Source organism: Candidatus Methanoperedens nitratireducens, assembly GCF_900196725.1.
Taxonomy (GTDB): domain Archaea; phylum Halobacteriota; class Methanosarcinia; order Methanosarcinales; family Methanoperedenaceae; genus Methanoperedens; species Methanoperedens nitroreducens_A.
This window is the reverse complement of record NZ_FZMP01000001.1, coordinates 1-45,593: the sequence shown is the minus strand read 5'-3', so window position 1 is coordinate 45,593 and position 45,593 is coordinate 1. Positions and strand designations below refer to the sequence as shown.

Sequence of the window (45,593 nt, the reverse complement as noted above, 5' to 3'; positions counted from 1 at the left end):
TTTCGTTTGCATTCAACAATTTATCCACCGAGACGCAGAGGCACAGAGACCGTCTCAATGAGCATCAGTGGCAAGTTTAATAATGTCATGGGATGTCAAAGATTCCATATTGAAAATCATCTCAGGATAAAATGATTCGTATGAATTTGATGTTTATACTGCATGGTTTTTAATGTGAAGTGGCTGCTTGGGGAATATATCGGCGCCGGGGTTTAATATTTGTATTGAGATAAATATTGTGCCAAATAGTTATATGATTTCAGGGTCAGTAAAATCATAAGGATATCCATCACCACATTTCGAATTTCAGGTTCTCGACTTCATTAAAATGACCGTCGCGCGATACTACAATAAGACCATGCTGACATGCGACAGCCGCAACCCATATATCATTTTCTGGAATAGGTTGTCCTTTTTCAAGTAGTCGCTTTTTAATCAAGCCATAGTAGCGTGCCGTATCAGTATCGCATGGCAAGACAGCACTGCTTGACGCAAAATCCTCTATTCTTGAAAGATTCTTCTTAATATGTTTGGACTTATGAGCACCAAAGTATAATTCTCCCAGAACTGTGCTTGATATAAAAACTTCCTCAGCATCAGCCAGTCGGTTTTTGACAGAAGCATCATTTCCAAAGAGAGCGATTATTATATTCGTATCCAGCAGAAATCTACCACTCATTCATATCCACTCGCTCACAGCCTGTCTCAATGGCTTCACTCATAGCACGGGTGTCCTCAGTTTCCATGATACCTGAAAAGTTGAGGAGCCGCTTACCTTGAACACCTTTTGGAAAAGACATGGCCAATGCATGAGCAAAATCAAGTACCCGACGCTGGAGTTCAAGTGGTAGTTGATCAAGCTGTCTTATGACATCCTGCTTAATTGTCGAAACTTCTGTCATATACTGGACATATGGTTACGATTGTCTTAATATTTTCTGTATGGAACTTATCCAGTTTTATCAGGCAACACTATAAAAAGCTTGGTCCTTAACCCGGCTTTATAAAGGTCAAACAGCCTGCCAGGCTCTTTAGTTACTTCAGTACCCCACCTCAAAAGCAAATTCGGGCACAAGAGCATCTGTGTCACCTGTAAACCATATTACATCAATATAACTCTCTACTTTTACAACCTTCGGGTAGGAAATAAGCCTGGGAAATCGCTACAGTAAGCGATTTCTTCCAGCGGTCTGCCCATAAACTTTTTCTTGGTATCATTAACCCCTCTCCATGTTTCATAACGTATATTTTTCCGAGTTCAAGCAGCATCCCCTGTACATCCTCATGCCCCGGATTCGAATTCTTCTTCGGGTCAAACTCCTCAAGAGGCTTTTCTTCCCTGAGATACCATATCCCGCTCCCCTTCTCTTCCTGATAGAAAATGCTGTATTGCTGTAAAGTACGTCTTACTGTATCTCTCCATGTTGGATTTGTTTCGGTTTTCGTATGTCCCTTTATTTTTGAGTAAATATCATCAAGGTGACCTGAGCTGCCGATTTCTAAAAGGGCTTCTTTTACAACATCTTTCCAGGTCAGTTTACTCTCGTTCTTCATTTGCTAACTTAAATAAAATTATTTGATCTTAACGCTTTTGAGGGTAACATGGATTCCCTGCAGCAAGAGTTCGTACGAGTTTGTATTGAGTTCGTTGTTTATGCTGCACTATTTTCTAATGAGAAATGGCTGCTTGGGGAACATATCTCCTTTTTTGTAATGCTTGAACCGTGAAAGGAGGAGCTTTACTCATATTGAACTTACATTGAGCTATAAAATGAGATTTTTTTAGTCCTGGACAAGAAAATTTTAAATACCAAGCGGGACAATCCATAATATGGAGTGGTTTTGAATGGCAGATTCGCAGATATTAGATAGTTTATATAACTTGGGACAACAGTTCGTTGCATTTATTCCTACGCTTGTAGCAGTCATAGTTTTAATAATAGTAGGATGGATAGCGGGCAGATTTCTTGGAAAAGTGGGGTCAAAGGTGCTGGATAAGATTGGTCTTGATGATCTGATCGAAAAGACCTCCATTGGTGGAATGATAAAAAAGGCTGGAATGAGCACCGTAGGATTATTTGAATCCATAATAAAATGGTTTGTTTATATTATCTTTGCAGTGATAATTATAGATGTTTTGAATATAAGCATTTTGACAGAATTTATAACCAGGATAATTCTCTATATCCCACTGATAATTTCCGCCCTAGTTGTTTTAATCATAGGCTTGCTAATAGTTGATTTCCTGACCGATCTCATCCGCAAAGTACTGATAGCTACAGGTGTGGATGAGAGATTCATGAAAACCACCGTCGGAGAGACTCTGAAGGTAACGAATACATCTGTTTCTGGCATTCTTTCCGGAGTAATAAAATTATTCGGCTATCTAATATTTATCCTCGCTGCTACTGAAATCCTCCAATTGGCCCGGCTTGCCGGATTTCTGAATAATATATTGAATTATCTACCAAATCTTTTCGTTGGAATCTTGATATTAATAATCGGTTTCTTATCCATAGATTTTATTGCAGATTATCTGCAAAAAATGATGGTAGGAATGAAGGTAGAAGGTTCCGATGTAATTATCCCAATATTGCGAGGATTCATGTTCCTTGTAGTGCTCCTGCTGGCATTGGATTCCATGCTTATCAAAACTGCTGTTTTCTATACTTTCCTTGGGCCGTTAGCATGGGGATTTGCTGTGGTCGTAGCATTTAAATGGGGAATTAAAGAGGCTTTAGTGGCATACGCTAAAGAGAATAAATAAGCCTCTTTTTTTGAATAAGAAGCAGGGTCAAAGTATTTTTACCCTCGCGCCGCCCTTATCCCTTCCTTCAATTCCCTCGCCAGCGCCTCAAGCCTCTGCTCCACATCCTTCCTGCTCGCGATAATATCCACGAATGCTGAACCCACGATAACGCCATCCGCTCCTGCGCGGATTATCTCAGCAGCCTGCTTCCCGTTCGAGATACCGAATCCGACAGCCTTAGGCGTAGTAGTCTTCACCCTTTCTATCAGCTCCCGTGTTGAGCCTGCAACATCTGCCCTCGCTCCTGTGACACCAAGGCGCGCTACAAGATAGATGAAACCTGTCCCCTGCGCCAGTATATGTTCCATCCTGGTTTCAGTTGTTGTAGGAGCCACAAGGAATATAAGATCGACATCGTATTTCTTACATAAAGCTCCAAGCTCTTCCGACTCTTCAGCAGGCAGGTCGGGAACTATGATGCCCGATATGCCTGATGCTTTGCAGTCCTGGACGAATCTCGGAAGCCCTCTTTTGAAAAGAAGATTATAATATGTCATTACCACAAGAGGGGTGCTAACCTTAAGAGCGCTGGTGGTCTTGAAATAAATATCAGGCGTCATTCCCCCGTTCAGCGCCCTCTCGATCCCGGCCTGGATGGTAGGACCATCAGCCACAGGGTCTGAGAAAGGCATGCCAAGTTCGATAATATCTGCGCCGCCCCTGATGAGCGATGTCACATACCTTTTTGTCTCCTCCGGCGTAGGGTCTCCCGCGCAGATATAAGCGACCAGGGCACCTTCGTTCTTCTTCTTCAGCTCGTTGAATTTATCACTTATCTTCATTTGTTCATCCCCAGCACGGTCTCAAGGTCTTTATCGCCTCTTCCGGATATGTTTATCACCACAACATCGCCCAGCTCCCCGGATGCTGCTGCTTTCTTGACATACGCAACTGCATGCGAGGACTCAAGCGCAGGGATTATGCCCTCAAGCCTGCACAGGTCATGGAATGCCTCAAGCGCTTCGCTGTCCAGCGAATAGCAGGGTTTTATCCTTCCTATATCAGCAAGATACGCAAGCTCGGGACCAACGCCTGCATAATCCAGCCCTGCAGCTATCGAGCTTGATTCCAGTATCTGCCCGTATTTATTCTGGAGGACCTTGGTGCGCGCGCCGTGAAGCACACCCTCCTCGCCTGCGCACAGGGTTGCCGAATGCAGCGCCTCTTTATCCGTAGTTTTCAAGCCGCCTCCGCCAGCCTCGACCGCGAAAAGCTGTAAGTCATCATCTACGAACGGATGGAAAATACCCATCGCGTTGCTGCCTCCGCCCGTGCACGCTACTATGGAATCCGGGAATCTTCCTTCCTTTTCCATCATCTGCGTGCGTACCTCTTTACCTATGACGCTCTGGAAGTCGCGAACCATCGTGGGGTAGGGATGCGGTCCGACTACGGAGCCGATCATGTAATTTGTTGTCTCCACGTTGGCGACCCAGTCGCGCATGGCTTCGTTAATGGCATCTTTCAGGGTCTGCGAGCCGCTTTTGACAGGTATTACCCTGGTGCCCATCAGTTCCATCCTGTAAACGTTCATTCGCTGGCGTACAGTATCTTTTGCGCCCATGTAAACTTCAGTTTTGATGCCAAAAGCTGCCCCTGCCATTGCGCATGCAGTACCGTGCTGACCGGCACCGGTCTCCGCAATAATCCTTTTTTTCCCCATGTATCTGGTCAATAGCGCCTGTCCGAGCGTGTTATTTAACTTATGCGCGCCGCCGTGGACGAGGTCTTCGCGCTTCAGGTAAATCTTGACACCGTATTCCTTGCTCAGCCGCTTTGCATGGTATAGAGGGGACGGGCGTCCTGCGAAATCCCTGAGATAATAATTCAATTCTTCGTTAAAAACAGGATCGTCTTTGTATTTTTCATACTGCTCCGTTAGCTCTTCAAGTGCCGGCATCAGTACTTCGGGTACGAACTGCCCGCCGTATTTGCCGAATTTGGTCGATTTAAGTTCCTGCTTCATATGTATCCTATCTTCCGTTCAATGCGTGTACTAATTCGTAAGTCTTTTTGTAAACATCTCCCTGCATTATAGATGTTCCGACAAGGATCGCATCTGCCCCGGCGTCAATCATACGGACCGCGTCCTCAGGCGTGGATATCCCGCTTTCGCTAATGATTATTTTACCGCTGACAAGCGGAGCCAGCCTCTCTGTCGTTGATATATCCACCTTCATTGTTGTGAGATCCCTGTTATTAATCCCAATGATATTCGTATTCGTAGAAAGTGCGGCTTCAAGTTCGTTTTTGTTATGTACTTCAACGAGCGGTTCACGACCTGAGGATAGAGCTTCATCAACAAAATAATTTAATTCATCTCCGAGAACCCCTGCTATAAGCAGGACGAGGTCGCTCTCAGCTTCATAGATCTGTGATCTATCGATGATGAAATCTTTTCTCAGCACGGGGATTTTTACCACATGCCTGACAGAATTCAGATTGTCAATACTGCCTTTGAAAAATTGCGGTTCTGTAAGCACGGATATGGCTGCTGCGCCCCCTGCTTCCATTAATTCCGCGATTTCAGCCGCATCCTGCGGGTTTACTTTCATGATAAACCTGGTCGGAGAGGAGGGCTTGACCTCTGCTATCACGGGAACAAGGTTTCGCTCTTTTCTTGAGCTTATGCTATCCCTGAAATTTCTTGAAATAACTTTTCCCTTTTTCCCGGCAGGAGGGAGCCTTTTTCTGGTGGATTCAAGTATTTCATCGATTATCTGATGCATAGATATCCTTGGTCATATTGTATTGTATGTTTTAGTACATTGATGTACAATTATGTTCATTGTATATAAGGATTGCGGGTTATCTTTCCGTGCCGATCGTAGTCTACACAAATACGTATCCTTCCAGGTTGTAATTTTCGTTAGGCTCAACTTTAAAATGATTCAGGTATGCATGGAATGTAGAATATGCAGCTATAATGCTGTCAAGTGCATCGCCGCCGCTGTCATCTTTTGCCGTTGAACGAATCAGTCGTGGAATCAAAAGTTGGTTTGTTTCCATAAGCTCATCAAGAATCAGCCCGCGTGCCTTATAATGCTGATCACTGGTTCCCTTATACGAAGGCAGTTTCTTTACCTGTAACAATTTCTTCAATGTTGATGCAGGGCAGATTTCCAGAATCCAGGGTTTATCAGGCAGGGCGTTCTGCATTGGGAGAACGCATGCCTGATGCTTTTTCACCAGAGGATGCAGCACATTACTGATTCCATGGTAGGTCTGGCGATAGACACGCAGATTATAAGGTGAGAACGGGGCTTTACTTTCTACGTCAGTGATCCGTTTAAGTTCTCGTCCCGTTGCAGGTTTCCGGCATTTTGACCTGAACTTGCCAGGACCAGGATAATTTTCCGGAAAATGTAGAACAAAATCTTTCCAGTTCCTTTCTTCGATAAGTTCTCGCGGCAGTCCGAAAGGGAAATCAAACCCGAAGACGCCGTCCTTCCCCCTGGTGATAAAATCCCGAAGCGCCTCAAGGCATGCATCAAGCTTAATATTTGCACCTGGAAATTCCGAGGCTTGATTGCAAACCTGGATTTGCAGGAGCCCTTCCTTAATTATGCCTCCAGCGATCCAGATTTTCCTGCCAGCGTCCGATGCGCCGCTAAAATCTATGCCAAAGACCCGGCGCGAGAGGTCGAGTGTTTCTCTTTTCAAACGTTTTCTCCTGAACGATATGCTTCCGGTTTTTATATGGGCGGTATCAATCGCTCCGTATAAGTTCCAGTAGGTATATATCTGATTGAGTATAACTCAAACCCCCTGTTCAGGTGATACAATGAATTTTATAGTGAAAGGAACTTTCAAAGCCGGAGAAAAATGGGAACACTTTACAAAAACTGTAGCTTCCCAGAACAAAAACAGCGCATTTGAGAAGGCATATTCATTAATAGGCAGTGAGCACGGATTGAGGCGCACTCTGATAAAGATTGAATCTGCGGAAGAGGAAAAGGCATGAGCGACGGAAAAATAACCCAGCAGCAGCTCCAGGAAATGGCCTCAAGGCACCAGCAGTACCAGTATCAGGGAGAAGCTATAGCACAGCAGCTTAACATGGTAAAATTAACGATCAAAGACGTTGAGACGGCATTAACGACCATTACATCCTTAAAAGACGAGACTGCAGGGAAAGAGATACTTGTCCCCATCGGATTCAGTTCATTTGTCAATGCGACCCTTACCAGCCCCGATAAAGTGGTGATCGGGATCGGAGCGGGTGTAAGCGTTGAAAAGAGAACGGATGATGCCAAAGCCTTCCTTGAGAAGAGGAAGGATGAACTAAATAAGTATTACGAACAATTGAACAATGCACTCGGGAAGCTTGCCGGGGAGATGCAGAACATCGAGAAAGTCCTGCAGAGCCATACGCAGCCCCAGCAGCCCATGCGCGCAGAGTGAAATCCGGGTCGGGGGTCTGTTCACTGATAATAAAACCCCAGATGGGGATTATTGGTAAATATGTTCGATAAACTCAAAGAAAAGCTTGGCGGCTTTAAGAAAGTCCTCGGCGGTGCGATCGAAGAGAAGGAACAGGAAGCCATCAAAGCCGGGCATGTAAAACCAGAGGTTTCTATAAAAAAGGAAGCGCCTGAGTCCGCAAAACCTTCTGAGACTGTTAAAGCCCCTGAAAAAGCCGGCATATTTGATAAACTAAAGGCAGCAGTCCTTGAACAGGAATTCATCATAGAAGAGAAAAGCGTGAAAGACCACCTGTGGGAGCTTGAGATGGCGCTCCTGGAGAGTGATGTTGCGCTGCCTGTAGCTGAGAAAATAGTAGAGGCTGTGAAGGCTGAACTTGTAGGAACCCGCCGGAAAATCGGTTCAGACACGGGCAATATAGTCGAGACTGCCCTGCGGCAGGCTATATTAAAAGTAATTTCTGTTGATTCTTTTGATTTTGACGGGTTCGTTAAAAAGTCCAATAAGCCAGTGAGCATTGTTTTTGTGGGCGTGAACGGCACAGGCAAGACCACGACGATAGCAAAAATGGCCGAGCGGTTCAAAGAGCAGGGCTATTCCGTGGTAATAGCAGCAGGCGATACTTTCCGCGCGGGCGCCATCGAGCAGATCGAAAGACACGCCGATGCGCTGGGCATAAAGCTCATAAAACACCAGGAAGGGGCTGACCCTGCTGCTGTGGTTTACGATGCTATCCAGTTCGCAAAGGCAAAACATAAAGATATAGTGCTTGCTGACACCGCGGGCAGGATGCACACAAATATCAACCTGATGGACCAGTTGAAGAAGGTATGCAGGGTGAACGACCCTGACCTCATCATCTTCGTGGATGAGGCTGTAGCCGGCAATGATGCGGTGGAGCGTGCGAAGCTCTTTAACAGCGCTGTGGCTTTTAACGGGAGCATACTGACAAAGCAGGACGCTGATGCAAAAGGCGGCGCAGCCATATCTATAGCATACACAACCGGCAAGCCGGTACTGTTCCTCGGAGTCGGTCAGAGCTATAAGGATCTCATAAAGTTTGACCCGAACTGGCTGCTTGACAGGTTATTTGAATGACCCTGGTTACTTTTTAAGGACATACATAAATTTCGTACAAAAACGAACATTATTTATATTACTAGGGCTATTTAGAAATCATGGGTCACGTACGGAACACTATGATTTTCTCTACTGACAACGGTATAGTGGCTCTGGATAGCCCGGTCAAGTTGAAAATACTTGAACTCCTGAGGAAGGGCACGACGTCTTTTGACGAACTCGTAGAGCAATCGAAGAAAGCGAAATCCACTATCTCAGTACATCTGGATGACCTTCAGGAGCTGAACCTGATACAGGAAAAAACATATTCAAATGATAAACGAAAAAAATATTATGTGCTGAACTCCATTTGCCTGGCTTGTTCAGAGCTGCCGCTGCGCAGGCAATATAATGAACACCTGGATAATATTGCTGTTGCGGGGTTGAACTCCGATTCCTTTGTGACGCATCTTTTCCATACGGTGCGGTTCGGAATGGAGGCATACGGCTTTGACCCGAAACCTATCATGAAAAGGCTCGGGAACGACGTTGGGGCGAAGATCGGTCAGAAATTCAGGGCGAATGATAGTGAAGGGGTTTTGAACGAACTATCTGTTTTCTGGAGAGAGCACAGGCTTGGGGACATGAAAATCCTCCAGGTCGCCAGTCCTTCGGTCATTGTCAATAACTGCTATCACTGCGGTAAGATGCCAAACGTCGGAAAAACATTATGTTCTATGGATGAAGGGATCATTGAAGGGGTTTTTTCAAGCAGGCTGAACCTCCACTATGTTGTGAAGGAAACCGAGTGCTACGGGACCGGGCATAACCACTGCAAATTCGTGGTTGAAGCGCAGCCTGAAAAGCCGAAAAAGTGACCGCAAATCACCATTAATAGATGCAGGTAGCTGACAGGCTTATTTTATATTTTTCAGTATATAATCAAGTGAGTTCTTTAATTCACTTATAATGCCTGCTATATAGCCTGGAAGGCTGAACACGAACGGCTGGGCGCGGTCCCACCAGAGCGGGACAGATAGCCCGCCCAGTACGATGAGCAGGAGCAGGAACATTACTATTATCTCGCTTATTTTCATAATAATCATACTCATAATCTGATACCTATTAAACTTAGCGATGGTTTAGGATAGTTTCGAACAGTTTAGAATGGATTAGAACAGTTACGGACGTTTTCAAGTTGTATACATCGCATTTATCTTCACGTAATCATACGTCAGGTCGCATCCCCATGCAACAGCTCCATTATCTCCAAGACCAAGCGCCACCTCAATAATGATCTCCTCGCCTGCCATGATGCTCTTTAACGCCTCAAGCTTCCCCTCGACTATCTTTCCCCGGCTGACAAGCGCCACCTCCTCTTCATTATTGGAGAACTTCAGGGAAATCTTATCTTGCTCCACCTCAGCACCTGAATACCCCGCCGCAGCCACTACCCTTCCCCAGTTCGGGTCTTTCCCGAATATCGCGGTCTTCACAAGCGGTGAGCGAACGATCGCCTTTGCTGCGAGCCTTGCATCCTCATGTGTACATGCGCCTGTTACCCGCGCCTCTATTAACCTTGTTGCGCCCTCGCCGTCCCTTGCGATCATCTTTGCAAGCGCGATACACACATGGTCAAGCCCTTCCTGGAACGCCTCTTCCTCGCATTCATGGTATCCGGTTGCCGTGACCAGCGCCATGTCGTTAGTGCTCGTATCCCCGTCCACCACGACCATGTTGAAACTTCTGTCAACCGCTTTTCTCAAACAACTGTCAAGAGTTTTCTTTGAGAGCGCTGCATCCGTATATAAAAACACGAGCATTGTCCCCATGTTCGGCTCTATCATACCGGAGCCTTTAGCGATTCCGCCGATGTGGGCGCCATTATCAAGCTCCACTGCAACTTCTTTCATCGTTGTGTCCGTGGTCATGATCGCGCGGGCGCTTGCTTTGCTGGCTTCTTTCGTGTTCGATAGCCCGCCAAACACATCTTCAAGCTGAGCTGCTATTACTTTTTTGTCAAGATACCTGCCGATTACGCCTGTGGAAGCTACGCCGATCTCTTCGGGTTTGCACCTGAGATTTTTAGCAAGTATCCCCGCCATCCACTGCGCATCCTGGATGCCTCTTTCGCCCGTAAAAGCATTGGCGCACCCGCTGTTCGCGATGATCCCATTTAACTCATATTCCTTAAGCGCCTGCCGGGTAACGATAAGCGGCGCTGCGATCACCTTATTTCGTGTGAAAACGCCTGCCGTAGCCAGACCGGGTGCATCTACAGCGATAATTGCAAGACCGTTCTTTCCCTGCTTAATCCCGTTCGCCATTACTCCCTTAACTGCGCAGATTCCGCCATCTATGAGCTTCATAAATTCATTCCGCTGACGAGAGACCTCTGATAATATCGCTTCGTGCAATTATTCCCACAAGCTTCCCGTTCTCTATGACAGGCAGCCGGTTGATTTTATACCTGACCATCCTGGCGGATGCTTCCTCAAGGCTGTCATCAGGAGATACCGAGTGGACGGTCTTTTTCATGATGCCCCTCACAGGTTTCAGCTTCGCTTCCTCAATTGTCCTTTTAAACTCCTCAAATCTCACAAGGCTTCTTAAAGGGACCTCTACTACCTCAAGCGGGCTTGGGAGCCATAGCTCTCCAGAGAACTCAGGAGTTTTTAACAGCTTGAGCAGGTCGGTTTCGGAAACTACCCCCACGACTTTCCCACTCTCAACTACGGGCATGCCGCTTATGTGGTTCTCTTTGAACAGCATCGAAAGATAACCCACAGTATCATCCGGCTTGCAGGTAATTACATCCTTATTCATCACGTCCTTTACTTTCATATCTACCTCATGGGGCAATGCCGGGCGTCCAGAGACCCGTAGTCTCGGGAATCCCGAATATCAGGTTCATGTTCTGTATAGCCTGACCTGATGCGCCTTTTACAAGATTGTCTATCGCTGATATTATAACTATCCTGTTGCTTCCTTTATCGACCTCAAAACCGATATCGCAGAAATTAGATCCGCGTACGCTGCCGAGCATCGGGATGCCTTTGATGAGCCTGATAAAAGGCTTGTCCTGGTAAAAATCCCCGTATATCCCGTTCACTTCTTCCGCGCTCAATTCCCGCTTTACAAAAATATGCGCTGTGGTCAGGATTCCGCGCACGCTTGGAATGACATGCGGGGTGAAGCTAATCTTTTTCAGCCCCGGTTCAAGCCGCGTAAGTTCCTGTACTATCTCGGCGCGGTGGCGGTGCGAGGTGAGTTTGTAAGCCTGTATATTCTCAGCCATGTTGGGATAATGGGACACTTCCGTAGGCTCAGCGCCCGCGCCCGAAATCCCGCTTTTTGAATCAAAAATCGCAAGTTCGATAAGTCCTGCCGCCGCTAACGGCGCAGCAGCAAGGGACGCGCCTGTGGGGTAGCATCCCGGGTTCGCGATGAACGATTGCTCTGCAACTTCTGGATGAAGTTCGGGAATCCCGTACACTGCATCTCTTGGGTCTGTATGCTTAATCTTATAAACTTTCTCAAAAATCTCTGCCTTCAGGCGATAATCCGCGCTCAGATCAATGACCTTCACGCCAGCATCAAGAAGAGCGGGCACGACCTGCATGGCGGTACCGTGGGGTACGGCAGTGAACACTATATCAGCGCGTGCTGCCACATCTTCCGCGCCCAGGTCTTCAAAATCCAGGTCGTATATTTTCCGAAGATGGGTATGGGTATCGCTGACCTTCTGCCCTTTCCTGCTTCGCGAAGTTACGGCGGTGACGTTTGCCTCCGGATGCCCTGAAAGCAGGCGCAGAAGCTCTCCGCCTGTGTATCCTGACCCTCCGATAATTCCGATGTCCATATTCTCCCTACATGTTCGGACTTATTATGATACTTTCGTTCTCTATGAGTTTGCTGCACGTCCTGACAATATTGTCTTTCAAATCTGTCCCGGAAAAGAAAAGATGTGCCCGGCAGGCACAGTCGGTGCATCCGAATCCCGGTATTTCTTCGCAGAACTGCCCCAGTGTTCTTGCAACTGTGCATTCAATCGCTTCATCTGTTGGCAAAAGTACGGCGCAAATGACTCTGGAATTAGGCAGCAGGTAGTCGATATGCCATTTTCTTGTGCGGTTCTTGCCAGAAGCTACATCGAAATGCCTTGTTACGCGCTTGAATCCTCCTGTTCCGAGGGCTGAGCCGGCGTAGGCATAATAGCCTTTCTTGAAATGAAGTTCCCCCAATCCGCCTGTGTGGATGTCGGTATCGTTATCCAGCCTGAGGATTAAAACGTAAACTCCCCTCATATTCAGTTGACCTTATAAATTTTTTTTAGCATTCTCTCTTTTAATTTTCTTAGCAATTTCAGGAGGCAACCGGCTTAAAAACTTTCTCTGGTTTTTTATATGCGAGAAATCATCATCCTTTTCTCCGGGTTTGATATCGCTTCCTATCATGAAGCGGTCAGGGAAATCCCTGAACAGTGCCATCCATTCCGGCGTTATCTTATCCTCATCATCCAGAATCCGGACCACGATCCTCTCGGCAGTTTTAGCTTTCCTGATCTTAACGGCAGAATACATGTTCGGGTGTTCCTCCATCAACCGCCTCATCAGCAGAGGAGTGGTTTTACCTGTGTTCGACCTGCCTGCATGTTCCCAGATGAGATTTGCGCTCTTATTGTGGTCAAGAAGCTTTTCAAGATCTGCAACCGTCTCATCGGTCGCCTCCATATGGATATCGATTGGTACATCGTATTTTGCCGCGATATCACTCATTACGAATATCCACGGGTGGTCTCCCGGGATTGTTATTTCTGTCCCGTCTTCGGAAGGAAAATGCCTGAGCGCGATCTCCCCGAAGCCGCCGTATAACGCAGTGAACCTGTCAGGATATTTTTCCGCCGCCTCCGGGATTCCGTACTGAGCCTGCGGAACTCTGTTGTAAATATCGGTTGGCGACTCCATTATAATCATTCTGTCTATGCCCTCTTTATCCATGCTCCGGATTATCTGTTCAAGCGGCATTCCAGCCGGCGTGATATGTGTATGAACGTCAATATACCTGTCTTCGGATTCAGCCACAGGTGTCGTAGAGGATGCTGCCGGCTGCCGGGAGTCCATTGCCGGACTTACGCAGCCGGCGATTAAACTTGCGAACAGAATTGACAGTAAAGTAGCTGCATGACTTTTTTGCATCTCATACACCTTTTATCTGGATGGGCGCTTGATAATGGTAACAATACTTCAATATTTAATAATTTTATGGAGATGCAACCCCGGCAGTACAGGTATCATAACTGGAGCCTGTGTGGTTTGCTTAAAATAACTGCTTGTTAAATCAATTGGTGGTATATTTACTCCGCCCTTATCAGCTTTCGGACAGCACTGTTTAAAAAACCCGGTCCTACACAAATCGTAAAACATATATATATTTACATATATCTTCCTCTTCACCAGCTTCGCGGAGAGTTGATATGAAAAAGGAGATTTTACACTATGTTTTAAAAATGGTGGTACAGGATTTTGAAAATCTTGCGACATCCGAACAGATAATGAAATTTAAGAAAAAGTATAGCGGTGTAAACTGGCAAAAAACTATAGAGAAAGACCTTCTGGAACATGCTGACACCGCTATAGCTATGAAGCGGTGGATTGGAAACGTGATATCATTTATGATGGAACATGATATTGTTAAAAAAGGCGAGAGATACAGATATTCGTGACTTAATCTTTATTTCTTTTTAGATAAGTCCTCACGTTTTCAAAACCTTGTTACATCCGCCAGGGTAAACCCACGAATTTGACCCTTTCAGACTCCATGTTTCTCCGCACACCTCACACATCAGGATTGCACAGTTCTCCAGTTCCAGCACGCGAATTCTCTTCTTATCTGCTTTCGGTTTATCTAACCCGGCAAGGGTATAACTTTATTTTCCTCAGGAGACCTGGATAGGTAGGGGGAGAAACTGTTGTTTCTCCCCGATAAGGTCCCACTCCCCTTATGCCCGCATGTTTAAAATTAGTAAATCCGGGCTATTTTTAGACATGTACTTATTCATACTTATATTTTTCGACATATGCATTTAACATATGTTTGACTACCATAGGTATTTAAGTGTAACAAAATAGTTGAGATATATTGTGGCGGTAAAAACTATTTTAATACACTAACCCCCATTCCCCACCTGCCCACCAAGCTTAATTTGAGTTCATTATAAGATGAATGTCGTATAGTATAGCCAGTCAATTAACTACTGGATCGGAATAATGATGCTATTGAATTAATATTAATACAGACCGGACGATCAGTTCAGGTGGTATACACTTCATTGCCCCTGACCACCCTTTCAGCATCCCTCTCAAGCCTTGAGACTATGTTTTTATCTAACTTCTTCCCTGTCAGTTGATTTATGAACATCAGGGATTTGGCATGATCTTCCGGGAGCAGTTTCCATGTAGGTCTTTCCACATAGTAGTCTATCCCGTTGGCATAGGTCATCATTTTTGAGTAAACTTCCTCGCTTATCCACCCTACATCGATGTAATACTCAAGGATCTCAGCCAGGTTATTCCTTCCTACCTTTTCCAGTAAGAATTCTATCCAGTTCAGGACAATAATAGAGGTTTCTGCCCTGCCATCCAGGTAAGGCAGCTTTACATCATTAATACCTGGCTTGTATTGCTTCTGTGTATTGGCAGGCCCGGCTTCTGCAGTCTGCTCAGGTTGTTCCTCCCCATCAGGCGTTTCATTTTGTTTTTGCTGCTGCTCCAGTAAAGGTTTGAGGTGTTGCATGACCTGTTCCACCATGACGTCTGGATGGGTCACGTTCGCCTCCACTACCTGCGATAGTTCCTCAAGTCTTTCTTCTATAACTTTGAACTTACCATCGAACTCCTGCCTCAGATCAGGCGGGATCTCAGGGACTTTCCGGCTTAGAGTTTCGATCTTTTTCTCTATCTGCTCGATTTTTTCCAGCGGTGCTGTATCCTTTTCACCCACGAAAGGGTTCACGGTGCTTGAAACGACTTCATACAACGATAATAATTCGAGGAGACTTTCATCGATCTTATCCAGCCTGTCCTTAAATTCATCAAGGCGCTGCTTTGAGCCTGAGACCGTGCCTTCCATTTTATTTAATTTGACATCGAACTCTTTTATCGTGTCAGTATTAGCGGTTATCTGCTCGGATTTTGCATTGATCATCTCTTCGATCTTTTTGGCAGTCTCTTCCTGGCTCTTCTTAAGCTGCTCGGTGATATCCGGGGAAGACGGCGCATTAGCCTGCTGGGCTTTGGTTTCGGATGTCTTTTTTTATTTTTTCGATTTTTTTTATAAGGGACTCTTCAGGCATCTTTAATTTCTTGAATTTCTCCGATAATCCCTCAAACATATGTTCTCCTTCGAATCATCATTATCATCAATATGTATAACGTTAATGTCATTTCAAGTTATTTATATTTTTGTACTGTTTTATCCTCCTGGAACACGCATGGCAATTATTTCACACGCATTTCACAACTTTGTTTATATAGAGTACATTAAATCCCATATTCAAATAATGTGAGGCTTAGATATGAGAATAAGAACTGGAATTGAAGGATTTGATGAACTCGTTGAAGGAGGTCTGCTCCAGGGAAGGCAGTATCTGCTCAGCGGGTCTCCGGGCAGCGGGAAAACCACGTTCGGGGTGCAATTTCTTGTTACGGGGGCAATGGAAGGGGAAGCAGGTGCATATATAGCGATCTCCGAGAGTATCGGTACGATCATCGAGGATATGTCGCGGTATAATCTGCATGTCGAAGAGCTTATCAAGAAGAATAAATTATTTTTCCTGGATATCGGTCCTACCAAGGATTATGGCCAGTACGATGAAGTTTCAACACTTATCACAGCCAGCTATGAGCAGACCGTATCGACCGAATCCCCCGAGAACACGCCTCCCTCGCCATACACGGTGTTCAAGAACGTAGAAACCCTGGTCAAGCAGTATAGTATCAAGAGACTGGTAATTGACTCGCTGTCTGCAATAAGGTTCACGTCACAGCATCCTGCGCTGGAGGAAAGATCCATAGGAAGGTTCATCCGTAACCTGAAAAATCTCGGATGTACCACACTGCTGTTATCCGAACTCCTGAAACCCGATGCGTACACGATAGAACAGTTCGCTTCCCATGGCGTCATCTTTCTGCATAATTACATGGACAAGCATGGCAATATGGCAAGAGCGCTGCAGATAATTAAAATGCGAGGAACGAAGCACAGTTGCGATATGCACGCTGTTGAGTTCACGGACAAAGGACTAAAAGCGATGAAGTCGCTGAAGAAATAGGATGAAAGGGGTTTGAGGTTATTAGCGGCAAAACAACGGATAAGGAACTGATTATAAACAAAATATATGAACTGGGGTTCGAAGTAGGTTATAAGAACCACTCTGAGATAGGCTGGGTGCTGAGAGAATATAACCGGCTTATTAGCGAGGCGCAGAAACTGGGGATACAGACGCCTGAGAATTACTACAACAATGGTAAGGTAAAAGGCAAGGCAAGCCGGGATAAAGGTATAACTGAATCTTCAGGGAAGATAGCGCAAAAAGAAATAAGCGCCAGCCGTACGCCCGGTGCAGCAGCCAATACAGATACCCCGGTTGATGAGGGTGAAGAGGAAAATATTCTGAAAAAACCATCTTTTAGCGACCTTCCGCGCCTGGTCAAAAAAATGAATATGGTAGAGCTTCCCAGGTTTTTACAAGGGTTCAAGCTTTTCCAGAAATAAATAGTTCACACTTTTTTCACAATTTTGTATATAAACGGGTGGAGTTCTTTTTGTTCACATAATTGTACCCTCTTGAGGATTCCAAAAATAAAAAATGGAGGATTATATGGTCAGTATAAAGGACATGTCATTAAGTAAAAAGCTGATAGGCGGATTCGGTTTAATAATCATTTTGCTGGCTGTGGTAGGACTCGTAGGATACTCTGGCATAAACACTGTTGGTGAGCATCTGGACGAGATATTGAACCAGCGCACAGTACTTGCAGATAATTCAATAGAATTGGAACTGCTTGTGCTTGACCAGCAGAATGCATTACGCACTTACGTAAATGGTGACAAAAATGCTTCCAAAATATATGATGAAAATAAAAAGAAAATTGAAGAAGTAATAGGGACATTAAAAGAACATGGGGAAGATCAAACAGCCATAGACCAGATAAGTGCGAAACTTGGAGAATACGACGAACTTGCGCATGCGCCCATAAATGCCAGGAAACCAGGATTGTTTGCCCTCGTTGATGCACATGGAGATTATTATTCAGGCGAATATAAAGATTTCCAGGCAGTGGTTCATAAATTCGAGGATAGCCTTGGATATGGGACTTATGTGACAGGGCAGAAGAAAATAGATATGGGCGTGAAATACGAAGAGCAGAAGTTGAGACGACATGAGAAGGATATTGTAATTTATACAGAACCAAGGTATAACAGAGCTAGTGCAAGTTACTGGAAGTCATGGCAGACGGATATAACTGATTTTGGTAATGCCGTAGAGCAGTCAAATGACTTCACCTCTGCCGAGAAAGCTGAGATAAAGTCAGGTCTTGTGGCGTATAAAGCAAAATTTGAAAAAATAATGGAGCTGCAGACTGGCATATATACAAGAATGCAGGAACTGGAAGCTAGCGGGGAAGAACTCAATAGCTTACTTGCAAAATTTGAAGAGGAACAGAACGCAGCAATGGTATCTGCCGGGGAAGAAGCAGTAAAGGCAAAGACAAACTCTACTCTGCTTATGGTTGTCTCTGGAGTTATCGCGGCTATAATAGGGCTAGGTTCTGGATTGTATATCTCTCGCTCCATCACCAAACCGGTTGATAGCATGCTCCATGCGTCCAATAAGGTCGCAGCAGGCGACCTTACAGTAGAGGTTAAGAGCGATTCCAGGGATGAAGTGGGACAGCTTTCCCAGGCAATCCAGGGCATGGTAGAGAGCTTAAAAGGCGTCCTCGGCAAGGTGCAGAACTCTGCAATGATGGTCTCTTCAACTGCGCAGGAATTATCAGCATCAAGCGAAGAGATGAAAGCTTCCACCGAGCAGATATCCAACACGACACAGGATATTGCCAGTGGCGTAAGCCAGCAGGCGTCGAAATTGACAGAAGTGAACAGGGCTATGAGAGAGATGGCAGAGAGCATACAGCAGGTCGCGATAAATTCCCAGAAAGCTGCCGAAAGCGCTGATGATGCCAATAAGACTGCCCAGGAAGTAGGGAAGAAGTCCAATGAAGTCGCAAGCAAGATGACCGAAATCCAGTCAACCGTGGATAACTCGTCCTTAGTGATAAAAGAGCTTGATGGCAAGTCCCAGAAGATAGGTGAAATTATAGGTGTAATCACAAATATCGCAGACCAGACGAACCTCCTTGCACTGAATGCTGCCATTGAGGCTGCCAGAGCAGGCGAACACGGCAGGGGCTTTGCAGTTGTAGCCGATGAGGTCAGGAAGCTTGCTGAGGAATCAAGGGGTGCGGCGAACCAGATAACCGAGCTCATAAAAGAAGTACAGCAGGGAACCAGGAAAGCTGTCGATAGCATGGAGAAAGGCACTAAAACGGTTGGCGAGGGAGCAAAAACTATCGGGGAAACCGTATCATCCATTAACATGATAGTCCAGTCAGCCGGAAGCGTGGCTACGATGGTCCAGGAGATCGCTGCTGCCGCGCAGGAGCAGTCTGCATCCGTTGAAGAGGTCACAGCTTCTGTCGAGGATATATCAGCGACCAGTGAAGAATCAGCGCAGGTACGCAGGAAGCCTCAGCCGCAGCACAAGAACAGGCGGCATCGATGGAGCAGCTCGTGAGGGTGGCGCAGGAACTGGCGCAACTTGCAGAGGAATTGCAGATGGAGGTCGCAAAATTCAACATCGGAGCGGCATCAACAGTAAAACATGTGGATGAGATGTTAAAGCACGAGAAGCAACCTGTTATTGAAAATAAGACGTCAACGATGCATCATCAGAAACATGAAGCAAGGGATGATATGCCCGGCAAGAGTGAAGAGAAACCGGAGTTTAAACCGGGTTCTGCCGAGGGAACAGGGAACGTAGAACCATCCCTTTTTGATGATATGCAGCCTAAGTAGGAGGATGCCATGACAGAACTACCCCAGGATACAAAAACAGCATCAGACGGCGAGCTCCAGCTCGTCGCCTTCAAAATAGGTGTCGAGGAGTTCGGTGTTGAGATAATGAAGGTGCAAGAAATCATCCGCATGACAAATATCACCAGGATTCCGCAGGCGCCCGATTATATAAGGGGGATAATCAACCTGCGCGGCAGGATTATAGTGGTGATCAACCTGAATGTCGTACTGGGAATGGAAACCAAGGAACAGGATGAGAACACACGCATCATAGTTGCAAATATAGACGATACTGTGATGGGATTCGTGGTGGATTCTGTTAGTGAGGTAATCCGTCTCTCACAGAAGAGTGTTGAACCTGCGCCTGCTGTTATCGCCGATAAGATAGGCACTGAATATGTCATGGGCGTGGGCAAGCTCGATAACAGGCTGCTTATACTTCTCAACCTGGATAAGATACTTGGCGCAAAAGAACTGCACAGCATCCAGAGCATATCGGCGGATACGGCAGAGGCTGAGACAGATGTGTAAAGGTCACTTTTTATCACCCTGTTTTCACACTTTTTTCACAAATTTGTATTTATGCAGGTACACCTTTTTATTTAATAGATAAAATTCTTTCACAAGGAATTAAACATTCCTTACGCAAGAGCAAGAAGCTATCAGAGCAGACCAAGATAGATATATAGGAGCTAAATTATGAAAAACAGTATTGTTTTCAAGTTATTGCCCATAATACTTATTGGCATGGCACTGCTTACGGGTGTATTCTATTATTCCTTCGTGAGCGCCCAGGATAACAACCTGAGGACAGAGGGTCAGGATAAGGTCAAAACAGCTAAAGAGATGTTCTATACTCTTGAGAATAATGACATAAAGATGTTGTCCAGCACACTGACAGCAGTACTTGTCAATGAACAGCTTAAAGAGGAATATCTTAAAAATAACCATGATGAATTCTATGGTTACGGGCTGCCCCTGTTCAACCAGTTAAAAGATCAATTCGGAATAACTCATTTTTATATTCATCTGCCCAATGGTACTAATTTTGTCAGGCTGCATAAAAAATCCGATTTTGGCGACAAGATCACAAGGAAAACACTTGAAAAATCAATGCAGACCAATGGATTCGGAACAGGGCTGGAACTTGGCAAGACCGCTTTTGCATTAAGGGTTGTGCATCCTTATTACAACGGCACGAACCTTATCGGCTATATTGAACTGGGTGAAGAGATCGATCATTTCCTGAATGTCATGAAGAAGCAGACGGGAAGTGAGATCGGCATTGTGGTGAAAAAAGAATATATTAGCCCTGAAACCTGGAAATCAGCAAGGGATGGAAAAGGGCTCAGGGATAACTATAATGATCTTAAAAATTACGTAATGATCGAAACTACATCGGAGGATATAAGCTCCTTCGTAGCCAGCAGCGAGGAGCATTTATCAGGCATAAAAGATGACGGAGAGGTATTTAACAAGTTCCAGAAAGATGGCTCCACGTTTATTACGGGAGGATTCCCGTTATATGATGCAGGTAATAATAAGGTCGGTGTGGTTGTTGCGGTCATGGACGTGACAGCTTCGGAGACAACAGCAAAAGAGAATAGCATAATTGTCCTTATCATAGCATTAGTTTCTGCAATAATTATCAGTTCTGCCGTGGTTATGCTGGTAAATAAAATTATTCTTAAGCCGCTGGGTAATATTGTAAATGCAACTACCAAGTTGGCTGGCGGCGATCTGACGGTCGAGGTGAAGAGCGAATCTAAAGATGAGATGGGGCAGCTTTCCCAGGCAATCCAGGGCATGGTAGAGAGCTTAAAAGGCGTTCTCGGCAAGGTGCAGAACTCTGCAATGATGGTCTCTTCAACTGCGCAGGAATTATCAGCATCAAGCGAAGAGATGAAAGCTTCCACCGAGCAGATATCCAACACGACACAGGATATCGCCAATGGCGTAAGCCAGCAGGCATCGAAGATGGCTGAGATCAGCCGCGCCATGAAGGAGATGGCAGAGAGCGTACAGCAGGTCGCAGCCAATTCACAGAAGGCTGCTGAGGGTGCAGATGATGCCAATAAGACAGCCCAGGAAGTCGGGAAGATGTCAAGCGAGGTTGCAGTAAAGATGACAGAGATACAATCAACTGTTGATAACTCAGCCCTGGTGATAAAAGAACTTGACAGCAAATCCCAGAAGATAGGTGAGATTATCGGCGTGATAACCAATATCGCAGACCAGACGAACCTCCTTGCTCTGAACGCAGCGATTGAAGCCGCGCGCGCCGGTGAACACGGCAGGGGCTTTGCCGTAGTAGCCGACGAGGTAAGAAAACTTGCCGAGGAATCAAGGGGTGCGGCGAACCAGATTACCGAACTCATAAAAGAAGTCCAGAATGGAACTAAGAGAGCTGTTGAGAGCATGGATAAGGGCACTAAAACCGTCGGAGAAGGTGCAAAGACAATCGAAGCGACTGCATCATCAATCAACATGATAGTTCAGTCAGCCGGTAGTGTAGCCACTATGGTGCAGGAGATAGCTGCTGCATCTGAGGAGCAGTCAGCATCGGTTGAAGAGGTCACAGCCTCTGTAGAGGACGTTTCCGCGATAAGTGAAGAATCCGCAGCAGGCACCCAGGAAGCTTCTGCTGCTGCGCAGGAGCAATCGGCTTCAATGGAGCAGCTCGTGAGAGCCGCCCAGGAACTGGCACAACTGGCAGAGGAATTGCAGGCTGAAGTTGCGAAATTCAATCTGGGAGCGGCATCAACCGTAAAACATATGGAAGAACGAATGAAACATGAACAGAAACCTCACATCGAGCATAAATCCGTCGAAAAGCACGAGAAGAAACCTGTTGTTGAGCATAAGGCACCGAAGATGCATAACAAGAAACAGGAAGTTAAGAGTGATATGCCCGGCAAGCAAGAAGAGATACAAGAGGATAAACCGGGTACTGACGAGGGAACAGGGAAAGCAGAACCATCCCTGTTTGATGACATGCAGCCTAAGTAGGAGGATGACATGGCAGAAATAACCCCGGGTGTAAAAGCAATATCAGACGGCGAACTCCAGCTTGTCGTCTTCAAAATAGGCGTCGAGGAGTTCGGCGTTGAGATAATGAAGGTGCAGGAGATCATCCGCATGACAAATATCACCAGGATTCCGCAGGCGCCCGATTATATAAGGGGAATAATCAACCTGCGCGGCAAAATCATAGTGGTGATCAACCTGAATGTCGTACTGGGAATGGAGACCAAAGAACAGGATGAGAATACACGCATCATAGTTGCAAACATAGACGATACTGTAATGGGGTTCGTGGTCGATTCTGTCAGTGAGGTTATCCGTCTCCCTCAAAAGAGCGTTGAGCCTGCACCGGCAGTAATTGCCGATAAGATAGGCACTGAATATGTCATGGGCGTGGGCAATCTTGATAACAGGCTGTTGATACTTCTTAACCTGAATAAAATACTTGGTGCTAAAGAGCTGCACAGCGTCCGGAGCATATCGACAGATGCGGCTGAGGAGGCGGCTACTACCTGAATGTCACTGCTTTTTTACTTTTCCTTTTTTCATTTCACACATAAAAAATTTTCGTTGAGGTATTAAAACGATGAATAAACTGGTAAGCACCATCACATTCTCTAAAAAGAGAGAAAATCTATTGTTATTCCTGATAGATGGTCCGAAAACACTAGAAGATATCAGGATCTCCCTTAATGTGACCTCTTCGGGTATGATACCCCAGATAAGAAAGCTGGAAGAGCAGAACCTGGTGTGGCGGGAGGGTAAAATGTATTCTCTCACGGATACGGGAACGGTAATAGCAGAAATGTTCAACTCATTCGTTAAAACTATAGACATAATTGAAAAATATACGGATTTCTGGGAGTCCCATGATATCAACGCGATCCCTCATCACCTGTTAAAAAGGCTCTATGAGTTAGGGAATTGCAATCTGGTCGAAAGCAGGCCGGAGAACATATACGAACCGCACAGGGAATTCCTGGAAAATATTCTGAGCTCGAATAAACTCAGGGGCGTATCTCCTATATTTCACCCGATTTATCCCAGTTTTTTCACACAACTCTCTGAAAAAGGAAAAGACGTCTCTCTTGTATTGACAAGGGACGTATTCAGGAAAGTAGAAAAAGAATACGGTCCGGAACTTGCGCGAATATTGAATCTTAAGAACGGCAGGCTTTACGTTTGTGATGAAGATATCAAACTTGCATTCGTTACAACCGATGTTTTCTTTTCTATGTCACTTTTCTTTAAGGACGGAGCATTTGATACTAAAAAGGATATGGTGAGTTTTGACATATCCGCTATTTCATGGGGAGAAGAACTTTTTAATTATTATAAAGAGCGCTCAGAGGAAATAACGAGCCTGTAAAGGCTCTCAATAAAATTACTGTAGCGGACTCCCCATCGATCAGGAACTCCCTTATAAGTTTTCTTTCTTTTTGTTTCGTATCTTTCTCTAAAGTAAAGTGAAAGATACATGTTATCCCTGAAATAAAGCTGTACAGCAGTATTAGAGGCTCAAAAGCTATGATTCCTATTAAAACCGCCAGGAACATGCCTGTATGTAAAATCAAATGCAGCACAGATAGGAAGCCGATGGTGTTTTTTTCACCTATCTGTACAGGCAGGGTCCTGATGCCAGCCAGCGAATCGCCTTTCACATCCTTGAAATCGTATATAACCGAGTTTATGAAAACCTTTATGCTAAAGAAAAGAAAAACAAAAAAAGGGAAGCTATGCCGGCATCCGTACTCGTGGTAATCCCGGCAATGAAAACTCCCCAGGTCAGGGCGACAACCAGATTTTTAACTCCAAACCCGCCTTTAAGCTTCATGTTGAAGCCCATGATTTTCACTCCTTTGCTGTATAGACACCCGATTATCAGAGGCAGGAAAGGTACGACAAATAAATTCTCAATGAATAGAATGGAAGCCCCGATACAGAAGGTAGAGACGGATACAAGAATGCCGACCTCTTTCTTTGAACCTGTTAATTCGCATCTGTTTACTGCGTCTTCCTTGCATTCAAGTGCCCTGTCAAGGGTATAAACCGTGTATATCACGAGACCTCCGGCTATGTAAGCCAGTAAGTTAGGTTTAGCTCTTATGAAAAGAAAAGCGATATATAACCTGAAGATACCTGACAACGCTACGAGAACAGAGGCTTTTAAAAGCCTTACAGTTGGTGTATGGATAGCCATACATAAATAAGAATTTATAACTCTTAAATATTTCAAACGGTTTGAAACATTCAAACGCCGTTGTAATATTTTAATAGCTTTGAAATCACCAGGATTTTCACACTTTTTTCACAATTCCATTTATATTCTTATGGAACAATTCCATTTTAAAAAAAAATACGGGGACATTATGCGCACAAAAACCAAAATGATATCTGTATTCTTCTTTCTGCTAATCCTGCCGATGGCAGGTGCAGCGCAAGCCGTAATTGAAGACCGGGTCGATACAAGCGGTACGATAGTACGGTTGATAGCTTTCCTGCTCGGCATGTGCGGCTCTACATATCTGGCAGCCGGTCTCTGGCAGAGAGCAGAAAAAGGTACGGAGACGTGGAAATACCTTTCCATTTCCATGATGATGATGATATTCTGGAATATTATTATGACTTTCGGGGTTTTATTGAACGCACTCAAGTTCGAGAACACCTTAAAATCGCCGGAGGTTATAGATACTGCTCTCATTATCCTGAATGTTCTTGACCCCGTGATAGAGGTCATTGTATTCCTGATACTGTTCTTCGGCTTGAAGAAAATCATAAAAGCAATGCGAGAAGAGCCGTGGACCGTGTTCAGCAGGGAGGAACCAGATGAATGACGCATTCTTTGTAATATTGAACACTGTAGCCTCTATTATTGTCATCATATGCAGTGTTCTGTCATTTAACCTGCTCGCGGGCATATCCAGGGAATTAAAAGGCTTAAAGACGATGGACCTGATGTGGGAATATTTCATCAGCATGATAAGCCTGTTCATCCTGCTGGGTATCGTAAGGGCCGTAGGTACTATGGGGGCGGTTATTTTTGAAAGTTTCTCGCCTGTTTTCGAGGCGTTGTTATCCGTAATCCTGATATTATATTTCGTATTCTCTATACTTTTATCCATATCGATAGAGGAGATAACGGAATAGCATGAGCAAGATATTATCAGATGAAGAACGGCGGCATATGCTTGAGAAGCTGGAAAGCAAGATAGTTGCAACGCGCTTCATGACCCTGAAATATATAACCTCTTCAATAAATACGGATAAAGTTGATTTTGCAAAGATGGATATAGAGATACCGGAATTCAGCAAGAGCCTTGTAAGAATAATCGAATTCCTTGCTGAGAAAGATCCGGAAGAGATGGTCAAACGCGAAGCAGGCGTTTGCATCGAGAACCTTAAAAAGAAACTTAACCCGACTCTCAGGCAGGATGTACCGGTATGTACTTCATGCGGCGAGCGGCTTGTGGTCTCGTACAAGTTCTGTACTAAGTGCGGGGTCGATTTGAATGGGCAAAAATGGGTTACAACTTATAAGCCATGCGAAAAATGCCAGAGCCTGATTGATCCGAAGTGGAACAGTTGCTCCAACTGCGGTAATTTGCTCATAAAGAAAATAGAAGGTCCCAAGGTCTGCCCGTTCTGCAAGAAGAACATAGACCCGAACTGGATGATGTGTCCTTTCTGCGGCTCCAAGCTTAAGCTTTCAGTTCCAGGCCAGGGCACATAGGGAAGCAAATAAAAATGGCTTATCTCACGGATTTGTGATGCTCAGACCTTATTATCAGTACATACAAACAGATCAATAACCCACCGCCTGAATACAGGAATAACAGGGTCAATGAAAAATATTTATAGGAAAATATAGCAATGCTTGTACCGAAAACCACAGCGATTGGCAGCAATAGACTCAAAATAGTTACACTTTTTGAAACCATTTATATTCACACATATAATATGTTTCTCACTGATAAAACCTTTTTTGAGAAAAAAGATGATACTTCACACATTTCTCACAATTTTGTTTATATTCTGGTAAACCATACGATGCTTTAGCGCTAAGAGGTCTATAAAACAGGATGACTGTATGTCTATCAGGAAAAATATATCATTGGAAACAGGGCATATCAAGAAGCTGGAGCCGCTTGTATTAAAGCATAAGGGGAACTTCAGCGCGGCTATGCGCGAGATAATAGACCTTGTAGATACGATAACAAAGGACCCTGATGCAGCAACCAGGCTTATAAGCGGGTTAAAAACAGAAAGCAATCTTACTGAAACTGTCCTTGACTGGCTTATCAAACAGGCGCGCGGCAGGCTTATTGAGCAGGATATCCTGAACAGCATTCTTGATCCTGTAAAGACGGCACAGCTTCCGGAACTTGAAAAATACCTGGATGAGCTGACAGCCGGTACGGGGTGGCAGACAAAGATAAGAATATATGATTATGACGATGCCATTAGCCCGTCATATATAAAAATAACCCTTGTGGGGAACAGCATATCTAAAATGGAATTTCTCGGCGGGATGGTCTCATCATTCCTTGTAACGCAGAAAAAGCAAGAGATAGCGTCATTAAAAAGGATGTCCAGCGCGATTACTATCAATTTCAGAAAGCAGGTAAATGCAAATCTTGCAAGGCAATCCCTTGTTGAGCATTTCGGGCAAATAGAAGATATTACCTCTGAGATATCAAAAAAAGAGGAATTCTGGAACTGCATTGTCAACCTGTACAAGCAGACCAATTACAATATGGTCACAATACCGAAAAATTACTATAACGAATTAATTATGGGGAAAGAGGCGCCAAGTTATCTTACAGCGCCGATAGAGGCGATACATAAAGTCCCTATCAGGGACATCCCTCTTGGGATTCTCATTTCAACCATGAAATCAGTGTATGAATATATGGGCATAGTGGAGAGGATAGATGTGGATGAGACTACGCTGAAGATATACCATGGTTACACTGATGCGCGCGCAATAAACGCGATTGAAAAAATACTGTTGAATGTGCTCAATGCCAATGGAGCAAAATACAGGTCCGCCTGCTCGGAGAACCTGATAGTAATGAGTCCTGTTGTGCAACCTGATGAAGATATGCTGGTTTTACAGCTTACAAAAAATATTTAATAGTAAAATTATGAGTTTTTAATTTTATAAATCGCTAAATTTCTGAAATTTCGTAGGAAATTTATCACACCTATATAAATTTAACGAGAAAGTATTAAATACTTTTAATCATTATCATTGTTATCATCATTATTAGGTTAATGATGAGATAATAACCGACAGTGGTAATGCCCCATAAGACATTGTCAAAAGGTGTGAATAAATGCTGAGAAAAAATGTATCAATAAGCGATGCGCATTTGAAGCTGCTTGAACCGTTGCTGAAAAAACATCAGGGGAACCTGTCAGCGGCGATGAGAGACATCATAGATTTCACAGGCTTCGTAACTGAGAACATGGGAAGCCTGGAAACGGCAAAAGATCTTTTGAAGGAAAAAAACCACTTCAGTGAACAGATACGGAACCGCATATTCGGCGTGACTATCCCGCTGACGATGTTCAAATGGATGCTGAGTAAGAGAAAAAGCCCCCTTCCCCCGTTGAGCGAAGCGAACCAGCTTTTCTCAACGCACAGTGATATTAACATATACGATATCAACAGCCTGAATAAGATCATCAACGAGGAGCTATCGATCCTCAACTGGCCTGTCACGGTATCGATCAACAGCATTGAGAGCCAGCTCTCACTCCAGATAACAGGTATGGATTCTGAGATCAACAGCTTCAATGCAGCCCTGATAGTGATGTTCCTGGCAAATAATAAAATCCCCCAGAAAATAAACAGGATGACCATCTATCCTTCATCGATATATATACAGCTATCGGCAGCAGCAAGCCATGAAGAGGCTATGCAGTCAATATATTCGCACTTCTGCGAGAACGCGGAAGATAAGATACCTGAAGGACCGGAAAATAAATTACCCATGCAAAATGATATGATATTTATAAAAGCGCAATAAGTGAGATAAAAAATGGATCATGGTGCACAGGGTGCCACAATTTTTTGAATCTTACGGTTTTTCCGGTTTTTAAACAATCATCTCACAGAATATCACAATTATGTGAAAGTTAATCCCACTTAACCTTATATTTGTGTGATTTTCTTGTATAAACCGTATGATACGCAAAAAGCCAAATTATGTGTTGATAGTCAATGGCGAACCTGAGATGGCAGATCTTTACGCGGAAATGCTGTTAATGGACGTAGAAAAGTACAGGTTCAACATAGCGTATACAGGAAAAGATTGCCTGTTGTCCTTTAAGCGCGATATGCCGGATATAATATTAATGGATATCGAGCTTCCTGACATTGACGGATGGGAGTTGATCAAGAGAGTAAAAGAACAGGAGCCCGATATGCCTGTTGTTATAATAACCGCAAAACCCCCGACCATGAATGATTATTCCCGGTTCCATATGGTATCGGATTATCTGATGAGACCTGTTACTTTAGACAGCCTCCATATAGCTGTCAGGGATGCGCTTGAAGTTCCATCTCTTCTTGAGACATGCATTCAGACCGTGAAGACCCTGGAAGATAAAGAGGAGAGCCTGTACATTTTAGAGAAAAAGATCCTGCTACTTAAACAGAGCATAAGTGACAGGAAATTCTTCATTATGATGCGCCAGCTCTACCCGGATAAAAGACTCGAAGATGGCTCAAATACCGGGCTTTTACTTGAAGGTCTGAGAATAAAGATCGATAGGGAGCATAGTGAAATAGAGGAGTTCAAGAAAGGATATTTATTCGCGTAAGCTCCTTGAAATTTCACACTTTTTTCACAACCTCATTTATATCCAGGTATTCTGATAGATTAAGAGAAGGCGTTTACTGCCGCCGGGTCCGAAATTAAAAAAACCGGTGAAGGCATTATGAAAACCAGAATCAATATGATAAAAGATAACCAGGCTGATGTCGGTATCGGCACATTGATAGTCTTCATTGCGATGATTCTTGTCGCAGCAGTGGCGGCTGCGGTGTTGATCCAGACATCGGGTGTACTGCAGCAGAAAGCACAGCAGACGGGTAAGGAAGCAACCGCTGAAGTTGCATCCAACCTTAAGGTCACATCATTAATAGGACAAACGGATGCCACTCACAGTTATGTCCAGAAGCTGAACATAACAGTGGAACTGGCAGCAGGGGGTACATCCATAGACTTTTCGAAGGTAGTTATCAAGTATATAAATGAAACGACTTCAACTACGTTGAACCTGAATACTGCAGATAGCGGAGCTACTGCTACATTATTTAACTACTCGGAAGAAAGAGTAGGCAGTGGAACGCCCAATCATGTGCTGCAGGCTGCAGACCTTGCGGTTGTTACAATGGACCTGAGTCTGATGAACCAGCAGTTGTATCCCCGGAAAAAAGGCACCATTATTTAATACCTGAAACAGGAACAATGGTACTCAAAGATGTAGCAGCTCCGGCGACCTTTGGTGACAGTGATATGATACAGTTATTCCCCTAAAAAAGGGGAATTTTTTATAAAAGACTCCTGATGCACAGGTTTTTATTGTTACAGGTTAGGTAGCAAGAAGTTCCTTTTTACATGTTTATTTATATATCAAATTTTTTCACACTTTTTTCACAACTCCATTTATATCCAGGTATTATGCTCATAATGATTAGAAGCAGGGTATGGCGTAATACCGCCACCTGAGTTTCGAAGACAAAAAATTTAATGGAGGCGTTATGAAAACCAAAATCAGTATATTGAAAGATAACCAAGCTGATGTCGGTATCGGCACGCTGATCGTCTTCATTGCGATGATTCTTGTCGCAGCGGTGGCGGCAGCAGTGTTGATTCAGACGTCGGGTGTACTGCAGCAGAAAGCACAGCAGACTGGTAAAGAGGCAACGAGCGAAGTGGCTTCTAATTTGAAAATATCTTCAGTTGTAGGTACAACAGATGGTAGCAGTATAAGAGTTCAAAATTTGAATGTTACATTGGAGCTTGCTGCCGGAGGTTCATCCATTGACTTCAGCAAAGTAGTTATAAAATACTTAAATGAAAGCAGCACAACAATATTGAGCCGGCAGACCGATGCATCTGCTGGAGCAACTGCGACGCTGTTTAACTATACAGAAGTGAGAGTCGGTTCAGGCAGTGCTAATAATGTCCTGCAATCTGGAGACCTTGCGGTCGTTACCCTGAACTTAAATGCAATGACCCAAGAATTGTACCCAAGGAAGAAGGGCACTATTCAGATCATCCCCGAATCAGGAACAATGGTAATCAAGGATTTAGTAGCTCCTTCAACCTATGGTGACAATACCCAGGTACAGCTATTCCCCTGAAAAAAGGGGAATTTTTTCTTTCTTTTTAAGAAGGATGATACAATATGAAAGCAAACAGGAAATGCCTCAATCACAATGATAGTGGTGATGTAGGTGTAGGTACACTTATAATATTCATATCAATGGTACTGGTAGCGGCAGTTGCTGCGGCAGTTTTGATATACACAACAGGAGCGCTCCAGCAGAAAGCCACGAAGACCAGCAAGGAGGCAACCCAGCAGATATCATCCAACATGATCGTTGAAAAGGTAATGGGAGACAGAGGATTAGGACTCAATGCTACTTTAGATACTTTATTAATCCGGATCAAACCTGATGTAGGCACCACCTCGATAGACCTGAGGCAGGTTATCGTAACCGTGATGGATAAAGATTATCGTTATGATCTTAATTATGCCACCAACTATTCAGCCGTAGCAGTGCGGGATGAGGACCTGTCATTCAATGCAAGCACACCTGTGCTCAACAGCGGGGACCTGGTGGAACTCCAGATAAATAATAGTGTTTCAGGTATGGGTTCAATAAGCCTGCAGCCCAGGAAAACTTTCTGGCTGTCCCTGAACCAGGAGACCGGGCAGGCTGTAAACCTTGAGATAACCACACCCAACTCTTACGGTGTTTACAGGTACATTCAGTTATATCCGTAACAGCGGAGGTATGCATGGGATTCTCAACCTCTGCTTCCGTTGTTATTCTTGCCGCTTCTTTAATGTACATGGCAACGATATTTTACCCCTTTGCAAACCTGTCATACCAGAGGGTGCTGGATGCCAAAAAAAATCTTGATGACATGCAGTTTGATAAACTGAACACGAAAATCGTGATCACGAATACCCAGAACGACGGAGGCAATTTGAAAATCACAGTATATAATAACGGCTCAGTCACGCTCAATGCAAGCAAGCTGAATGTTATTCATGACGGGGCGCTATTATCAGCATCATCTTTTAGCGTATCGCAGGATGGTGTCTGGACGCCCAGGAACTTCATCAACGTGACCCTTAACGGGATAACCAGCGGCAGGACGAAAATAATAACGTCCAACGGTATCTCGGATTACGCCGTTACGTAGGTGATCTGCATGGGAGCGGATACATCTGCAACTCATATGATTTTCTTTATCGTGTCCGTAGTTATTTCTCTTGGGGTGGCCGGGGCATTGTTCATGAACATCCAGTCGATCTCAAATGCAGCAACTATGGGCAGCAAGACACTATCCGAACAGTTGAAAACAGATATCACCGTGATAAATGACCCGGATACAATCCCGTATTCCGGCGGGGTTTATACATTCTATGTTAAAAATACAGGGAAAGCAGCCCTCTCTACAGCTTATATAACGGTCCTTATTGACGGGTCTGCCGTACCCGATAATAGTATCAGCAAAACCATACTCGGAGGGGGTACTGTATGGCAAACGGGCGATGTCCTGCAGATAGGTGCCACTGTGACAATTGCATCTGGCAGCCATAAAATAATAGTGATGACCGATAACGGTGTTGAGGATGAATTCGAATTCAGGAAATAAACTATGGTAGTATATTCATTTGCACTTGACAGGGATGAGATGAACCAGATGCTGGGAGGAGGCTTCCCCAAAGGCGCGCTTGTCGTGATCGATGGTCCGAACGGCAGCGGGAAGAGCGCCCTTTGCCAGAGGTTCGCTTTCGGTCTTCTGGATAATAAGAACACGGTCACTTATATCTCAACACAGTTGACCACTAAAAATTTCATCCGCCAGATGAATTCCCTGGATTATCCCATTGGTATCAAACTGTTAAAAGGAGAACTTCTTTATATCCCCGCTTATCCCCTGCTTAAGGAATCCAAGCCACGGATAGACTTCATCCAGAGGCTTATGGGAGCAGCAGGTCTTTTTGAAAAAGATTTGATCATAATTGACACGCTCTCCGCGCTCATACGCTATAGTACCGAAGCGGAAAAGAGCCTGCAATTGATCTCGTTTTTCAAGAAATTAACCGGAGTGCAGAAAACGATTATCCTTACTATGGACAGCACTGAGCTGCCCCCGGGCATAAGCACCGAGTTCAAGGACGCAGCCGAGGTGTTCCTCACCCTGAAAATCCGCCAGATCGGTACGGAAATCCGAAGGACGGTTGTAATAAACAAATACGCCCGTCCCGAGTTCCAGGTTGGGAGCATGTTCGGTTTCAAGGTCGAGGCTAAAGCTGGAGTAATGATAGACATATCCGGAGTTTCATGAGGAGAGTGACGAGTTCTGGATGACAAGTTCGAAGAAGCGATCGCGAGAAACCCGCATCTGAAAGAATATGTTGAGAACTGCAAAAAAGATACCGGGGCATTGCCGGACTTTTTCCCGAAACTATCCAAGGATATCGTAGATATCCCCGTACCGTCTATCATATACCCGGTAGGCGACCCGATATTCATCCATCTTAAAGGTGATAAAGCAACCAGGGAAATCCAGTATATTGCAATTGAGCCGATGATGACTGAGGGGGAGCAGAAAAAGTATAGCCAGATAATGGACTCTTTATTGGAGAAAGCAGCGGATGAAATAGTACCTGAGAATGAAGAACAGCTTAAAAAGCTCATGATGAAACTTTTAAATGAGTCAGTGCATATCGAAGGAAAGATACTATCAACTAACTTCCTGGATAAACTGCTCGGTGAAAAGCTTATTGATATATCATCCGATGAATACGATAAGATTTCTTATTATATTGAAAGGAACATCAGCGGACAGGGGGCTATCGAACCGGTTATAAGGGACCCGTACCTTGAAGATATCCACAGCATCGGCGTGAGCGGCGTATATGTCGTGCACAAAATCCTGGGGATGCTCCATACCAATATAACATTCGGGACCCAGGATAACCTGAGCCACTGGATACACACGATCGGTGAGAGGATAGGAAGACCTGTCAGCGATGCGCGTCCTATTATCGACGGTACATTGCCTGACGGTACTCGAATCAATGCCATTTACAGTACCGACATAAGCAGGAAAGGTTCAAGTTTCACGTTGAGAAAGTTCATGGAAATCCCTGCCAGCATTTCCCAGCTCATCAAGTGGGGCAGTATCGACGCGAATCTGGCTTCATACCTGTGGCTTCTGCTTGAGAACCAGATGAGCATCTTCTTTAGCGGCGAAACTGCAAGCGGTAAGACGACTATGCTTAACGCTGCGCTGCCATTCATAAGCCGCAAAGCCAAGATGTACTCAGTAGAGAATACTGCGGAAGTGTCCCCTCCGCAGGCAGCATGGCAGCAGTTGATCACGCGTGAAGAGGGTCCAAAAGAGTCCCAGGTGGATACATTTACCCTGCTTAAGGTCGCGCTGCGGTCAAGACCAAACTACATCATAGTAGGTGAGATCAGGGGTGAAGAAGGTGCGGTCGCATTCCAGGCAATGCAGACAGGACATGCAGTGCTTGCCACTTTCCATGCATCTTCTGTCAAAAACTAATCCAGCGCCTGACGGGTGAGCCTATCAACATCCCTCCCACGTTCGCCGATAACCTGAACGCTGCCCTGATTCTCCAGGCAATATACAGGAAAGGGAAGTTCCTGAGACGGTGCACCTCGGTTGAAGAGATAGAAGGGTACCTTGAGGAGGCGGGAGGCGTAATAACGCGTGCCGTCTTTGAATGGGATTTTACCCTTGATAAACATCGCTTCAGGGGCATGAATAACAGCTTTATTCTTGACAAAGTGGCGGTCAGACTTGGATACGATGATAAGCGCATGGTATATGATGAACTGTCGCTTCGCGCAAAAATCCTTAACAGGCTGGTGGAAGAGAACATCCTTGATTATTATAAGGTACGGGATATCATCTGGAATTACCAGGCCAAAGGTCTTGATGGTATACCGTTTGAGGTATAATGGATTCAAAGGTCGTATTCCACTGCCTCGGTATGCAAAAAATGGTTTATTTTAAGAAGTTCGTACTTCCGGTATTTGCTCTTGCAATCGTTTTCCCTTTTATCATGATACTGCTGGCTCCGTCCGTCGTGCAGGGAAACACATTGCTCGCAGTCATGCTGGTTCCATTTGTCTTGGTGGCAGCGGTTTTCGTATTTCCGGTCATGAGCATGGAGACGAAAAAAAAAGAGATAGACAACAGTATCCACTATTATATCACCCACATGGGTGTCCTTACCACTTCACAGATGACAAGAATAGATGTCCTTCTTCTGCTATCAAAGAACGAAGCATACGGATATTTAGCCAGGGAGACCGGGAGGATATACGCGCTTATCCGCTACTGGCATTTGAATTTCCCTGCAGCCTGCCGCTTCATAGGAAAGCGCACGCCTTCGGTATTGTTCTCGGATTTTCTTGACAGGATGGCCCACGCAGTGCAGTCAGGCGAGGATTTTGAAAAATTCATTATATCCGAGCAAACGGTCGTGATGAACGATTTCATGACAATGTATAAAGATGCTCTGAACGGCATTGAGATGATAAAAGAAATATTCCTTTCTATGGGCATGTCCCTTATCATGCTAGTCTCATTTGCCGTTATAATGCCTATAATCACAGGTACGGATGCCAATATGCTGCTTGCAGGCGCCATTGCTATCTTCCTTGGCTCTGAAGTTTGCCTGCTGGTTTATGCGCAATCAAGGGTTCCTACCGACCGGATATGGCATACGCTTGAGATCGAGACCATAGCCGACCGGCGGATTAAATGGTCAATGCCCATATCCCTGGCACTATGTCTCTTCCTCACAGGCATGCTGATCACATTTACCGATTTACCCATAACCATCATGTTTGCAGTTTCTTTAACACCGCTGTTAATAACAGGACTGATCGCAAGGCAGGAAGAGAATAAAATCAAACGGTATGACGACAACTTCGGTGCTTTTATACGCTCACTGGGCGGGGCGGCAGGCTCAAGGAGCGGTCTTATCATGGAATCCTTAAAAGAACTGCGCGCACACGATTTCGGTCCCCTCTCTATCAATATATCAAACCTGTACAAACGACTGAAATCCCGTGTCAATAAAAGGGGAGCGTGGGAACATTTTGCAGCCGGCGCGGGAAGCAACCTGATTGAGCGGTTTGCAACAATGTTCGTGGAAGGAACTGATGTGGGCGGAAAGCCGGGGGTCATTGGCGAGATCATCAACCATAATTTTATGTATATACTTTCAATGCGCAAATTAAGATACAGCAGTGCCACAAGCCTGACCGGTGTCCTTTACGGGTTAACCGCCGGTATAGGTGCCACCATGTTCCTTTCAATTTCCATAATTTCAATGCTTGGTAGGCTTTTTTCAGATGTTACGGTTCCTGATGTTGATATCGGCATATCGATAAGCAGCGTCGCCCACATGGATGTCAGCATGATGTCCACCATGGTGATGTCTATGATGGTCGGCCATTCCCTGCTTTCGGCGATGCTTATCAGGATAGTCGATGGCGGTCATCATTTTAACACTTATACCCATTTTGTGGGACTTGTATGGGTTTCTGCTATAACAGCCGAACTCACCCTGAAAGCCATGGGTCCGCTGTTAGGGATGGTCTGAAGGCTTGAATCACACGAGTATCACACACCTGTTTATACATATGTAGTAAAAATAAAAGTATATGAAACGCAATGTTTATTATAACAATGTATAAATAAAAAAAGGGAGGAGAAATGCCAGGTAAAATATTAATAATCGATGATGCGGCGTTCATGCGAATGATGCTCAAAAAAATCCTTGCGCCGACAGGAAACGATTTGATAGAAGCAGTTGACGGGTCAGACGGGGTATCCAAGTACAAGGAGCATAAACCGAACCTTGTGTTGCTGGACATAGTAATGCCCAATATTGACGGGATCGAGTGCCTGAAACAGATCATTTCGTTCGATAAAGATGCGAAAGTTGTGATGTGCAGCTCGATAGGTCAGCAGACCGTAGTGAATGATGCCATTAAGATCGGTGCCAGGGATTTTATTGTCAAGCCGTTTGACGCTACAAAAGTAATGGAAGTAGTCTCAAAGAATATGTAATTGGTTCTTCAGATGTCCCGGATAAAAGTACTTGTAGCTGATGACTCCGCTTTTATGCGAAAAATCATCAGCGACATTCTGGCGTCAAGTCCTGATATAGAAGTGGTAGGCAGGGCGAAAAACGGGCTGGATGCGATAGAAAAGACAGCCCTGTTAAAGCCTGATGTTGTGACAATGGACTTAGAAATGCCTGTCCTTGACGGGATCCAGGCGCTCAGTCATATCATGAGCGAGTGTCCGACGCCGGTCATCATGCTTACAGCCGCAAATTCGACTGATATCACTATCACAGCCTTTCAGTATGGAGCAGTGGATTTCATGCTTAAACCCTCAGGGGATATAAGCCGGGATATGGTCAATATAAAAGATGAACTTATCAGGAAAGTAAAGACTGCTGCCACTGTCGGTGTCCAAAAACTTGGTTTTATCGAAGAACAGAAGAAAAAAGAAGAAGTAGGCAAGGAGATGCTGTTTGATTTCTTCCGCCGTTCAATTGAAGATGATAAAAAGCAAAAAGTAGAGCCCGGTAAAAAGACAAAACCCCAGAAAGTTATTGTGATTGGCTCTTCAACAGGGGGACCGAGGGCATTGCAGCAGGTCATACCTTTACTTTCGCCAACACTTGATGCGGCAGTCCTTGTGGTACAGCACATGCCGCCGGGATTTACGAAATCCCTGGCTGAGCGCCTGAATGCCCAGTCAAGGGTCGAAGTAAGGGAGGCAGTGGACGGGGATATAATAGAACCCGGAAAAGTCCTTATCGCGCCGGGGGATTTCCATATGATAGTAAAACAGCAGAAAAAGAACGGCGAGGTGAAGGAAGTTATAGCGTTGACAAAGGGTGAAAAGGTACAGGGTGTACGTCCTTCGATTGATGTTCTTCTTAATTCAGTTGCGCCTATTTACGGGCAGAAGGCGGTTGGCGTGATACTTACAGGTATGGGTTCCGATGGCTCCGATGGTGTCAGGAATCTCAAATCCGTGGGCGGCAGGGTAATAGCTGAGGATGAGTCCACCTGTGTGATCTACGGCATGCCCAAGTCGGTAATAGAAAAAAAACTGGCTGATTTCATTTTACCTATAAACAAAATAGCAGAAAGTATTATGCAGATATCATAGGGGAAAATTTATGAACGACATGTCTGAATACAAAGAAATGTATGCGGTTGAAGCGGAAGAGCATCTGCAGTCGATGAACGACGCGCTTCTGAGCCTTGAAAAGGATCCGAAAAACAGTGAGACAATCAATGTAATGTTCAGGGCAGCCCACACTCTGAAAGGCATGTCAGCCACTATGGGTTACTCCAATATCGCGGAGCTTACCCATGATATGGAGAACCTGATGGACAGGGTGCGCAAGAACGAAATGGTTCTTGACACTGCCGCTATCGATATGCTTTTTGAGGTCCTGGACGCTCTTGAAAAAATGGTAGAGGTCCCGGAAAACTCTTCGCAATTTGATATATCCGCCCTTGTTGATAAAATGGCACAGTTATCTAAAGGAGCGGCGGCAGGGTCTCCGGCTAAGGAACAGACGCCAGCCGGGGAGAAACATGAAGAGCCGGAAAAAGAATGCGCTCTTTTTAACGTGACAGTCACCCTCCATGAATCCTGTGTGCTTAAGTCAGCACGCGCCGCCGTAGCCCTCAGGAACCTCTCTGAGCTCGGGGACGTCGTTGAGACAAAACCATCTCTTAAGGATATTGAAGATGAAAAATTCGACAGGGTATTCACGGTCACGTTATCAACTAAAGAAGATGCAAAAAAGGTAGGGGATTCTGTAAAAACCACATCTGAAGTCGCAAATGTAGATGTGAAACCCCTGGATAATACAGGCAGCGAGCCGCTCACTAAAAAGAAAACAGAGGACAAAGCGTGCAGCAGCGATGCCGGCAGGGCAGCGGTAAAGAATGTCCAGAGCGTGCGTGTCGGCATTGAGCGCCTTGATTCATTGATGAACCTTGTCGGGGAACTGGTCATAAACAAAATACGTTTAATGCAGATAGCAAGCGACCATAAACTGGACTATCTTGAAGAGACCCTCGCAAGCCTTAACCGCCTGACAAATGACCTCCAGGAAGAGATAATGGCAACAAGGATGGTGCCTATTGACCAGATATTTAACCGGTTCCCCAGGATGGTAAGGGACCTGGCTAAAAAGGAGGGCAAGGATATCGAACTTATACTGGAAGGCGGGGACATAGAGCTTGACCGTACTGTGCTGGATGAGGTAGGAGACCCCCTTGTCCATATTCTAAGGAATTGCGTTGACCACGGCATAGAATCCCAGGATGCAAGGGAGAAAGCAGGTAAGAAAAGGAAAGGCAAGGTCAGGCTGGCTGCAAGGCGTGAGAAAAATTATGTGGTTATAGAGGCACAGGATGATGGCAAGGGGATGGATCCTGAAAAATTCAGGGATTCGGCAGTGGCAAAAGGTGTAATGTCCGCAGAAGACGTAGCCAAGCTTACAGATACCGAGGTGCTCAATCTCTCATTCCTGCCCGGGTTCAGCACGGCTGAAAAAATAACGGATGTATCGGGACGCGGGGTAGGTATGGATGTTGTAAAAACGAAGATAGAGGCACTTGGCGGTTCCGTAAGACTTGAGTCCAGGGTAGGAGAAGGGACGAATATTACCCTCAAATTACCCCTGACCGTAGCGATCATCCATTCCCTGATGGTGAAAGTCGGAAAAGATATCTATGCTGTTCCTATAACTAACGTGGTAAGGGACCTTGCTATAAAGAAAGACATGATAAAGACGATCAAGGGCGAAGAGGTAATAATGATGATGGGTGATGTTCTCCCGCTAATCAGGCTCCATGATCTCTTCAACGTCAAGAGCAATGGTTTTGATGATATGATCGTTGTGGTGGTTGAGCGCGGGGGCAGCAATGTCGGGATAGTGGTAGACCATGTCCTGGGACAGCAGGAAGTCATAATCAAGAAACTTGATAACCGCCTTCTTAAGGGCGTTAAGGGATTTGCAGGCGCGACCATACTGGGCGACGGGAACGTTGCACTGATACTGGATGTAGGGACATTGATATGATAACAATCTCCGATAACTTCCCGGTGCATGAAAACGATAAAGAGTTCGCAGAATTAAAAACCCTTATAAAGAGAAAAATCGGTTTTAACTGTGAGGACTATAAGCAGGCACACCTTAAGCGAAGGCTTGCTGTAAGGCTGCGGGCAAATCATTCAAGGTCTTATAAGGAGTATGCAGGGGTTCTTTTAACGAATGAAACGGAATCACAGAGGTTGAAAGAGACGCTGACTGTTAATGTCACGGAACTGTTCAGGAACCCGGAAACATACAAATCGTTCAGTAAAAATGTTCTTCCCGAACTATTCAAATCAAAAGAGAATAATAAAACGATAAGGGTATGGAGCGCGGGCTGCTCTAACGGTGAGGAGCCGTATTCCCTAGCGATAATGCTCCGTGAATTTCTGGGGATTTCGATCAAAAGATACGATATTTCAATCCTTGGCACGGATATAGACGAGGACTCCCTTAAAAAAGCGGAAAAAGGAACATATCATTTAAAGCAGCTTGAAAAAATAGGCAGGGAGCGGATCGAGCGGTTTTTTGTCCGGAATGAGGATTACACGTACGGTGTTATTGATGAGATCCGGAACCTGGTAAAGTTCAGGTATCACGACATGATCTCCGGCCCGAAGTTGTTCGGTTTCGATGTCATCTTCTGCAGGAACGTTACGATATATTTCGAGCAGGCGCTGCAGGAAAAGCTTTACCTGAATTTCTACAATGCCCTGAACGACGGAGGATACTTCGTGATGGGAAAAACAGAAACGCTCGTCGGTCCGGCAGAAGAGCTGTTCCATGCTGTTGATGTGAAAGAACGAATCTATCAAAAGAAGAGGTGATACTATGGAAGACATAAAAGTGCTGACCGATTTCCAGTACGATGCTTTGAAAGAGGTTGGCAATATCGGAATCGGGAACGCTACTACTTCCTTATCCCAGATGGTGAATAAAAAAGTGGATATATCGCTTCCCGACCTTAAATTAGTCCCGATAATCAAAGTACCTATAATTGTGAAGAATGCAGCTCCTGTTGTGGGTATCATACAGCAGCTGAAAGGGGACTCAAGTGGTTTCCTTGTACTTTTGCTATCAAAGGACAGCGCGAAATTACTGATAAAACTTGTGCTGGGTCAGACAGAGAACAATACCACGTTCAATGAAATGGAGCAATCGGTATTGAAGGAACTCGGTAATATTATGAACGGAACTTACATCTCATCACTTTCAAACTTCCTGGGGATAGCCCTTGGGCTTTTGCCTCCGAACCAGGTATATGATATGTCTGATGCGATAATCAACCAGATAGTCGGTATGATGAGCATGGATGTTGAGGATGTGCTGTTCATGAGGACGGAATTTACTGTGAATTCAGAGAAAATAGATGGAAGGATACTGATATTCACGGATTCTGACTCACTTACCAGGATACTCGGTGCGATAAACAAGCTGTTGGGCAAGTAGGTCTTAGAAATGGAAAAGTTGATCGTAGGGATCGCAGACCTTGTCATCGTCCACAACCCGGCTGTGCTTGTAACCATAGGACTGGGTTCCTGCGTGGGTATTTCACTCCGCGACCCGGTAGCGCGGGTCGGCGCCCTGGCTCATATAGTCCTTCCCAGTATAGAGGAGGCAAAAAATAAGAGTAACCCGTTAAAATTCGCAGATTCCGGCATAGAGATGGCGATCCGCAAAATGCTTGAGAAAGGGTGCCTGAGGGGCAGGATCGAGTCTAAAATAGCAGGCGGGGCAAGCATGTTCAGCTTCGCGGATAATCTGAACATAGGGGAGAAGAACGTGCAGGCCGTGGTCCGCAAGCTCGGGGAGATGAAAATCCCGATCTTAGCCAGCGATACGGGGGGGAATTACGGCAGGACGATCGAATACGACGTCGGGACGGGCTTACTGGTCGTGAAGAGCGCGTTCAGGGGAGTTAAGGAGATATAATAAGGCTTATACTATTTTTTCTACGCGGTATCCAAAAGATTATAAGACGCATCAGCCATAAAAAGTCCACCAATCATCACAATTAAACGAGGATTTTTATGAACGAAAAGATCGGAATACTGGCACTCGGGCACGGAAGCAAGCATCCGCATAATAAAGATGTGGTCACCGGGGTTGCGGAGCTAATATCAAGAAAGTACAAGAATATTGTGGTCAGGACAGGCTTCATGAACATGAACTCCCCAACGATGAAAGAAGGCCTTGAGTCTTTTAAAGGCACAGGAGTCTCTACGATCGTGGCAGTCCCTATTTTCCTGGCACACGGCGTTCATACGATGGAGGATATACCCCAGATACTTGGAATTAGCAGGGATTCTAGGGAAACGATCATAAAGCTTGACGGCAGGGATGTAAAACTGATCTATTCTGAGCCACTTGGCGTGGATGAGCTGGTGGCTGAACTGGCTTATAAGAGGGCTAAAGAGGCACTGTCATCAAATTGATTCATTTAAAGAGTTCATCAAAGGTATGTGTACTTGACCTGACCCACGGCGGCATTGTAATAGCCCGGAAACTAAAGAAAATAGTCGGCCCGGTGTCTGCTGTAGATGTGTATAAGACCCTGGGTATCGCGGAGTTGAGCGCCCTTGAAAATGAAGGCATCAATACTTCCCGGGACGCGCTGAAAGCAACTGATTTTGACCTGCTTGTCGCCCCGATGCATCTTGATTTAAATTATCCCATGCTGGTTGAGGCGGCTGATAATAACATACCCGTCCTGTCGCACCATGAGGCGGTCGGGCAGCTTCTGGAAGATTACGACCTGGATGATAAAACCATTATCGAGGTCACAGGCACTAAAGCGAAAACAAGTACTTCTACCCTTTTAGCAGAGATACTTTCCAGGGGAAAAAAGGTCGTTTCTCATACGAGCAGGGGCGTGGAGGACTGGGGCACGGGGACGATAATCAAGAAAGGGCTGAGTATAACGCCTGCCAGTGTACTTACGGCGCTGGATGCGGTCAGGGAAGCCGGGATTGTGCCTGAGGTGTTTATATTCGAAATATCCCTCGGCGGTACGGGCTGCGCAGATATAGGGGTTATAACTACGGTAGCCAATGACTATCCCATCGCAAATAACACACGGCTGGCGAGTGAGGCAAAGCGCCAGATGATACTCAACTCAAAGCCCGGCAGTACACTTGTGATAAACAATGATGCTTTAAGGTTTTTCGGGGCTTGCAGGAGGGATATCAACATAGTTTCTTTCTCGGATTCTGTAAATGCCTCTTGCAATGTCTATTATGAGAACATAAGCAGTAAAGGGGGCGTGATCGCCTATTACCTCGGAAAGAAGCAGGGAAGGATACATATCCGTGAAGCCCCGGACTACGACATAAGCTCGTATAAAACGGCGTTCGCAGGCGCAGCGGCTGTCGCGCTGGTAACGGGTGTTGATGCAGGTATAATCGAGCGCGCCTTCAGGGAATTTAAAGGCGCGGAGGGGCGCATGAGAAAGATATCCCTTGAGGGGAGGATACTCATAGACAACTCCAATTCAGGGATGGATATCCGGAGCGCCGAAAAAGCGCTGTTGTACGCAAAGGCGGAAGGCGGCAGGATTGTCATGGTGCTGGGAGAGGAAGCAAAAGAGGTGTGTGAAGGGCTTGACCCGGCGGGTGTTAAAAGGTTTATGGATAAACATATGGATGAACTTGAGATTTTAATCCTTGTCGGGGAAAGGATGAAGTCCTTTACAAACAATAATATTAATAAAAATATTTATTATGCCGATAGTCTATCTAAGGGGATTGAACTTGCAAAACAACAGACGCACGAAAAGGATATCGTTCTATCCTGTGTGAAGTGCTTTAGATAAAATATGGAACTCCAGCAGCCCATCAAACATGCAAAAATAACAAATGATATGACCGTAGGCCAGCTTGTGGATTCGTTCTCGGGCTGCGCGTTCGGGGCAGGGCGCCTGAGCGAGGCTGCGGATATATACAGGGAAATGGTCAGCGACGGGGAATGTACGAAATTCTTCGGTCTGGCGGGCGCTATGGTGCCGGCAGGGATGAGGCGGGTAGTGAGCGACCTTATAAGGGATAGGGATATTGATATTCTGGTCACCACAGGAGCCAATCTAGTTCATGATATCATTGAGTCTCTCGGGCTTCATCACTACAAGGGAACAGATGCGACCGATGATGTCGAGCTAAAGCATCATGCCATCAACCGCATCTATGACGTGTTCCTGCCGGAGGAACATTTCGCGAAGCTTGAGGAGAGGCTCCAGCCCCTGTTCAGGGAGCTTCCCGATAAGCTCTCTATAACCGAACTTCTGTCCCATATCGGTTCGAAGCTTGATGACGATAATTCTATTTTAAAGAGCGCATACGACACGGGCGTCCCTGTGTACTGCCCTGCGATACAGGATTCGATAATCGGCTTACAGGCATGGCTGTACAGGCAGACAAAGCCGCTCAATGTGGATGTCTTTGCAGATATGAAAGGCTTAATAGACCGGTGCTACGAGGCAAAGCGCACAGGCGTGCTAATAATCGGTGGCGGCGTGCCCAAGAACTTCATCCTCCAGTCCATGCTCGTTACGCCGAAATCCTTTGATTATGCCATCCAGCTCACGATGGACAGACCGGAGCCCGGGGGTCTTTCAGGCGCCACGCTGGATGAGGCGCGTTCATGGGGAAAAGTAGGGGAAAGTGCGCGCGCGGTAACCGTATATTCCGATGCTACCATCACATTGCCGATAATCGTGGCTGCGTCTAAAAGCGGAAAGAGGAAGTAGTTATGCTTAAAAAAACCCGGCTTATCCTGGCTCTTGATGTTACGGATAGAACTAAGGCGATCTCGATATCAAAGGACGTGGCAGAATATGCGGACGCAATCAAAATAGGCTATCCGCTCGTGCTCGGCGCAGGTATCGGGATAATTAATACCCTATCGGAATTCGCGCCCGTAATCGCGGATTTTAAAGTCGCGGATATCCCGAATACCAACAGGTTGATATGCGCCCGGGCGTTCGAGGCAGGCGCAGGCGCGATCATCGTTCACGCTTTTACAGGGCGCGACAGCCTTTCAGAATGCGTAAAGACCGGAAGGGAATATAACGGGGATATATATGTAGTGACAGAGATGAGCCATCCCGGAGCCGTAGATTTTATGCAGGCAAAGGCATTAGAACTTGCCCGCCTTGCGGTTGAGTCCGGCGCTTCGGGCGTCGTTGCGCCTGCGACGCGCCCGGAGAGGGTGAAAGAAATACGCAGAGTCGTTGGAGAGATGACAATTATTTCGCCAGGCGTGGGCGTGCAGGGCGGAAGCGCGGCAGAGGCGGTCAGGGCGGGCGCGGATTATGTTATAGTGGGGCGAAGCATCTATAATTCAAATAACCCCGCTATAGAGGCTGAAAAAATAGCAAAAGAGATAGAGAAGTGCCGATGATGATAAAAAGTCACTGAGATGTGATGAGCCCTATGAGTACTGAGGCAGATGAGCTATATATAGCTAAGTCGAAGCATATCGATTTTTCTATAGATTAATTATTTGAAAAGATTGCGAAAAGAAGCATCCAAGAAACGATAGATTGAAGGCGGGACCACTCCGGTCTGGGATATCAAGGTATTCCCGCATTCCCTTCACAAACGGTTAGCCACACTGGCTACTTTTTTATTTCGCCATGTAAAATTTATCGGTAACAATTCTTCCTTCTTGTTCTACTCGACGTATAGGAAACTATAAACGCATATTC

Annotated in this window: 56 protein-coding genes; 39 read left to right on the top strand and 17 right to left on the bottom strand. The window is 45.3% G+C overall.

Annotated elements, in window-relative coordinates; all coding sequences use genetic code 11:
- Window positions 1-289: 289 nt before the first annotated feature.
- The 3 genes from MNV_RS00270 to MNV_RS00260 form a co-directional block, all read right to left on the bottom strand.
- Window positions 290-679 carry a type II toxin-antitoxin system VapC family toxin gene (locus MNV_RS00270; protein WP_096203350.1) on the bottom strand — a complete coding sequence of 130 codons (390 nt, stop codon included), beginning with the start codon at window positions 677-679 and terminating at the stop codon, window positions 290-292.
- A complete protein-coding gene (locus MNV_RS00265; protein ID WP_096203349.1) occupies window positions 669-902 on the bottom strand; it encodes a hypothetical protein in 234 nt (77 codons plus the stop codon). Before MNV_RS00265 ends, MNV_RS00270 begins: the two co-directional genes overlap by 11 nt.
- Before the next feature lie 205 nt (window positions 903-1,107).
- Complete coding sequence (locus MNV_RS00260) at window positions 1,108-1,554, bottom strand: hypothetical protein (RefSeq protein ID WP_096203348.1); 447 nt, start codon at window positions 1,552-1,554, stop codon at window positions 1,108-1,110.
- Window positions 1,555-1,846: 292 nt separating this feature from the next.
- Here MNV_RS00260 and MNV_RS00255 point away from each other — a divergent pair, with 292 nt between their 5' ends.
- A complete protein-coding gene (locus tag MNV_RS00255; RefSeq protein ID WP_096203347.1) occupies window positions 1,847-2,767 on the top strand; it encodes a mechanosensitive ion channel family protein in 921 nt (306 codons plus the stop codon).
- A 38-nt stretch (window positions 2,768-2,805) separates the two neighbouring features.
- On the opposite strand, the gene trpA is transcribed toward MNV_RS00255, so the two are convergent.
- The 4 genes from trpA to MNV_RS00235 form a co-directional block, all read right to left on the bottom strand.
- Complete coding sequence (gene trpA / locus MNV_RS00250) at window positions 2,806-3,591, bottom strand: tryptophan synthase subunit alpha (RefSeq protein ID WP_096203346.1); 786 nt, start codon at window positions 3,589-3,591, stop codon at window positions 2,806-2,808.
- Entirely contained in the window at window positions 3,588-4,775 is a 1,188-nt protein-coding gene (gene trpB / locus MNV_RS00245; RefSeq protein WP_096203345.1) for a tryptophan synthase subunit beta, read from the bottom strand. The genes trpA and trpB overlap by 4 nt, the downstream gene beginning before the upstream one ends.
- 7 nt (window positions 4,776-4,782) lie before the next feature.
- Window positions 4,783-5,538, bottom strand: a complete 756-nt coding sequence (locus tag MNV_RS00240) for an indole-3-glycerol-phosphate synthase (protein ID WP_096203344.1) — start codon at window positions 5,536-5,538, stop codon at window positions 4,783-4,785.
- Window positions 5,539-5,641: 103 nt separating this feature from the next.
- Window positions 5,642-6,472, bottom strand: coding sequence for a DUF429 domain-containing protein (locus MNV_RS00235; RefSeq protein ID WP_096203343.1), 831 nt, complete (start codon window positions 6,470-6,472; stop codon window positions 5,642-5,644).
- Window positions 6,473-6,593: 121 nt separating this feature from the next.
- Here MNV_RS00235 and rpl18a point away from each other — a divergent pair, with 121 nt between their 5' ends.
- The 4 genes from rpl18a (at window position 6,594) to MNV_RS00215 (ending at window position 9,171) form a co-directional block, all read left to right on the top strand.
- Complete coding sequence (gene rpl18a, locus MNV_RS00230) at window positions 6,594-6,773, top strand: 50S ribosomal protein L18Ae (RefSeq protein ID WP_096203342.1); 180 nt, start codon at window positions 6,594-6,596, stop codon at window positions 6,771-6,773.
- Entirely contained in the window at window positions 6,770-7,213 is a 444-nt protein-coding gene (gene pfdA, locus MNV_RS00225) for a prefoldin subunit alpha (RefSeq protein WP_096203341.1), read from the top strand. Before rpl18a ends, pfdA begins: the two co-directional genes overlap by 4 nt.
- Before the next feature lie 60 nt (window positions 7,214-7,273).
- Complete coding sequence (gene ftsY, locus MNV_RS00220) at window positions 7,274-8,332, top strand: signal recognition particle-docking protein FtsY (protein ID WP_096203340.1); 1,059 nt, start codon at window positions 7,274-7,276, stop codon at window positions 8,330-8,332.
- An 80-nt stretch (window positions 8,333-8,412) separates the two neighbouring features.
- Entirely contained in the window at window positions 8,413-9,171 is a 759-nt protein-coding gene (locus tag MNV_RS00215) for a V4R domain-containing protein (protein WP_096203339.1), read from the top strand.
- Window positions 9,172-9,210: 39 nt separating this feature from the next.
- Here the strand turns inward: MNV_RS00215 and MNV_RS00210 are convergent, their stop codons facing one another.
- From MNV_RS00210 to MNV_RS00185, 6 genes are all read right to left on the bottom strand, one after another.
- Window positions 9,211-9,390, bottom strand: coding sequence for a hypothetical protein (locus tag MNV_RS00210; protein ID WP_143311532.1), 180 nt, complete (start codon window positions 9,388-9,390; stop codon window positions 9,211-9,213).
- Between the two features lie 96 nt (window positions 9,391-9,486).
- Complete coding sequence (argJ, locus tag MNV_RS00205; protein WP_096203337.1) at window positions 9,487-10,662, bottom strand: bifunctional ornithine acetyltransferase/N-acetylglutamate synthase; 1,176 nt, start codon at window positions 10,660-10,662, stop codon at window positions 9,487-9,489.
- 4 nt (window positions 10,663-10,666) lie between these two features.
- Window positions 10,667-11,137, bottom strand: coding sequence for a CBS domain-containing protein (locus MNV_RS00200; RefSeq protein ID WP_096203336.1), 471 nt, complete (start codon window positions 11,135-11,137; stop codon window positions 10,667-10,669).
- A gap of 7 nt (window positions 11,138-11,144) precedes the next feature.
- Window positions 11,145-12,155 carry an N-acetyl-gamma-glutamyl-phosphate reductase gene (gene argC, locus MNV_RS00195; protein ID WP_096203335.1) on the bottom strand — a complete coding sequence of 337 codons (1,011 nt, stop codon included), beginning with the start codon at window positions 12,153-12,155 and terminating at the stop codon, window positions 11,145-11,147.
- Window positions 12,156-12,162: 7 nt separating this feature from the next.
- Complete coding sequence (locus MNV_RS00190; RefSeq protein ID WP_218837835.1) at window positions 12,163-12,600, bottom strand: GIY-YIG nuclease family protein; 438 nt, start codon at window positions 12,598-12,600, stop codon at window positions 12,163-12,165.
- Between the two features lie 12 nt (window positions 12,601-12,612).
- Window positions 12,613-13,491 carry an amidohydrolase family protein gene (locus MNV_RS00185; RefSeq protein ID WP_096203333.1) on the bottom strand — a complete coding sequence of 293 codons (879 nt, stop codon included), beginning with the start codon at window positions 13,489-13,491 and terminating at the stop codon, window positions 12,613-12,615.
- Window positions 13,492-13,769: 278 nt separating this feature from the next.
- Here MNV_RS00185 and MNV_RS00180 point away from each other — a divergent pair, with 278 nt between their 5' ends.
- On the top strand, window positions 13,770-14,018 hold the full coding sequence (locus MNV_RS00180) for a hypothetical protein (RefSeq protein ID WP_096203332.1): 249 nt from the start codon (window positions 13,770-13,772) through the stop codon (window positions 14,016-14,018).
- 587 nt (window positions 14,019-14,605) lie between these two features.
- Here MNV_RS00180 and MNV_RS00175 read toward each other — a convergent pair.
- Window positions 14,606-15,499, bottom strand: coding sequence for a FlaD/FlaE family flagellar protein (locus MNV_RS00175; protein ID WP_096203331.1), 894 nt, complete (start codon window positions 15,497-15,499; stop codon window positions 14,606-14,608).
- 370 nt (window positions 15,500-15,869) lie between these two features.
- Between MNV_RS00175 and MNV_RS00170 the strand changes: the two genes are divergently transcribed.
- The 8 genes from MNV_RS00170 (at window position 15,870) to MNV_RS00135 (ending at window position 23,825) form a co-directional block, all read left to right on the top strand.
- Window positions 15,870-16,625 (top strand): RAD55 family ATPase, encoded by a 756-nt coding sequence (locus MNV_RS00170; protein ID WP_096203330.1) that lies wholly within the window; start codon window positions 15,870-15,872, stop codon window positions 16,623-16,625.
- 116 nt (window positions 16,626-16,741) lie between these two features.
- Window positions 16,742-17,068 (top strand): hypothetical protein, encoded by a 327-nt coding sequence (locus MNV_RS00165; RefSeq protein WP_096203329.1) that lies wholly within the window; start codon window positions 16,742-16,744, stop codon window positions 17,066-17,068.
- 106 nt (window positions 17,069-17,174) lie between these two features.
- Window positions 17,175-19,151: a HAMP domain-containing methyl-accepting chemotaxis protein gene (locus tag MNV_RS00160; protein WP_179293704.1), complete on the top strand. Its 1,977-nt coding sequence runs from the start codon at window positions 17,175-17,177 to the stop codon at window positions 19,149-19,151.
- Window positions 19,136-19,432 carry a hypothetical protein gene (locus tag MNV_RS00155; protein ID WP_096203327.1) on the top strand — a complete coding sequence of 99 codons (297 nt, stop codon included), beginning with the start codon at window positions 19,136-19,138 and terminating at the stop codon, window positions 19,430-19,432. The genes MNV_RS00160 and MNV_RS00155 overlap by 16 nt, the downstream gene beginning before the upstream one ends.
- 9 nt (window positions 19,433-19,441) lie before the next feature.
- Window positions 19,442-19,963, top strand: a complete 522-nt coding sequence (locus MNV_RS00150) for a chemotaxis protein CheW (RefSeq protein ID WP_096203326.1) — start codon at window positions 19,442-19,444, stop codon at window positions 19,961-19,963.
- Window positions 19,964-20,131: 168 nt separating this feature from the next.
- Window positions 20,132-22,441 (top strand): methyl-accepting chemotaxis protein, encoded by a 2,310-nt coding sequence (locus MNV_RS00145; protein ID WP_096203325.1) that lies wholly within the window; start codon window positions 20,132-20,134, stop codon window positions 22,439-22,441.
- Window positions 22,442-22,450: 9 nt separating this feature from the next.
- The gene (locus MNV_RS00140) at window positions 22,451-22,972 is read left to right on the top strand and encodes a chemotaxis protein CheW (protein WP_096203324.1); all 522 of its coding nucleotides are present in this window, start codon (window positions 22,451-22,453) and stop codon (window positions 22,970-22,972) included.
- 70 nt (window positions 22,973-23,042) lie between these two features.
- A complete protein-coding gene (locus MNV_RS00135; RefSeq protein WP_096203323.1) occupies window positions 23,043-23,825 on the top strand; it encodes a helix-turn-helix transcriptional regulator in 783 nt (260 codons plus the stop codon).
- Here MNV_RS00135 and MNV_RS20385 read toward each other — a convergent pair.
- Entirely contained in the window at window positions 23,782-24,135 is a 354-nt protein-coding gene (locus MNV_RS20385; protein WP_256999875.1) for a UbiA family prenyltransferase, read from the bottom strand. The two genes, MNV_RS00135 and MNV_RS20385, sit on opposite strands and share 44 nt — an antisense overlap.
- Before the next feature lie 20 nt (window positions 24,136-24,155).
- On the bottom strand, window positions 24,156-24,656 hold the full coding sequence (locus MNV_RS20380; RefSeq protein WP_256999874.1) for a UbiA prenyltransferase family protein: 501 nt from the start codon (window positions 24,654-24,656) through the stop codon (window positions 24,156-24,158).
- Window positions 24,657-24,825: 169 nt separating this feature from the next.
- Here MNV_RS20380 and MNV_RS00125 point away from each other — a divergent pair, with 169 nt between their 5' ends.
- The 13 genes from MNV_RS00125 to MNV_RS00060 all read left to right on the top strand — a co-directional run bounded on the left by MNV_RS00125 (window position 24,826) and on the right by MNV_RS00060 (window position 34,284).
- Window positions 24,826-25,290: a hypothetical protein gene (locus MNV_RS00125; protein WP_143311529.1), complete on the top strand. Its 465-nt coding sequence runs from the start codon at window positions 24,826-24,828 to the stop codon at window positions 25,288-25,290.
- Window positions 25,283-25,603 carry a hypothetical protein gene (locus tag MNV_RS00120; protein WP_096203321.1) on the top strand — a complete coding sequence of 107 codons (321 nt, stop codon included), beginning with the start codon at window positions 25,283-25,285 and terminating at the stop codon, window positions 25,601-25,603. The genes MNV_RS00125 and MNV_RS00120 overlap by 8 nt, the downstream gene beginning before the upstream one ends.
- 1 nt (window position 25,604) lies before the next feature.
- Window positions 25,605-26,186 (top strand): zinc ribbon domain-containing protein, encoded by a 582-nt coding sequence (locus tag MNV_RS00115; RefSeq protein ID WP_096203320.1) that lies wholly within the window; start codon window positions 25,605-25,607, stop codon window positions 26,184-26,186.
- A 357-nt stretch (window positions 26,187-26,543) separates the two neighbouring features.
- Window positions 26,544-27,590: a hypothetical protein gene (locus tag MNV_RS00105; RefSeq protein ID WP_096203318.1), complete on the top strand. Its 1,047-nt coding sequence runs from the start codon at window positions 26,544-26,546 to the stop codon at window positions 27,588-27,590.
- 202 nt (window positions 27,591-27,792) lie between these two features.
- Window positions 27,793-28,488 (top strand): hypothetical protein, encoded by a 696-nt coding sequence (locus tag MNV_RS00100; protein WP_096203317.1) that lies wholly within the window; start codon window positions 27,793-27,795, stop codon window positions 28,486-28,488.
- A gap of 157 nt (window positions 28,489-28,645) precedes the next feature.
- On the top strand, window positions 28,646-29,284 hold the full coding sequence (locus tag MNV_RS00095; RefSeq protein WP_096203316.1) for a response regulator: 639 nt from the start codon (window positions 28,646-28,648) through the stop codon (window positions 29,282-29,284).
- A 117-nt stretch (window positions 29,285-29,401) separates the two neighbouring features.
- Window positions 29,402-29,917, top strand: a complete 516-nt coding sequence (locus MNV_RS00090; RefSeq protein WP_256999873.1) for an archaellin/type IV pilin N-terminal domain-containing protein — start codon at window positions 29,402-29,404, stop codon at window positions 29,915-29,917.
- A 310-nt stretch (window positions 29,918-30,227) separates the two neighbouring features.
- Window positions 30,228-30,833, top strand: coding sequence for an archaellin/type IV pilin N-terminal domain-containing protein (locus MNV_RS00085; protein WP_096203315.1), 606 nt, complete (start codon window positions 30,228-30,230; stop codon window positions 30,831-30,833).
- A 44-nt stretch (window positions 30,834-30,877) separates the two neighbouring features.
- Window positions 30,878-31,480 (top strand): archaellin/type IV pilin N-terminal domain-containing protein, encoded by a 603-nt coding sequence (locus MNV_RS00080; protein ID WP_096203314.1) that lies wholly within the window; start codon window positions 30,878-30,880, stop codon window positions 31,478-31,480.
- Between the two features lie 14 nt (window positions 31,481-31,494).
- The gene (locus MNV_RS00075; RefSeq protein ID WP_096203313.1) at window positions 31,495-31,905 is read left to right on the top strand and encodes a hypothetical protein; all 411 of its coding nucleotides are present in this window, start codon (window positions 31,495-31,497) and stop codon (window positions 31,903-31,905) included.
- 9 nt (window positions 31,906-31,914) lie between these two features.
- The gene (locus MNV_RS00070) at window positions 31,915-32,361 is read left to right on the top strand and encodes a flagellar protein G (RefSeq protein WP_096203312.1); all 447 of its coding nucleotides are present in this window, start codon (window positions 31,915-31,917) and stop codon (window positions 32,359-32,361) included.
- Window positions 32,362-32,364: 3 nt separating this feature from the next.
- Window positions 32,365-33,057, top strand: coding sequence for an ATPase domain-containing protein (locus MNV_RS00065; protein ID WP_096203311.1), 693 nt, complete (start codon window positions 32,365-32,367; stop codon window positions 33,055-33,057).
- A gap of 99 nt (window positions 33,058-33,156) precedes the next feature.
- Window positions 33,157-34,284: a type II/IV secretion system ATPase subunit gene (locus MNV_RS00060; RefSeq protein ID WP_256999872.1), complete on the top strand. Its 1,128-nt coding sequence runs from the start codon at window positions 33,157-33,159 to the stop codon at window positions 34,282-34,284.
- Here the strand turns inward: MNV_RS00060 and MNV_RS20375 are convergent.
- Window positions 34,274-34,504: a hypothetical protein gene (locus MNV_RS20375; RefSeq protein ID WP_256999871.1), complete on the bottom strand. Its 231-nt coding sequence runs from the start codon at window positions 34,502-34,504 to the stop codon at window positions 34,274-34,276. The two genes, MNV_RS00060 and MNV_RS20375, sit on opposite strands and share 11 nt — an antisense overlap.
- Between MNV_RS20375 and MNV_RS20370 the strand changes: the two genes are divergently transcribed.
- The 12 genes from MNV_RS20370 (at window position 34,503) to pyrF (ending at window position 45,286) form a co-directional block, all read left to right on the top strand.
- Entirely contained in the window at window positions 34,503-34,703 is a 201-nt protein-coding gene (locus MNV_RS20370) for a hypothetical protein (RefSeq protein WP_256999870.1), read from the top strand. The genes MNV_RS20375 and MNV_RS20370 overlap by 2 nt on opposite strands.
- On the top strand, window positions 34,703-36,358 hold the full coding sequence (locus tag MNV_RS00055; protein ID WP_096203310.1) for a type II secretion system F family protein: 1,656 nt from the start codon (window positions 34,703-34,705) through the stop codon (window positions 36,356-36,358). Before MNV_RS20370 ends, MNV_RS00055 begins: the two co-directional genes overlap by 1 nt.
- A gap of 113 nt (window positions 36,359-36,471) precedes the next feature.
- Window positions 36,472-36,828 (top strand): response regulator, encoded by a 357-nt coding sequence (locus MNV_RS00050; protein WP_096203309.1) that lies wholly within the window; start codon window positions 36,472-36,474, stop codon window positions 36,826-36,828.
- A 12-nt stretch (window positions 36,829-36,840) separates the two neighbouring features.
- Window positions 36,841-37,947, top strand: a complete 1,107-nt coding sequence (locus MNV_RS00045; protein WP_096203352.1) for a protein-glutamate methylesterase/protein-glutamine glutaminase — start codon at window positions 36,841-36,843, stop codon at window positions 37,945-37,947.
- A gap of 10 nt (window positions 37,948-37,957) precedes the next feature.
- Window positions 37,958-39,880: a chemotaxis protein CheA gene (locus tag MNV_RS00040; protein WP_096203308.1), complete on the top strand. Its 1,923-nt coding sequence runs from the start codon at window positions 37,958-37,960 to the stop codon at window positions 39,878-39,880.
- Complete coding sequence (locus tag MNV_RS00035) at window positions 39,877-40,719, top strand: CheR family methyltransferase (protein ID WP_096203307.1); 843 nt, start codon at window positions 39,877-39,879, stop codon at window positions 40,717-40,719. The genes MNV_RS00040 and MNV_RS00035 overlap by 4 nt, the downstream gene beginning before the upstream one ends.
- A gap of 4 nt (window positions 40,720-40,723) precedes the next feature.
- A complete protein-coding gene (locus tag MNV_RS00030) occupies window positions 40,724-41,341 on the top strand; it encodes a chemotaxis protein CheC (protein ID WP_096203306.1) in 618 nt (205 codons plus the stop codon).
- A 9-nt stretch (window positions 41,342-41,350) separates the two neighbouring features.
- Window positions 41,351-41,824, top strand: a complete 474-nt coding sequence (locus tag MNV_RS00025) for a chemotaxis protein CheD (protein ID WP_096203305.1) — start codon at window positions 41,351-41,353, stop codon at window positions 41,822-41,824.
- Between the two features lie 98 nt (window positions 41,825-41,922).
- Window positions 41,923-42,327 (top strand): sirohydrochlorin nickelochelatase, encoded by a 405-nt coding sequence (gene cfbA / locus MNV_RS00020; RefSeq protein WP_096203304.1) that lies wholly within the window; start codon window positions 41,923-41,925, stop codon window positions 42,325-42,327.
- A complete protein-coding gene (cfbE, locus tag MNV_RS00015) occupies window positions 42,324-43,703 on the top strand; it encodes a coenzyme F430 synthase (protein WP_256999869.1) in 1,380 nt (459 codons plus the stop codon). Before cfbA ends, cfbE begins: the two co-directional genes overlap by 4 nt.
- 3 nt (window positions 43,704-43,706) lie before the next feature.
- Window positions 43,707-44,633: a deoxyhypusine synthase gene (locus MNV_RS00010; RefSeq protein ID WP_096203303.1), complete on the top strand. Its 927-nt coding sequence runs from the start codon at window positions 43,707-43,709 to the stop codon at window positions 44,631-44,633.
- A gap of 2 nt (window positions 44,634-44,635) precedes the next feature.
- Complete coding sequence (pyrF, locus tag MNV_RS00005; RefSeq protein WP_096203302.1) at window positions 44,636-45,286, top strand: orotidine-5'-phosphate decarboxylase; 651 nt, start codon at window positions 44,636-44,638, stop codon at window positions 45,284-45,286.
- Window positions 45,287-45,593 lie beyond the last annotated feature (307 nt).

Bases quoted from the DNA above. Each gene is read 5' to 3' on its own strand.
- MNV_RS00270 (WP_096203350.1), bottom strand. From the start codon at position 679: ATGAGTGGTAGATTTCTGCTGGATACGAATATAATAATCGCTCTCTTT.
- MNV_RS00265 (WP_096203349.1), bottom strand. From the start codon at position 902: ATGACAGAAGTTTCGACAATTAAGCAGGATGTCATAAGACAGCTTGAT.
- MNV_RS00260 (WP_096203348.1), bottom strand. From the start codon at position 1,554: ATGAAGAACGAGAGTAAACTGACCTGGAAAGATGTTGTAAAAGAAGCC.
- MNV_RS00255 (WP_096203347.1), top strand. From the start codon at position 1,847: ATGGCAGATTCGCAGATATTAGATAGTTTATATAACTTGGGACAACAG.
- trpA (WP_096203346.1), bottom strand. From the start codon at position 3,591: ATGAAGATAAGTGATAAATTCAACGAGCTGAAGAAGAAGAACGAAGGT.
- trpB (WP_096203345.1), bottom strand. From the start codon at position 4,775: ATGAAGCAGGAACTTAAATCGACCAAATTCGGCAAATACGGCGGGCAG.
- MNV_RS00240 (WP_096203344.1), bottom strand. From the start codon at position 5,538: ATGCATCAGATAATCGATGAAATACTTGAATCCACCAGAAAAAGGCTC.
- rpl18a (WP_096203342.1), top strand. From the start codon at position 6,594: ATGAATTTTATAGTGAAAGGAACTTTCAAAGCCGGAGAAAAATGGGAA.
- pfdA (WP_096203341.1), top strand. From the start codon at position 6,770: ATGAGCGACGGAAAAATAACCCAGCAGCAGCTCCAGGAAATGGCCTCA.
- ftsY (WP_096203340.1), top strand. From the start codon at position 7,274: ATGTTCGATAAACTCAAAGAAAAGCTTGGCGGCTTTAAGAAAGTCCTC.
- MNV_RS00215 (WP_096203339.1), top strand. From the start codon at position 8,413: ATGGGTCACGTACGGAACACTATGATTTTCTCTACTGACAACGGTATA.
- MNV_RS00210 (WP_143311532.1), bottom strand. From the start codon at position 9,390: ATGAAAATAAGCGAGATAATAGTAATGTTCCTGCTCCTGCTCATCGTA.
- argJ (WP_096203337.1), bottom strand. From the start codon at position 10,662: ATGAAGCTCATAGATGGCGGAATCTGCGCAGTTAAGGGAGTAATGGCG.
- MNV_RS00200 (WP_096203336.1), bottom strand. From the start codon at position 11,137: ATGAAAGTAAAGGACGTGATGAATAAGGATGTAATTACCTGCAAGCCG.
- argC (WP_096203335.1), bottom strand. From the start codon at position 12,155: ATGGACATCGGAATTATCGGAGGGTCAGGATACACAGGCGGAGAGCTT.
- MNV_RS00190 (WP_218837835.1), bottom strand. From the start codon at position 12,600: ATGAGGGGAGTTTACGTTTTAATCCTCAGGCTGGATAACGATACCGAC.
- MNV_RS00185 (WP_096203333.1), bottom strand. From the start codon at position 13,491: ATGCAAAAAAGTCATGCAGCTACTTTACTGTCAATTCTGTTCGCAAGT.
- MNV_RS00180 (WP_096203332.1), top strand. From the start codon at position 13,770: ATGAAAAAGGAGATTTTACACTATGTTTTAAAAATGGTGGTACAGGAT.
- MNV_RS00175 (WP_096203331.1), bottom strand. From the start codon at position 15,499: ATGATCAATGCAAAATCCGAGCAGATAACCGCTAATACTGACACGATA.
- MNV_RS00170 (WP_096203330.1), top strand. From the start codon at position 15,870: ATGAGAATAAGAACTGGAATTGAAGGATTTGATGAACTCGTTGAAGGA.
- MNV_RS00160 (WP_179293704.1), top strand. From the start codon at position 17,175: ATGGTCAGTATAAAGGACATGTCATTAAGTAAAAAGCTGATAGGCGGA.
- MNV_RS00155 (WP_096203327.1), top strand. From the start codon at position 19,136: ATGGAGCAGCTCGTGAGGGTGGCGCAGGAACTGGCGCAACTTGCAGAG.
- MNV_RS00150 (WP_096203326.1), top strand. From the start codon at position 19,442: ATGACAGAACTACCCCAGGATACAAAAACAGCATCAGACGGCGAGCTC.
- MNV_RS00145 (WP_096203325.1), top strand. From the start codon at position 20,132: ATGAAAAACAGTATTGTTTTCAAGTTATTGCCCATAATACTTATTGGC.
- MNV_RS00140 (WP_096203324.1), top strand. From the start codon at position 22,451: ATGGCAGAAATAACCCCGGGTGTAAAAGCAATATCAGACGGCGAACTC.
- MNV_RS00135 (WP_096203323.1), top strand. From the start codon at position 23,043: ATGAATAAACTGGTAAGCACCATCACATTCTCTAAAAAGAGAGAAAAT.
- MNV_RS20380 (WP_256999874.1), bottom strand. From the start codon at position 24,656: ATGGCTATCCATACACCAACTGTAAGGCTTTTAAAAGCCTCTGTTCTC.
- MNV_RS00125 (WP_143311529.1), top strand. From the start codon at position 24,826: ATGCGCACAAAAACCAAAATGATATCTGTATTCTTCTTTCTGCTAATC.
- MNV_RS00120 (WP_096203321.1), top strand. From the start codon at position 25,283: ATGAATGACGCATTCTTTGTAATATTGAACACTGTAGCCTCTATTATT.
- MNV_RS00115 (WP_096203320.1), top strand. From the start codon at position 25,605: ATGAGCAAGATATTATCAGATGAAGAACGGCGGCATATGCTTGAGAAG.
- MNV_RS00105 (WP_096203318.1), top strand. From the start codon at position 26,544: ATGTCTATCAGGAAAAATATATCATTGGAAACAGGGCATATCAAGAAG.
- MNV_RS00100 (WP_096203317.1), top strand. From the start codon at position 27,793: ATGCTGAGAAAAAATGTATCAATAAGCGATGCGCATTTGAAGCTGCTT.
- MNV_RS00095 (WP_096203316.1), top strand. From the start codon at position 28,646: ATGATACGCAAAAAGCCAAATTATGTGTTGATAGTCAATGGCGAACCT.
- MNV_RS00090 (WP_256999873.1), top strand. From the start codon at position 29,402: ATGAAAACCAGAATCAATATGATAAAAGATAACCAGGCTGATGTCGGT.
- MNV_RS00085 (WP_096203315.1), top strand. From the start codon at position 30,228: ATGAAAACCAAAATCAGTATATTGAAAGATAACCAAGCTGATGTCGGT.
- MNV_RS00080 (WP_096203314.1), top strand. From the start codon at position 30,878: ATGAAAGCAAACAGGAAATGCCTCAATCACAATGATAGTGGTGATGTA.
- MNV_RS00075 (WP_096203313.1), top strand. From the start codon at position 31,495: ATGGGATTCTCAACCTCTGCTTCCGTTGTTATTCTTGCCGCTTCTTTA.
- MNV_RS00070 (WP_096203312.1), top strand. From the start codon at position 31,915: ATGGGAGCGGATACATCTGCAACTCATATGATTTTCTTTATCGTGTCC.
- MNV_RS00065 (WP_096203311.1), top strand. From the start codon at position 32,365: ATGGTAGTATATTCATTTGCACTTGACAGGGATGAGATGAACCAGATG.
- MNV_RS20370 (WP_256999870.1), top strand. From the start codon at position 34,503: ATGAATAACAGCTTTATTCTTGACAAAGTGGCGGTCAGACTTGGATAC.
- MNV_RS20375 (WP_256999871.1), bottom strand. From the start codon at position 34,504: ATGCCCCTGAAGCGATGTTTATCAAGGGTAAAATCCCATTCAAAGACG.
- MNV_RS00055 (WP_096203310.1), top strand. From the start codon at position 34,703: ATGGATTCAAAGGTCGTATTCCACTGCCTCGGTATGCAAAAAATGGTT.
- MNV_RS00050 (WP_096203309.1), top strand. From the start codon at position 36,472: ATGCCAGGTAAAATATTAATAATCGATGATGCGGCGTTCATGCGAATG.
- MNV_RS00045 (WP_096203352.1), top strand. From the start codon at position 36,841: ATGTCCCGGATAAAAGTACTTGTAGCTGATGACTCCGCTTTTATGCGA.
- MNV_RS00040 (WP_096203308.1), top strand. From the start codon at position 37,958: ATGAACGACATGTCTGAATACAAAGAAATGTATGCGGTTGAAGCGGAA.
- MNV_RS00035 (WP_096203307.1), top strand. From the start codon at position 39,877: ATGATAACAATCTCCGATAACTTCCCGGTGCATGAAAACGATAAAGAG.
- MNV_RS00030 (WP_096203306.1), top strand. From the start codon at position 40,724: ATGGAAGACATAAAAGTGCTGACCGATTTCCAGTACGATGCTTTGAAA.
- MNV_RS00025 (WP_096203305.1), top strand. From the start codon at position 41,351: ATGGAAAAGTTGATCGTAGGGATCGCAGACCTTGTCATCGTCCACAAC.
- cfbA (WP_096203304.1), top strand. From the start codon at position 41,923: ATGAACGAAAAGATCGGAATACTGGCACTCGGGCACGGAAGCAAGCAT.
- MNV_RS00010 (WP_096203303.1), top strand. From the start codon at position 43,707: ATGGAACTCCAGCAGCCCATCAAACATGCAAAAATAACAAATGATATG.
- pyrF (WP_096203302.1), top strand. From the start codon at position 44,636: ATGCTTAAAAAAACCCGGCTTATCCTGGCTCTTGATGTTACGGATAGA.